This window comes from Streptomyces virginiae (assembly GCF_040638905.1).
Taxonomy (GTDB): domain Bacteria; phylum Actinomycetota; class Actinomycetes; order Streptomycetales; family Streptomycetaceae; genus Streptomyces; species Streptomyces virginiae_B.
The window spans coordinates 1-57,671 of the sequence record NZ_JBEZYV010000040.1; the positions used below are offsets into that span (position 1 = coordinate 1).

Annotated in this window: 44 protein-coding genes, 1 tRNA gene and 4 pseudogenes (1 of these 49 running past the window's edge); 32 read left to right on the forward strand and 17 right to left on the reverse strand. The window is 73.3% G+C overall.

The features are described from left to right. Nucleotides 1-146: 146 nt before the first annotated feature. The gene (locus AB0F82_RS33285; protein ID WP_362634362.1) at nucleotides 147-326 is read right to left on the reverse strand and encodes a CsbD family protein; all 180 of its coding nucleotides are present in this window, start codon (nucleotides 324-326) and stop codon (nucleotides 147-149) included. Nucleotides 327-854: 528 nt separating this feature from the next. Here AB0F82_RS33285 and AB0F82_RS33290 point away from each other — a divergent pair. Beyond that, the gene (locus AB0F82_RS33290) at nucleotides 855-1,010 is read left to right on the forward strand and encodes a DUF6131 family protein (RefSeq protein WP_199819228.1); all 156 of its coding nucleotides are present in this window, start codon (nucleotides 855-857) and stop codon (nucleotides 1,008-1,010) included. Nucleotides 1,011-1,469: 459 nt separating this feature from the next. After that, the gene (locus tag AB0F82_RS33295) at nucleotides 1,470-2,738 is read left to right on the forward strand and encodes a sensor histidine kinase (protein ID WP_362634367.1); all 1,269 of its coding nucleotides are present in this window, start codon (nucleotides 1,470-1,472) and stop codon (nucleotides 2,736-2,738) included. Nucleotides 2,739-2,817: 79 nt separating this feature from the next. Here AB0F82_RS33295 and AB0F82_RS33300 read toward each other — a convergent pair whose 3' ends face one another. Continuing rightward, the gene (locus AB0F82_RS33300) at nucleotides 2,818-4,260 is read right to left on the reverse strand and encodes an MFS transporter (RefSeq protein WP_362634370.1); all 1,443 of its coding nucleotides are present in this window, start codon (nucleotides 4,258-4,260) and stop codon (nucleotides 2,818-2,820) included. A 592-nt stretch (nucleotides 4,261-4,852) separates the two neighbouring features. Between AB0F82_RS33300 and AB0F82_RS33305 the strand changes: the two genes are divergently transcribed. Further along, nucleotides 4,853-5,437: an anthrone oxygenase family protein gene (locus AB0F82_RS33305; RefSeq protein WP_362634372.1), complete on the forward strand. Its 585-nt coding sequence runs from the start codon at nucleotides 4,853-4,855 to the stop codon at nucleotides 5,435-5,437. Between the two features lie 45 nt (nucleotides 5,438-5,482). Here AB0F82_RS33305 and AB0F82_RS33310 read toward each other — a convergent pair whose 3' ends face one another. After that, nucleotides 5,483-5,956, reverse strand: coding sequence for an anthrone oxygenase family protein (locus AB0F82_RS33310; protein WP_362634375.1), 474 nt, complete (start codon nucleotides 5,954-5,956; stop codon nucleotides 5,483-5,485). A gap of 201 nt (nucleotides 5,957-6,157) precedes the next feature. On the opposite strand from AB0F82_RS33310, the gene AB0F82_RS33315 reads away from it, so the two are divergent. Both AB0F82_RS33315 and AB0F82_RS33320 read left to right on the forward strand, forming a co-directional pair. Then, nucleotides 6,158-7,522, forward strand: coding sequence for an acyl-CoA synthetase (locus tag AB0F82_RS33315; RefSeq protein WP_362634378.1), 1,365 nt, complete (start codon nucleotides 6,158-6,160; stop codon nucleotides 7,520-7,522). 683 nt (nucleotides 7,523-8,205) lie between these two features. Next, entirely contained in the window at nucleotides 8,206-8,763 is a 558-nt protein-coding gene (locus AB0F82_RS33320; RefSeq protein ID WP_362634381.1) for a pyridoxamine 5'-phosphate oxidase family protein, read from the forward strand. Nucleotides 8,764-8,778: 15 nt separating this feature from the next. Here the strand turns inward: AB0F82_RS33320 and AB0F82_RS33325 are convergent. Further along, nucleotides 8,779-9,563: pseudogene (locus AB0F82_RS33325) on the reverse strand (RNA polymerase sigma factor); the annotation flags it as partial. On the opposite strand from AB0F82_RS33325, the pseudogene AB0F82_RS33330 reads away from it, so the two are divergent. After that, nucleotides 9,523-9,756, forward strand: a pseudogene (locus AB0F82_RS33330) (hypothetical protein); the annotation flags it as partial. The pseudogenes AB0F82_RS33325 and AB0F82_RS33330 sit on opposite strands and share 41 nt — an antisense overlap. A gap of 224 nt (nucleotides 9,757-9,980) precedes the next feature. On the opposite strand, the gene AB0F82_RS33335 reads toward AB0F82_RS33330, so the two are convergent. Then, complete coding sequence (locus AB0F82_RS33335; protein ID WP_362634384.1) at nucleotides 9,981-10,454, reverse strand: DUF2000 domain-containing protein; 474 nt, start codon at nucleotides 10,452-10,454, stop codon at nucleotides 9,981-9,983. Between AB0F82_RS33335 and AB0F82_RS33340 the strand changes: the two genes are divergently transcribed. Next, entirely contained in the window at nucleotides 10,453-11,334 is an 882-nt protein-coding gene (locus AB0F82_RS33340) for a helix-turn-helix transcriptional regulator (RefSeq protein WP_362634386.1), read from the forward strand. The two genes, AB0F82_RS33335 and AB0F82_RS33340, sit on opposite strands and share 2 nt — an antisense overlap. A gap of 183 nt (nucleotides 11,335-11,517) precedes the next feature. Here the strand turns inward: AB0F82_RS33340 and AB0F82_RS33345 are convergent, their stop codons facing one another. The 3 genes from AB0F82_RS33345 to AB0F82_RS33355 are packed head-to-tail and all read right to left on the reverse strand — an operon-like array spanning nucleotide 11,518 to nucleotide 13,981. After that, nucleotides 11,518-11,877: an STAS domain-containing protein gene (locus tag AB0F82_RS33345; RefSeq protein WP_362634389.1), complete on the reverse strand. Its 360-nt coding sequence runs from the start codon at nucleotides 11,875-11,877 to the stop codon at nucleotides 11,518-11,520. After that, nucleotides 11,874-13,172 (reverse strand): PP2C family protein-serine/threonine phosphatase, encoded by a 1,299-nt coding sequence (locus AB0F82_RS33350; protein ID WP_362634392.1) that lies wholly within the window; start codon nucleotides 13,170-13,172, stop codon nucleotides 11,874-11,876. Before AB0F82_RS33350 ends, AB0F82_RS33345 begins: the two co-directional genes overlap by 4 nt. Continuing rightward, complete coding sequence (locus AB0F82_RS33355; protein ID WP_362634394.1) at nucleotides 13,172-13,981, reverse strand: alpha/beta fold hydrolase; 810 nt, start codon at nucleotides 13,979-13,981, stop codon at nucleotides 13,172-13,174. Before AB0F82_RS33355 ends, AB0F82_RS33350 begins: the two co-directional genes overlap by 1 nt. A 555-nt stretch (nucleotides 13,982-14,536) precedes the next feature. Between AB0F82_RS33355 and AB0F82_RS33360 the strand changes: the two genes are divergently transcribed. From AB0F82_RS33360 to AB0F82_RS33390, 7 genes are all read left to right on the forward strand, one after another. Further along, nucleotides 14,537-15,916: an MFS transporter gene (locus tag AB0F82_RS33360; RefSeq protein ID WP_362634397.1), complete on the forward strand. Its 1,380-nt coding sequence runs from the start codon at nucleotides 14,537-14,539 to the stop codon at nucleotides 15,914-15,916. Nucleotides 15,917-15,986: 70 nt separating this feature from the next. Then, nucleotides 15,987-17,267 (forward strand): condensation domain-containing protein, encoded by a 1,281-nt coding sequence (locus tag AB0F82_RS33365; RefSeq protein ID WP_362634400.1) that lies wholly within the window; start codon nucleotides 15,987-15,989, stop codon nucleotides 17,265-17,267. Nucleotides 17,268-17,798: 531 nt separating this feature from the next. After that, entirely contained in the window at nucleotides 17,799-20,975 is a 3,177-nt protein-coding gene (locus tag AB0F82_RS33370) for a non-ribosomal peptide synthetase (protein WP_362634403.1), read from the forward strand. After that, complete coding sequence (locus AB0F82_RS33375) at nucleotides 20,975-22,882, forward strand: non-ribosomal peptide synthetase (protein WP_362634406.1); 1,908 nt, start codon at nucleotides 20,975-20,977, stop codon at nucleotides 22,880-22,882. The genes AB0F82_RS33370 and AB0F82_RS33375 overlap by 1 nt, the downstream gene beginning before the upstream one ends. A 1-nt stretch (nucleotide 22,883) precedes the next feature. Then, nucleotides 22,884-24,755 carry a non-ribosomal peptide synthetase gene (locus AB0F82_RS33380; protein ID WP_362634409.1) on the forward strand — a complete coding sequence of 624 codons (1,872 nt, stop codon included), beginning with the start codon at nucleotides 22,884-22,886 and terminating at the stop codon, nucleotides 24,753-24,755. Next, nucleotides 24,745-27,696 carry a condensation domain-containing protein gene (locus AB0F82_RS33385; protein WP_362634412.1) on the forward strand — a complete coding sequence of 984 codons (2,952 nt, stop codon included), beginning with the start codon at nucleotides 24,745-24,747 and terminating at the stop codon, nucleotides 27,694-27,696. The genes AB0F82_RS33380 and AB0F82_RS33385 overlap by 11 nt, the downstream gene beginning before the upstream one ends. 105 nt (nucleotides 27,697-27,801) lie before the next feature. Continuing rightward, nucleotides 27,802-28,542, forward strand: a complete 741-nt coding sequence (locus tag AB0F82_RS33390; protein ID WP_362634415.1) for a class I SAM-dependent DNA methyltransferase — start codon at nucleotides 27,802-27,804, stop codon at nucleotides 28,540-28,542. Nucleotides 28,543-28,621: 79 nt separating this feature from the next. On the opposite strand, the gene AB0F82_RS33395 is transcribed toward AB0F82_RS33390, so the two are convergent. Then, on the reverse strand, nucleotides 28,622-31,369 hold the full coding sequence (locus tag AB0F82_RS33395) for a M4 family metallopeptidase (protein WP_362634417.1): 2,748 nt from the start codon (nucleotides 31,367-31,369) through the stop codon (nucleotides 28,622-28,624). Nucleotides 31,370-31,626: 257 nt separating this feature from the next. On the opposite strand from AB0F82_RS33395, the gene AB0F82_RS33400 reads away from it, so the two are divergent. Beyond that, nucleotides 31,627-32,622 carry a helix-turn-helix transcriptional regulator gene (locus tag AB0F82_RS33400; protein ID WP_362634420.1) on the forward strand — a complete coding sequence of 332 codons (996 nt, stop codon included), beginning with the start codon at nucleotides 31,627-31,629 and terminating at the stop codon, nucleotides 32,620-32,622. A gap of 77 nt (nucleotides 32,623-32,699) precedes the next feature. Here the strand turns inward: AB0F82_RS33400 and AB0F82_RS33405 are convergent. Then, a pseudogene (locus AB0F82_RS33405) lies at nucleotides 32,700-32,831 on the reverse strand (LysR family transcriptional regulator); the annotation flags it as partial. Between AB0F82_RS33405 and AB0F82_RS33410 the strand changes: the two are divergent. The 8 genes and pseudogenes from AB0F82_RS33410 to AB0F82_RS33445 all read left to right on the forward strand — a co-directional run. Continuing rightward, nucleotides 32,832-33,089, forward strand: a pseudogene (locus AB0F82_RS33410) (inositol monophosphatase family protein); the annotation flags it as partial. A gap of 61 nt (nucleotides 33,090-33,150) precedes the next feature. Beyond that, nucleotides 33,151-33,747: an NADPH-dependent F420 reductase gene (locus AB0F82_RS33415; RefSeq protein WP_362634423.1), complete on the forward strand. Its 597-nt coding sequence runs from the start codon at nucleotides 33,151-33,153 to the stop codon at nucleotides 33,745-33,747. 165 nt (nucleotides 33,748-33,912) lie between these two features. After that, a complete protein-coding gene (locus tag AB0F82_RS33420) occupies nucleotides 33,913-34,524 on the forward strand; it encodes a 2Fe-2S iron-sulfur cluster-binding protein (RefSeq protein ID WP_362634474.1) in 612 nt (203 codons plus the stop codon). Beyond that, nucleotides 34,521-35,540, forward strand: coding sequence for an FAD binding domain-containing protein (locus AB0F82_RS33425; protein WP_362634426.1), 1,020 nt, complete (start codon nucleotides 34,521-34,523; stop codon nucleotides 35,538-35,540). Before AB0F82_RS33420 ends, AB0F82_RS33425 begins: the two co-directional genes overlap by 4 nt. Before the next feature lie 29 nt (nucleotides 35,541-35,569). Further along, nucleotides 35,570-37,681, forward strand: coding sequence for a xanthine dehydrogenase family protein molybdopterin-binding subunit (locus AB0F82_RS33430; RefSeq protein ID WP_362634428.1), 2,112 nt, complete (start codon nucleotides 35,570-35,572; stop codon nucleotides 37,679-37,681). A 278-nt stretch (nucleotides 37,682-37,959) separates the two neighbouring features. After that, a complete protein-coding gene (locus tag AB0F82_RS38830) occupies nucleotides 37,960-38,268 on the forward strand; it encodes a VWA domain-containing protein (protein ID WP_436842235.1) in 309 nt (102 codons plus the stop codon). A gap of 859 nt (nucleotides 38,269-39,127) precedes the next feature. Continuing rightward, entirely contained in the window at nucleotides 39,128-39,361 is a 234-nt protein-coding gene (locus AB0F82_RS33440; RefSeq protein WP_362634431.1) for a hypothetical protein, read from the forward strand. 419 nt (nucleotides 39,362-39,780) lie between these two features. Further along, entirely contained in the window at nucleotides 39,781-40,461 is a 681-nt protein-coding gene (locus tag AB0F82_RS33445; protein WP_362634434.1) for a DUF4328 domain-containing protein, read from the forward strand. 325 nt (nucleotides 40,462-40,786) lie between these two features. Here AB0F82_RS33445 and AB0F82_RS33450 read toward each other — a convergent pair whose 3' ends face one another. Both AB0F82_RS33450 and AB0F82_RS33455 read right to left on the reverse strand, forming a co-directional pair. Next, complete coding sequence (locus AB0F82_RS33450) at nucleotides 40,787-41,680, reverse strand: hypothetical protein (RefSeq protein ID WP_362634437.1); 894 nt, start codon at nucleotides 41,678-41,680, stop codon at nucleotides 40,787-40,789. Continuing rightward, nucleotides 41,677-42,690, reverse strand: coding sequence for an SPFH domain-containing protein (locus AB0F82_RS33455; RefSeq protein ID WP_362634439.1), 1,014 nt, complete (start codon nucleotides 42,688-42,690; stop codon nucleotides 41,677-41,679). The genes AB0F82_RS33450 and AB0F82_RS33455 overlap by 4 nt, the downstream gene beginning before the upstream one ends. A gap of 201 nt (nucleotides 42,691-42,891) precedes the next feature. Between AB0F82_RS33455 and AB0F82_RS33460 the strand changes: the two genes are divergently transcribed. Together AB0F82_RS33460 and AB0F82_RS33465 are read left to right on the forward strand one after the other, a co-directional pair. Next, nucleotides 42,892-43,614: an SDR family NAD(P)-dependent oxidoreductase gene (locus AB0F82_RS33460; protein ID WP_362634442.1), complete on the forward strand. Its 723-nt coding sequence runs from the start codon at nucleotides 42,892-42,894 to the stop codon at nucleotides 43,612-43,614. Between the two features lie 89 nt (nucleotides 43,615-43,703). Then, nucleotides 43,704-44,945: a glycosyltransferase gene (locus AB0F82_RS33465; RefSeq protein ID WP_362634444.1), complete on the forward strand. Its 1,242-nt coding sequence runs from the start codon at nucleotides 43,704-43,706 to the stop codon at nucleotides 44,943-44,945. A gap of 166 nt (nucleotides 44,946-45,111) precedes the next feature. Here the strand turns inward: AB0F82_RS33465 and AB0F82_RS33470 are convergent, their stop codons facing one another. Further along, nucleotides 45,112-45,666, reverse strand: a complete 555-nt coding sequence (locus AB0F82_RS33470; RefSeq protein WP_362634447.1) for a CAP domain-containing protein — start codon at nucleotides 45,664-45,666, stop codon at nucleotides 45,112-45,114. 295 nt (nucleotides 45,667-45,961) lie between these two features. Between AB0F82_RS33470 and AB0F82_RS33475 the strand changes: the two genes are divergently transcribed. After that, complete coding sequence (locus tag AB0F82_RS33475; protein ID WP_362634450.1) at nucleotides 45,962-47,137, forward strand: cytochrome P450 family protein; 1,176 nt, start codon at nucleotides 45,962-45,964, stop codon at nucleotides 47,135-47,137. Nucleotides 47,138-47,192: 55 nt separating this feature from the next. Here AB0F82_RS33475 and AB0F82_RS33480 read toward each other — a convergent pair whose 3' ends face one another. Genes AB0F82_RS33480 through AB0F82_RS33495 form a run of 4 tightly spaced genes read right to left on the reverse strand, consistent with a single transcriptional unit; the run spans nucleotide 47,193 to nucleotide 52,127 of the window. Continuing rightward, entirely contained in the window at nucleotides 47,193-48,203 is a 1,011-nt protein-coding gene (locus AB0F82_RS33480; protein ID WP_362634452.1) for a DUF5914 domain-containing protein, read from the reverse strand. Further along, nucleotides 48,200-49,243 (reverse strand): phytoene/squalene synthase family protein, encoded by a 1,044-nt coding sequence (locus tag AB0F82_RS33485; protein ID WP_362634454.1) that lies wholly within the window; start codon nucleotides 49,241-49,243, stop codon nucleotides 48,200-48,202. Before AB0F82_RS33485 ends, AB0F82_RS33480 begins: the two co-directional genes overlap by 4 nt. Continuing rightward, nucleotides 49,240-50,760 (reverse strand): phytoene desaturase family protein, encoded by a 1,521-nt coding sequence (crtI, locus tag AB0F82_RS33490; protein WP_362634456.1) that lies wholly within the window; start codon nucleotides 50,758-50,760, stop codon nucleotides 49,240-49,242. The genes AB0F82_RS33485 and crtI overlap by 4 nt, the downstream gene beginning before the upstream one ends. Continuing rightward, nucleotides 50,757-52,127 carry a polyprenyl synthetase family protein gene (locus AB0F82_RS33495; protein ID WP_362634458.1) on the reverse strand — a complete coding sequence of 457 codons (1,371 nt, stop codon included), beginning with the start codon at nucleotides 52,125-52,127 and terminating at the stop codon, nucleotides 50,757-50,759. Before AB0F82_RS33495 ends, crtI begins: the two co-directional genes overlap by 4 nt. Nucleotides 52,128-52,346: 219 nt before the next feature. On the opposite strand from AB0F82_RS33495, the gene AB0F82_RS33500 reads away from it, so the two are divergent. The 6 genes from AB0F82_RS33500 to AB0F82_RS33525 form a co-directional block, all read left to right on the forward strand. After that, nucleotides 52,347-53,561 carry a lycopene cyclase family protein gene (locus AB0F82_RS33500; RefSeq protein WP_362634461.1) on the forward strand — a complete coding sequence of 405 codons (1,215 nt, stop codon included), beginning with the start codon at nucleotides 52,347-52,349 and terminating at the stop codon, nucleotides 53,559-53,561. Between the two features lie 58 nt (nucleotides 53,562-53,619). Next, nucleotides 53,620-54,339 (forward strand): class I SAM-dependent methyltransferase, encoded by a 720-nt coding sequence (locus tag AB0F82_RS33505; protein ID WP_362634463.1) that lies wholly within the window; start codon nucleotides 53,620-53,622, stop codon nucleotides 54,337-54,339. Next, nucleotides 54,336-55,892: an FAD-dependent oxidoreductase gene (locus AB0F82_RS33510; protein WP_362634466.1), complete on the forward strand. Its 1,557-nt coding sequence runs from the start codon at nucleotides 54,336-54,338 to the stop codon at nucleotides 55,890-55,892. Before AB0F82_RS33505 ends, AB0F82_RS33510 begins: the two co-directional genes overlap by 4 nt. A 191-nt stretch (nucleotides 55,893-56,083) precedes the next feature. Beyond that, a tRNA-Gly gene (locus AB0F82_RS33515) sits at nucleotides 56,084-56,203 on the forward strand. Nucleotides 56,204-56,329: 126 nt separating this feature from the next. Then, nucleotides 56,330-56,512 carry a hypothetical protein gene (locus AB0F82_RS33520; protein ID WP_362634469.1) on the forward strand — a complete coding sequence of 61 codons (183 nt, stop codon included), beginning with the start codon at nucleotides 56,330-56,332 and terminating at the stop codon, nucleotides 56,510-56,512. Between the two features lie 301 nt (nucleotides 56,513-56,813). Further along, nucleotides 56,814-57,671, forward strand: partial view of a PKD domain-containing protein gene (locus tag AB0F82_RS33525; RefSeq protein WP_362634472.1) — the 5' portion only. It continues 846 nt past the right edge of the window; 858 of the gene's 1,704 nt are visible here — the first part of the coding sequence; it begins with the start codon at nucleotides 56,814-56,816; the stop codon falls past the right edge of the window.

Sequence of the window (57,671 nt, forward strand, 5' to 3'; positions counted from 1 at the left end):
GGCCCCGCGGCGGGGGGCCGGGGGGGGGGGCCCCCCCGGGCGCCCCCACCCCCACCCTGTGGCCCGAAGGGGGGGGCGCCACGGCCCGACCCGTCGGCACGACGGGTCCGGCCCCTCCTTCCGTCCAGCGCGGGGAGGCACGCCGGTCAGGACTTGCGCATGCCCTTCTTGGTCCTGTTCGCAGCCTCCGAGGTCATGTCCTCCGCCTTGCCGGCCATCTGCTCGGCGCCGGCCTCCGCCTGCATGCGCTTGTCGTCCACGGCGTCGCCGGCGGTCTCCTTGAGCTTGCCCTTGACCTGCTTGGCCTTGCCCTTTGCCTTGCTCATGACGAGATACTCCTTGAGTGACTCGAGTGAGGGGGAATGCTCTGCCCACCATGCGTCCGCCGGGAGTGACCCGCAACGCGCAGTGGACCGTCCGGAGCGCGCCCCGGGCCGCGCCCCGGGATCGGCCGGGCCGGAGACGATCTAGTCAGGCGGCTCGGCCACCGGCGGACGCTCGGCAGGAGACGGCTCGACGGCAGCGGGGCGGGGTTCACCCGGTCGGGGCCCGCGCTGTGCCTGCGCGAGGTCCCGGGGGGTGGGGTGCGGCGGCCTCGGCTTCGGCTTGGAGCTGTCGGGCTTTGGTTCGGATGTGTCCCGGTCCATGCGGCTCACCTCGGGTTTCGACTCGCGAGGATGGTGGTGCGCCGTACGCGCGCTTCTGCGTCTGCCCGGCCGTACGCGTTCCAACCCATCGCGCCGGATCGCGCGGAGGCACAGATAAGGACCGCATTCGGGGGCAGACGGCGTCTGAAGCGCCACGGCGGATCCAACAGTTTCCGCCGACCATGCCAACGCGAGAATGAGGTACTCATGATTGCCGTCGGGTTGATCCTCCTGCTGATCGGACTTCTTACCGGGGTCTCCCTCCTGTGGACCCTCGGGGTCATCCTGCTCGTGGTGGGTGCGGCGCTGTGGATCATGGGATCGGTCGGACACGCCGTCGGCGGCCGACGCCACTACTGGTAGACGAAGACGTGGCCGAATCGGGCCTGTCCGGTCGATCACGACCGGGCAGGCCCTCGGTACGTCGGCCGCCGCCACGTCGGCCGCCGCCTCGCCACGCCGGCCGCCTGGGGTTTCAATGGCCGTCCCTGGCCAGGTTGTAGAACAGGATCAGGATCGCCGCCGCCATCACCGCCAGGTGGACCCAGACGGGGGCGTCCACGACACTCGCGCTTGCGCTCTCCATCGTCATCGCAGAGCCCTCCGTTCCCCGTGGGCGCCGATCTGCTGTAAGCGTGTCCGCTGCTTCTGTGTGGTCTTCATGTACCTCACCTGCCCGCGCTCTGCCCGACAACGCGCTGCAGCGCCCGAATTCGGGCACCGAACCCCGTCATCGCCGACCGGGCGGGCGTGGGCGACTACGGAGGCGAGTGGTCCGGGAAGCCCATGGCCCGGCCGGGCCGCAGCCCGTAGGCTGCGCCGATGCACGCTGGATTCGGGCTGCGCGAAGCGCTCGCCGGAAGTCACCGCTCCTGGTTCCGGTACCGGTCGCTGGCCGTCGACTCGGGGCTCGCGCTGGGCTACGCCGGCGCGGGACTGCTGCTGGGCCGGGAAAGGCCGCCGGTCGGATGGCAGCCCTTGGACGAACTGGGCGCCGTCCTGACCGTTCTCGTGGGCCTTGCCCTGCTGGCCCGCCGGATCGCGCCCGTCGCGGTGTTCGCCACCAGCGACGCGCTGTGGATCGTGTTCATCACCTGCGGGTACTGGCCGGTCGTCAATTCGATGCCACCGCTCCTGGGTCTGTACACCGTGGCGGCGACCCGCAGCCTGCGCACGTCCGTCGGGTGCGCGGCTGTCGTTGCCGGCACCTGGGTGTACGCCGGCCTGGGCAACGCGGAGAACGGCTCCATGCCCACCGTCCTCGCCCAGGCCGTCCTGTTCCCGGCAGTGGTGTTCGTCGTCGGCCGCGGCTCCGGCAGACTCGCCGAACGCAACCGGCAGTTCGCCGAGCTGACCTTCCAACTGCGCAAGGAACAGGAGGAGAACGCCCGCCGGGCCCTCACCGAAGAGCGGGTGCGCATAGCGCGCGAGCTGCACGACGTGGTCGCCCACCACATGTCCGTGATCTCGCTCCAGGCGGGCATGGCGTCGTACGTGTTCCCCACCGACCCGGCGGCCAGCCGGCAGGCCCTCGACACCATCGCCGACACCAGCCGGGAAGCGCTGGAGGAGATGCGCCGCATGCTCGACCTGCTGCGCGTCGGCCGGGAAGGCCGACCTGACGGACGCGCGGATCCGGAAAACGCCTACGCCCCCGCCCCCGGGCTGGAACTGCTGGACCGTCTCCTCGACCGGGTACGGGGTGCGGGGATCCCCGTCACCATGGAGGTCGTCGGCACCCCCGCGCGGCTCCCGCAGGGCATGGCCCTGTGCGTCTACCGGGTGATCCAGGAGGCGCTGACCAACGTGCTCAAGCATGCCGGGCAGACCAGCGCGGCCGTCACCCTCCGCTACGAGAGCCGCGCGGTCGTCGTGACCGTCGCGGACGAGGGAAGCGGTGGAAGCAGCGGCGAGGGCAGCGGTGCGTTCCGGTCGAACACCGTGATCGCACCTGGTCACGGCCTGATCGGGATGCGGGAGCGGGCGAAGGTCTACGGCGGTTCGGTCACCGCCGGCCCCCGCGCCCTCGGCGGGTTCGAGGTGCGGCTCGTGCTTCCGGCCCCCACCACCGGGGCCCCGCGCCCGGTATGAGCGCGCTGCCTACCGACCGGACCGGCACGCTCCTAGGGAGCGTCGTCAAAGTCCCGCCTGGTCGGCGGTGCCCGACCCCTCACGGCCGACGGCCCTTTTCTCGGCTCAGCCCCGCGATGTCGTCCGCCCGCATCGACAGCGGCGGGACCCGGCCCAGCGTCACGAGCCGGTGGCGTACCGCCATGACGGCCATCGCCGCCGCGGCGATGACCACTCCGCCGAGGCGCAGGATCGCGTCGTAGGCCTCTTCCGGCGGCCGCTGCGGGGTCATGGCCGAGATCGCCGCCGCCGTCCCCGCCAGGGCGATCGCACCCAGTGTGACCAGGAACGTCAGCAGGACGCCGGACGCCTCGCCCGCCCTGGCCGGCGCGACGACCTGTTGCGTCGCCACACTGGAGAAGGTCCAGCCCAGTCCCAGCCCCAGGCCGCACCACGCGAACACCGGCACGTACAGCCACCAGGCGCCGACCCCGGCCAGCGCGAACATTCCCGTACCCGCGACCGCCCCGGCCAGCGCCATCACCGCGGTCGCCCGCATGTGCCGGGCCAGCCGAGCCCCCAGCGGCCCGCTGAGCGCCACCAGCAGGGCCGGGGCCAGGAACACCGTGCCCGCCAGGAGCGGCGAGAGGCCGCGCACGTCCTGGAGGTAGAGCGTGGCGAGGAAGACGGTGACTCCGTAGCCCATGTTCGTGAGCGAGCCCATCCCGGTCACCAGCACGTACGGGACGTTGCGGAACAGCCGCAGATCGACCAGCGGGTGCCGGGCACTCCGCTCCCGTACGAGGAACGACCCGCCGGCCGCCACGGACAGGGCGAAGCAGCCGAGGGTACGGGCACTGTCCCAGCCCCAGGCGTCCCCGCGCTCCACGGACAGCGTCAGGGCCGCCAGCGAGCACACGATCAGTGCGCAGCCGAGCAGGTCGAGCTCGCGCGGCGCCGACGTGTCGCGCGAGTCCGGTACGTACACCAGGGCGATCAGCAGCGAGAGCAGGGTCAGCGGCACCATAAGCCAGAAGATCCACCGCCAGCCGGGCCCCTCGGTGAACCCTCCGCCCACGAAGGGTCCGAGCGCGGTACCGATGTTGGCGACGCCGAACACCGCGACCAGGGCCCGGGTGCGGGTCTGCTCGGGGAACGTGTTGGTGATCACGGACACGGACACCGGGAAGACGAACGCCGCGCCGACCCCCTGCGCGACCCGGGCCGCCACCAGCGGTCCGAGGCCGGGAGCCAGCGCGCAGCCCACGGAACCGGCCGCGAACAGGGCCGTTCCCGCCAGCAGGGTGCCCCGACGGCCGAAGACATCGCCCACGCGGCCGCCGACGATGAAGAAGCAGCCGATGGCGAGCATGTACGCGGACAGGGTCCACTGGGCGGCCGAGACCGTGACACCGAGCTCCGCCGAGATGCCGGGGATCGCGAGGTTGAGCGCGAAGAAGTCGAGCTGGATGCAGAACAGGGCGAGGGCGACCGCGACGAAGGCCCCCTTCCGCCGCGCCGCCGGCGAAGACTCAGCGCGCATGAGGGCGTTCCTCTCGGCCGACGCGGAGGCGGACTCGGACGCGGCGGCACGGCCGGCGCCCGCACGCACCCCCTCACCCCATTGTGGAGCGCCCCTCGCAGGTCCGCAGTGCGGATCCGCCGCGGAGGGCTGATCGCGGTATTCCGCGGCCCCGCCGGGCCGCCCGCGCTCGGACCGTTTCGGCGCGAAACGATGTTGGCGTACACGACGGCCGGCGGCGTCGTCTCGGCGCCGCGGTCACCGACTGCCTCTCCTCTCCCCAGGCACCAGGGCGGCCCAGCACCTGCTCCCGGCGCTGTGGCCCATGGCGGTCCGCCTGCGGGTGCGCGGGCGTCAGCGCGTGTTGCGCCGGGACGCCGCGGCACTCCGTCGCAGTCAGGAGGCGGCGATGTCCGCCCTGGCTGTGCCGGAGCACGTCGAAGCCCACCGGGCGACTCCGCGACTGCTTCGCGGACCAAGGCTGAAGATTTGCTTCAGGACTAGAGATTCGCTCGAACGTCGGCTTGACTCCCCTGCAATTGAGCGCAGTTGATGTGAACATCGGGCCTTCGTATCCGGAACGCACCCCCGTTGGGGAGAGGACGTACATCGCATGTCTGCCGGTCCGTCGCCGTTCGTGCCGCCCGCACAGCCCGCACAGCCCGGCCCGCCCGCCCCGCCCGCACCGTCCGCGTCGGGCACGCGCCTGGCCGGCGCCGTGCTGATCGTCTCCACGGTCCTGGTGGGCCTGATGGCCGGGCTGTTCTTCGCGTTCGACGTCTCGGTGATGCCGGGGCTCGCGGCGGGGGACGGGCAGACGTACGTCACGGCGATGCGAGCCTTCAACAAGGCCATCGACGGAAACCCGCTCTTCGGGACGGTGTTCCTGCTGGCGCTGGTGGCGGCCGTACTGTCGGCCGTCCTGGAGTTCCGCGGAGGGCGACGGGCGGTCGCCCTGTGGGTGGGAGCGGCCGCCGTGGCCTACCTCGTCGTCCTGCTGATCACCTTCACCGTGAACATCCCCCTCAACAACGAGCTGGCGGACGCGGGCGACGTCGCCCGGATGCAGGACTTCGAGGTCGTCGAGCGGTTCAAGTCGACCTGGGTCACCACGAACGTCATCCGCACGCTGCTGTGCACGACGGCCCTGGCCGGCCTCGCCCGCGCCCTGCTCCTCCACGGCCGCACCACCCGCTGACCACCGGCCGTACCCGACGGGCCCGTCGGCCCGGGCCCTCCCCGGTCAGCGCAGGACCAGCGCCCAGGCGAGGAGGCCGAGGGAGATCGTGCACAGCACGGCCCGCCACACGTTGGCGCGTACCCACGGTGCTTCGAAGGCCCGGCGGACCGCCGCCGGGTCGGCGATGCGTTCGACGGGGCCGGCCTGTTCCAGGGCGTTGTTGAGCGGGATGTTGATCCGGGCCGTCACGCCCATCGCCGCGAGGTAGGCGACGAGCGCGCCGATCAGCGGCACCAGTGCCTCCCGGCCGCCGCTGCCGGCGGCGTGGAGGACGACCGCGGCCGCACTGAAGACGAGCGCGCCGATGTAGCCCAGCAGGAACCAGCCGTTGAGGATGGCCACGTTGATCCGCTGCATGGTCTCGATGGCGGTGCGGTCGGCGGCGACCCGGAGTCCGGGCATCACGGACACGGAGAATCCGTAGAAGAGGCCGCTCATCCAGCCGATGGTGATCGTCGCGGCGATCAACGTCGCCAACCGTGCCGTTTCCACGTGTCCCCCCGGATCGAGAATCAGGTCCAGAACTGGTCTTCGAACGGTCAAGTTCCGCCGATCATAGGGTGCGGCGCCCCGGTTCGGGCCGCGTAGGCTGGCCGAACCCGCACGTCACCCGACAGCACCTCACACCACCGCCTCGCACCACCGCCTCCCACCACCCGTCGAACGGAGCCGCCCGCCATGCTGACCGCCCTTACCGGTGTCCACGGGGACCGCGCGGACGCCGTCACCGTCGCCGGCCGTACCGCCTCCTACGATGAACTCCTGGGGGCGGCCCGCCAGGTGGCCGCCGATCTCGCCGCATCGGGCATCCCGGCCTTCGCGGTGACCGCGACGGCTTCTTTGGAGACGGTGGCCGCCGTGGTCGGGGCTCTGCTCGCCGGCGTGCCGTGCGTTCCGCTGCCGCCGGATGCGGGTCCGGCCGAGCGCGGGCACATCCTGCGCGACTCCGGGGCCCGCCCCCTCGACGTCGACTTCGCGCGCCGCTCGGACAGGACCCCCGCTCCCGCCGTCGTACGCACGCCCGAGGATCCCGCGCTGATCCTCTACACCTCCGGCACCACGGGCGCCCCCAAGGGCGTGGTCCTCAGCAGTGCCGCGATCACCGCCGACCTGGACGCGCTCGCCGAGGCCTGGCAGTGGAGCGCCGAGGACACCCTGGTCCACGGACTGCCCCTGTTCCACGTCCACGGACTCGTCCTCGGCGTCCTCGGAGCGCTGCGTACCGGCAGCCGCCTCGTGCACACCGGCCGGCCGACGCCCGAGGCGTACGCGGCCGCGGGCGGCAGCCTGTACTTCGGCGTGCCGACCGTGTGGTCGCGGATCGCCCGCGAGCCGCACGCCGCGTCCGCCCTGGCGGGGGCCCGGCTCCTGGTGTCGGGCAGTGCGGCGCTTCCGGCTCCGGTCTTCCGGGACATCGAGCGTGCGAGCGGACACCGGATCGTGGAGCGGTACGGGATGACGGAGACACTGATCACCGTGAGCGGCCGGGCGGGCGGCGACCTGCACCCGGGCACGGTCGGCACCCCGCTGCCGGGCATCGCCACCCGTATCGCGGCCGAGGACGGCGCGGAGATCGGCGAACTCCAGCTGACCGGACCCACCCTGTTCTCCGGTTACCTGGGCCGGCCGGAGGCGACGGCCGCCGCGTTCACCGAGGACGGCTGGTTCCGTACGGGTGACATCGCGGCCGTCGACGAGAAGGACGGCGTGCACCGGATCGTGGGCCGCGCGTCCACCGACATGATCAAGTCGGGCGGGTACCGGATCGGGGCGGGCGAGATCGAGAACGCGCTGCTGGACCACCCCCGGGTGCGCGAGGCCGCCGTGGTCGGTGTCCCCGATGCGGACCTCGGCCAGCGGATCGTCGCGTTCGTCGTCGCCGGGGGAGTCACCGGAGGCGAGCTCACCGACTTCGTCGCGTCCCACCTGTCGGTCCACAAGCGCCCCCGCGAGGTCCGCTTCGTCGAGGCGATCCCGCGCAACGCGATGGGCAAGCCCCAGAAGCGCCTCCTCCTGGACGGCGCCACCCCCGACCACACCTGACACCCTGTCCCCGGCGGGCGCACGACGCGCCCTGTGATGGGTGGTGCACGGCCGGCCCCGGGCCGGTCCCGCGGCCGACAGCAGCATCACGCCCGTGCACAGGGCGGCGACGGTGAGGCCCGGGCGGGGCGCCGCCCCCAGCGCGCGGCAGGGTGCCGCGCGGGATCTCCGCCCCCACGCGGTGTCCTCAGGGCGGGCGTAGCCGCCGCCCGGTACGACGACGAGGTCGCCCTCCTGCGGCGCCCAGCCGTGTTCGACGCCGACCCGCGTTGCGTACGACGCCCGCACGAAACCGGGGCGGGAGGCGGTGGCGTACCGGACCGCACCCTCAGCGGCTGCCGGTGCCGGCAGGGCCGCCCTCCGCCGGTGGGCGGCCGGTCCCGCGCCTGGCCCGGCCACCCCCCGCGGCCGCGCCGGTGGCACCGATGGCGGTCGAGGCCCGGAGCAGGTCCCGTGGGTCCGAGGCGCGAGTCCCCACCGACCGTGTGGCCCGCCGCACCACCACGGCGACGACCCGGAACCGGACCCGGACGGGGCCACCGGCACGCGACCGGCCGGGTGACCCCGGCCCGGTCGACGGCCGCGTACGGCGCCGACGGGCACGCCTGCGGGGGAGGATGCACGGGCTCGTTCCCCCTCGGCGGCGTGCCGACAGTGAACGGGGGAGAGGAAGAAGATCCACGATGCCGGCCCAGGGATCCGCGAAACACCCCACCACCGAACTCGACGCCCGCTACAGCTCCGCACTCAACCCCCGCCCGGGTGCCGCCGAAGTCACCGCCACCGACTGGACCGAGGCGCAACGGCAGCTGGGCGCTGCCGAGATCTTCTGGTTGTCCACGGTCCGGCCCGAAGGGCGCCTGCACGTCACCCCCGTGATCGCCGCCTGGCACGACGGGGTCATGTACTTCTCCACCGGACCGGGGGAGCAGAAGGCGAAGAACCTGGCCCACGACGGCCACTGCGCGCTGACCACCGGAGGGAACTCGCTCACCGAGGGACTCGACATCGTGGTCGAGGGCAGGGCGGAACAGGTTTCCGATCCGGCCGTGGTGGAGGAGGTGATCACGGCGTACGAGGCGAAGTACGGGCCCCACATCACCTCGCCCGAGGGCACCTTCCACGGGATCGACGACGCGTTCCGGCAGGGCACCGCGGTGGTGTTCGCGGTGGCCCCGACGACAGCGTACGGCTTCGGGCGCGACGCCGGCGTCTACAGCCACACGCGCTGGACCTTCTGAGCGCGAAGCAGCCCCTCAACCGGAACGGAGCGCGCCCAGCCGGGTGTTGATCCGGGCGGCCCGGCGCGTCAGGTGGTCGCGTTCGGCGAGGCTCGGAGCCTTCCGGGCCGCCTCCGCGTACAGCCGCGCCGCCGTCGCCAGGTCCCCGTCGCGCTCGTGGAGGTACGCCGCAACCGCGGCACGGCGGGGCAGCGAACCGGCCAGCGCCGCGAGCGCCGCCAGACCGGCCCGCGGCCCGTCGGCCTCGCCGACGGCCACCGCGCGGTTGAGCCGTACGACGGGGCTGTCGGTGAGGCGCGCGAGCTCGTCGTACCACTCGACGATCTGCGGCCAGTCGGTCTCCTCAGCGGTGGGCGCGTCCGCGTGGAGCGCCGCGATGGCGGCCTGGGCCTGGAACTCACCCAGCCGGTCCCGGACGAGGGCCGCCTGCAGGAGCGCGACACCCTCGGCGATCATCCCTGTGTCCCACCGGCCGCGGTCCTGCTCGGCGAGCGGCACCAGGCTGCCGTCGGGCGCCGTCCGCGCGGCCCGCCTGGCGTGGTGGAGCATCATGAGGGCGAGCAGTCCCGCCACCTCAGGATGATCGAACCGGGCTGCGAGCTGCCTGGCGAGCCGATGGCCTCGGCCGCGAGGTCGACGTCGCCGGAGTAGCCCTCGTTGAAAACCAGGTAGAGGACGCGCAGCACGGTGGCGACGTCGCCGGGTTGTTCGAACCGCACACCGGAGACGGTGCGCTTGGCGCGGCTGATCCGCTGCGCCATGGTCGCCTCGGGCACCAGGTACGCCTGGGCGATCTGGCGGGCCCCGGTCATATCGTACAGCCCCGTGGTCCTCTCCGTCCCCGGACGCCCCGTGGACCTCCAGGTACGCGTCTCCGTACCCGCGACCGGAACCGGCCTCCCGGTCATCCTCCTCTCCCACGGTCACGGCCCCTCGAACCACCTCTCCTCGCTCAACGGGTACGCCCCGCTCTCCCACTTCTGGGCCGCCCACCCGAGAACCCGGCCCGAGTGGCCGCCCTCGCCCGGCTCACGACGGCCTACCTCCGCACCCGGCTCCACCTCGGCGACTCCGCGTGGCGGACCGAGTGCGAGGCACTGACGACGGGCCCCGACCCGGGGGGGGCGAGTCGAATCCAAGTAGGCCTCCGACGCGTCGCCCGACCGGTTCCGCAGCAACTCGGTCAGCTCCGCCCCGACGGCCGGGGCAGGGACCGCTCACCCGTGCATGCGGGCGCCCTTGACGACCTTGTCCACGGAGTTGCGCGGCCCGTGGACGGCGATTCCGACAAGGTTCAACTGGTCCTTGCCCACCGCCGCCACCGCCGCCCGGTTCGCGCGGTCGTTACCCGTGCCGAACAGGTCCGAGGTGAACACCGCGGTCGGCAGCCCGCGCCGAACTGCCCGCTCGTGCGCTGCCGTCACCGTTTCCTTCCCGCCCTCGAAGACCAGAACAGGCTGGCGAAACATCGGCAGATAGGGGGTGCCATCGGCGTCCTGGTACGACTCGCCGACCAACTCGGGGAGGGCCGTTCCGAGCCCGCTGACGAGGAAGGCGGTGACATTCAGCCGCTGCCACGTCTCCAGGTCGTCGCGGAGCAGCACCGCGATCTTGGTGTCGAAGCGCACGGGCGCGTCAGCGCCGTCTGCTCGCGCCTGCTCGTCGTTCTCGTTCTTCGTCTCATCGCTCATGGTCCGAGACTGCCGGGCTCGGCCTCGCCCGGTCTTGTACGTTCTTTGCGTGCATCAGCTCCAGCAGGAGGTCTCGGCCTGGCGTCCGCGGGTCGCGGGTGTCGTCGAGGTCTTCCACGCCCGCTTCACCGCGCACGCGTACCCCATGCACGTCCACGACGAGTGGACGCTGCTGATCGTCGATGACGGCGCCGTCCGCTACGACCTGGACCGCCACCGGCGCGGCACACCGGGCGGGACCGTGAGCCTGCTCCCGCCCCACGTCGCGCACAACGGCTCCGCCGCCACATCGCACGGGTTTCGCAAGCGTGTCGTCTACCTCGACATGACGGTGCTGGACGACCGCTTCATCGGCGCCGCCGTGGATGGTCCGGACCTCGCCGACCCGGTCCTGCGTCGACGCGTCGGGCAGCTCCATCAGGCCCTGGCCTTCCCCGGCGACGAGTTCGAGGCGGAGAGCCGGCTGGCTCTGATCCGCGAACGGCTGCGCGTGCTGCTCCGGCCACGCCTCGAACTCCTCGGCGGGCACACTGCGCCGCTCGGCGCCGGAACCCGCGACGGCATCGCGCGCAGCCTGCGCGAACTCCTCGACGAGCGGGTGGTGGCGGGCCTCTCCCTGCCGGAAGCGGCCGAACTGGTCCAGGCGCACCCCGCCCATCTGGTCCGCTCGTTCAGCGCCGCCTTCAGCATCGCCCCGCACCAGTACCTCATCTCGCGCCGGATCGCTCTGGCCCGTCGGCTGCTCCTCGATGGCCGCCCGGCCGCCGAGGTGGCGGTCGAGGCCGGATTCCACGACCAGTCCCACTTCACCCGGCACTTCAAGAGGGCCGTGGGCACCACCCCCGGGAGCTACGCACGTTCCGCGCGCTCCTGCTGCTGAGGCCTTCGGGCAGGGCGCGCGGGGGCTGCCGCCGGCGATCGGGTGCGGCCGACCGCAGGTGGTGGTGGCTCAGCTCCGGGCCGGCCAACAGAGGCGTGACCCTCTCGATCTCCACGGCACCCTGTAGGGCGTTCAGGTGTGCTGAGCCGCCGCAGTGGTCCTCGGATCGGCGGGCGGCTTCGGTCAGTCGGAGGCGGGATGCCAGGAGTCTTCGGCAGCTCGGGCGCTGGGATGGGTGGGGAAGACCTGCTCCAGGCCGACGATGCGGAAGATCCGGCTGACGCGTTCGGGGACCGCGGCGAGCGCGATGGTCGCGCCGGCGACGAGGGCGTGGTTGCGGGCGGCGAGCAGCATGGTGATGCCGCTGGAGTCGCAGAACGTGAGACCCGCGAGGTCGATGGTGAGCTGCTGGCCGGCGGCCAGGGTGATGCCGGGGAGGGCGTCGCGAGCCTCGGGTGCGGTGTGGTGGTCCAGTTCCCCGGCCAGTTCGATGACCGCGCCGGCGGTGGTGGTGCGGGTGAGGAGGGTCAGGTGTCTGCTCACTGCTGCTCTTCACTGGTGGTTCGGGGAACGTGGACGGCCAGGACGGCGGTGTCGTCGTCCACGCTGCCGAAGGTGTCGAGGAGTTCGCGGATCGCCGTGATGGCGTCCGTGGCGGTGGTGGGGGCCAGGGCGCGGCCGAAGTCCAGGAGGGCTTCGTCGCTGTAGCGGCCGTCGGGGCCGGCGGCGGTGTGGGCTTCGGTGAGGCCGTCGGTGTGCAGGAGCAGGGTGTCGCCGGGTGCGAGGTGGACGGTGGTGGTGGCGATGTTGGCGTTGGGCAGGATGCCGACGAGCTGGCCGCCGGGGGTGGGCAGATAGTCGGCGGTGCCGTCCTGGCGCATCAGCATGGCCGGCGGGTGACCGCCGCTGGCCAGGGTGATGTGGAAGCCGCCCCGGTCGGGGTCGGGGGTGAGCAGGCCGAAGATGACGGTGCAGAAGCGGGGGTCGGTGCCGTTGTACTCGTGGTTGAGGACCGTGTTGAGGTTGGCGAGGACCGCAGCGGGGTCGGGGCTGTAGACCGCTGCGGCGCGCAGGGTGTAGCGCGCCACTGAGGTGACGGCCGCGGCGGCCGCCCCCTTGCCGCAGACGTCGCCCAAGAACATGCCCCAGGTGCCGGCGGCCAGGGGGAAGAGGTCGTAGAAGTCGCCGCCGACCTCGTCGGCGGAGGCGATGTGGTAGTGCGCGGCGACGTCCAGGCCGGGGACGTTCGCCAGCATGGGGGGCAGCAGGGTTTTCTGGAGGGTGGTGTTCAGGACCTTGAGGCGGTCGCGTTCCTGGTCGGCTTCCTGGCGGGCACGCAGGAGTTCGTTCTCGTAGGCGCGGCGGTCGCGGGCGTCGAAGATGGTGGTGCGGATCAGCAGCGCCTGTCCGTCGCCGCCGGTCTTGACCGTCGAGGTGACCATGACGGGCAGGCGCGTGCCGTCGGCGGACTTGAGTTCCAGCGCGATGCCGTTGATCTCGCCCTGCATGCGCAGGAGGGGTGCGAAGTGGGTCTCGTGGTAGAGGCGGCCGCCGACGGTCAGCAGGTCGGCGAAGCGTTTACGGCCGACCAAGGCGTCGCGCTCGTAGCCCAGCCAGTCCAGCAGAGTGGTGTTGATCTTGGCGATCCGACCGTCCAGGAGGGTGGACAGGTAGCCGCAGGGCGCGTGCTCGTACAGGTCTTCGGCGCTGTCCTCCAGCAGCTCGGAGAACCGGGCCTCCTCGTTCTCTTCGTGCTCTTCGTGATCCTCGGATCGGCCTCGGCCTCGCCCCGGGGCACGGCCTTCCTCGTCTGCGGCCTCGTCGTCGGTCTCGCACATCACCTGGAGGCCCCCGCGAACGCGGCGATCGCCGCGGCGGTCTCCTCCGGGGCGGCAAGCTGGGGGCAGTGCCCCGTCGCGTTCAGCGTGACCAGCCGGCTGCCCGGGATCTGCGCGTGGATGAACGCGCCCACCTCCGGCGGAGCGATCGCGTCGTTGGAGCACTGGGCGACCAGGGTCGGTACCGTCACCGACGCGAGGTCGGCGCGGTTGTCGGACAGGAACGTGACCCGGGCGAAGACCCGGGCGATCTCCGGGTCGGTGCGGCAGAAGCTGTTGGTCAGCTCTTCGCCCAGTTCCGGCCGGTCGGGGTTGCCCACGATCACCGGGCCCATGGTGCCGGACCAGCCCAGGTAGTTCGCGTCCAGGGACTCCAGCAGTTCGTCGATGTCCTCCGCGCTGAACCCGCCCCGGTAACCGGTGGCCGGGTCGTCGACGAAGCAGGGCGAGGGGGCGAGGAGCACCAGGCCGGCGAACGCCTCCGGCCGGCGGGCCGCGGCCAGCACGCCCATCATCGCGCTCACCGAATGCCCCACGAACGTGATCGGGCCGAGGTCCAGCTCGGCGCACAGCTCCAGCACGTCGTCGACATAGCCGTCCAGCGAGGCATAGCGGTCCCGGCTCCATGCGGACAGCTCGGAATTTCCCGCGCCCACATGATCGAAGAGGACGACGGTGAAGTCCCGCTCCAGCTCGGGAACCACCAGACGCCACATGTTCTGGTCACACCCGAATCCGTGGGCCAGCACCACCGCCGGTGCACCGGTCCGCCCGGTCACCTTGACATGGTTCCTGCTCCGCACGTTCATACGGCTCATCCTCGCAGACCCTTCGCCGGCGCCGGCGGCGATCACGTGCCCGACACGACGAGCGCGGGCGGTACCGAGCGGGCGACGGGCGCTTACTGCCTACGGGGCGACGGGTCGTCGCCCCGGTCGGGGTGCGCGGATCGGCCGGCCCGCTGGAACCGACTCGCCCACGGTGTACGCGGGCTCGGCCCGGGCCGCCGCGCCCAGTCCTGCCCATGGGGTGGGGGAGACGTGCCCGGGCCGCAAGCGCGTTCATAGCGGACGGAATGTCGGCCTCCGCAGGGACATGATCACGGATGAGTCTTTTCGGCCAGGATCGAATCGGTTACTCTCGGTAAGGGTCGCCGCTCGGCCCCCTCGCGCCCCCCTTACGCCTCCCTGACCCCCCTTGCCCCACGCGCCCCGCGCCGCCTGTGCGGCCCGCCGGAATTTACGTGGTGGTACCCCGGGTAGCACGAAAGATTTCCCGACTCGTGTCCCCGGCGCCGCAAAACAAGTCCGAAACTGACAGGTTTCCTTTGACTGTTGCGCGATTAATCGGTGAATGTCGTTCACATGTCCGACACAAACCGCGCCGCCACCGGTGGCACCGGTGGCCCCATGCGCTTGCGTGACTTCCGACTGCTCCTCGCGGGAGCCGCCACCGGACAGTTCGGTGCCCAGGTGACGCTGGTGGCACTGCCCCTCGTAGCCGTCCTCGAACTCGACGCCCCCGCCTTCCAGGTGGGCCTCCTGACCGCAGCGGAGACCGCCGCCTTCCTGCTCGTCGGGCTGCCCGCCGGGGCACTCACCGACCGCATGCGCAAACGGCCCCTGATGATCCGGGCGGACCTGGTGCGTGCCGTGGCCATGGCGAGCATCCCCGCCGCCGCGCTCGCCGACGCCCTGACCATGGCCCAGCTCTACGCCGTCGCGCTCGTGACCGGCGTGGCGACCGTGTTCTTCGACGTCGCCCACCAGAGCTACCTGCCGCACATCCTGCCCCGCGACCAACTCGTCGCAGGCAACGGCGCGCTGGAAACGGTCCGTTCCACCGCCCACGTCACCGGCCCCGGTATCGGCGGCGGACTCGTCCAGCTCGTCGGCGCGCAGTTCGCCGTCATCGTCGACGCCGTCGGCTACCTCCTCTCCGCCCTGTTCCTCCAGCGCATCGAGCGGGCCGAGGAAGCACCCGAACCCGCCGCCCCCGGGGCCTCGCTGGGCAAGGAGATCAGCGAGGGCGTCCGCTTCGTCTTCGGCCACCCCCTGCTCCGCGTCATCGCCCTCACCACCGGCCTCGCCAACCTCTGCACGGCCGTCCTCATGGCCACGCAGACCGTGCACCTCGTCCGCACCGTCGGACTGCGGGCCGGCGGGCTCGGGCTCGTGCTGTCCGCGTCGGCCGTGGGCGGGCTCCTCGGCGCCCTGTGCGCCGGCCGCCTCGCCGCACGGCTGGGACAGGCCCGGGTCATCCTCCTGTCCCTCCTGGTGACCGGCCCCTTCGCACTGCTGTGGCCCCTGTCCACACACGGTCTCGCCGGGGCGGCCCTCTTCGCCACCGGATCCGCGGTCGTCTCCTTCGGCGCCGTCGTCTACAACGTCGCCCAGGTCAGCTTCCGCCAAGGGATGTGCCCGCCACGCCTGCTGGGCCGGATGAACGCCACCCTGCGCTTCCTCATGTGGGGCACCCTGCCGCTCGGCGCGCTCATCGGCGGAGCCCTCGCCCAGGCCTACGGATCGCGTACGGCCCTCGCCTGGTGCGCCGTCGGCATCCTCGCCGTACCACTGCCGCTGCTGCTCTCCCCGCTGCGCCGGATGCGCGACCTCCCCGGTGCGCAGGACGAGGGCAGCGCCTACGGGACACCGCAGGACGACGTCAGCGCCGACGGGACACCGCAGGACGCCGCCTCCCACGCCGGCCAGGACGAACGGCCTGCCCCCGCGCCCACCGGCTGACCACCGCCCCGCCACCACCGACCACACCGCCCCGCGCGGCCACGACCGCGGCCACGACGAAGAGGACCCCGTGCTCAGCATCACGAGTCAGTACCTGACCCGCTACCGGCGTCTCACCGCCGACCGGTCCGACGCCCTGCTGCCTGTCACCGGAGCACAGCGCCGCTTCATGCTGGTGCGTTCGCTGGACCCGGCGGGGCGCCCCGACGTGGTGCCCATGTTCTTCGCGTTCCCGTCCGGAACCGTCGACCCCCAACGCCTGCGGGCAGCGGCCCACAGGCTCGCCGCACGGCACACCGCCCTGCGCTCGCGGCCCGCCGTCGTCCGAGGCACCCCCGTACTGCGCGTCGCCGCTCCCGACGACGCGGACGTCACCGTGGTCCGGCCGGCCGCCGCACCCGGCGAGCCGGCAGCCGACGTGCTCCGCCGCGCACTCGCGTCCTGGGATCCGCAGGGTCCCCCCTTGCGGCTCTTCCTCGTACGCGACGAGGAGCGCGAGGAGGACGTCCTCGCCGTCGCCCTGGACCACGCCGTCTGCGACGGCCGTTCGCTGGCGCGGATCGTCGACGAGCTGGGCGCCGCCTACGGCGAGGAGTCCGCCGAACCCGGCGCCGCGGCGCAGGAGACGGCGGCCGAACTCGTCACCTATGAGGACGCCGTCCGGCGGCAACTCGCCGCCGAGGAACGAGCGGAGACGCCCGCAGCGGCCGCGTACTGGGCGGACCGGCTGCGCACGCTGCACACCCACGCCCCGGCACCCCGCCCCGCACGAGCGCCCGAGGGCGCACCGCACAGCGGCGCCGCGCACGCCCTGCTGCCCGCACCCGACGGCGGCGGCTCCTTCCCCGGCCTCCTCGACGCCTGCCGTTCCGCGGCCCGCGAGCTGTACGGCCCGGACCGCACGGTCCCGCTCGGCTACCCGTGGGGCGGCCGTCCCGCGGGCGCGGAGCCGGTCATCGGCTGCTTCCTCAACACGCTCGTCTTCCCGGCCGACACCGGCCGCGGACCCGGTTCGCAGGCCACCGCCGACGCGTGGTGGGACGACCTCGACCGGGCCGACGTACCGTTCGACGCGGTCGTGACCGCCGTACGGTCCACCGGCTCGGGCTGGACCGGAGGCCTCGACGGACTCCTCACCGTGGACGACGACAGCCGCCGCCCGCCCCTCACCCTGGCCGGCGTCGAAGGACGGGAGGTCCACGTCGACGGCAGACCCGTCCGAGGTCCCTTCGCCGTCTCCGTCACCCAGGGAGCGGAGATCCGCCTGCGGATGGTGTGGGACCGGGCGGTGGTCGACGACGAGACCGCGAACCGGGCGTTCGACGCGCTCACCGACGCCCTGCGCCCCTAGGACGTGCCTTCCGGATCTTGCCGGGCCCGCGCTGCCCGGCACCGCGCCCCGCCGCGTTGTCGGGACTCCCCGGTACGTCCGGTACGCGGGAGCGCCTCCGCCTTGCGAAGCACGGCCCCGGACAACGCGGGCCCGGCCGACAAGATCCGAAAGACGCGCCCCAGGTCGTGGCCGCAAAGGAGCGCCGATGCCACCGCGTTCCGCCACGCTGTCCTCGGTCGCCTTGCGATGCTTCCCCTCGGCCCCGCGGGCCGGGGGAGCCCCCACGACACCGGCCGCCGCTCCCTCATCCGGCCTGATCGGCAAGACGCCGCCCAGGGGGCCCACACCCCGCCCCGCCGGACGCCCCGCCGGACGCGGCAACCGCACACCGGCCCTCGCCCGGCCCCGCGCCCCCGCGCTTCCCCCCACAGCATCCCCGCACGTCCGAACGGCACCGCGCGACCCGCGAAGCCGCCCGTACGACCGCCGGACACGACCGTGACCGGCACCGGAAACCGGAAACCGACCCGACAACCTCAGGGATCGCCCATGCTTCCCCTCTCCTCCTCGCAGGAGATCGTCTGGCTGCACGAGCAGATGCAGCCCGGCAGCCGCGCCTACAACTTCACCGCCTCACTCGACCTGTGGGGCACCCTCGACGCCGAAGCCCTGCGCCGCGGGCTCGCCGCCACCCTGGCACGCCATGCCGGCCTGCGGCTCGAACTCGTCGCCCCCAACGGTTCCGTACCCCAGCAGCGGGTCGCGGAGCACTGCTCGCCGAGGCTGCACACCGTCGACCTCAGCACGGCGGACGACCCCGAGGCGGCGTTCGCCCGCCTCCTGCGGACCGAGGCCGAGACACCGATCGACACCTCCGAGGCACCGCTGATCCGCTGGACGCTCGTACGGCTGGCCGAGCGCCACCACCGGCTGGTCCACGTCGAGCACCACCTCATCCACGACGGCCACTCCTTCGCGATCCTGCTCGACGACGTCTTCCGCGTCTACCGCGCCCACGTCCTCGGCGAGACCCTGGAGCTCCCTGCCGCCTCCTCGTACGCGGACCACGTCCAGGCACGGGCCCGGGCCGCCTACGCCCCCGAATCGCTCGACTTCTGGCGGGCTGAACTGCGCGACCAGCAGCACGACCTGCCGCTGCCCGGCGTGACGCGCCCCGGCGCCCGCCGCAGGCACCACGGCGGACAGCTGCGCCAGACCATCGGCGCCGACCTCGCCGAACGCCTGCGCGGACACGCCCGTACCCGCGGCCTCACCCCCTTCTCCACGCTCCTCGGGCTGTTCGCGGAGCTCCTGCGCCGGCACAGCGGCCGCTCCCGCATGGTCATCGGCACCGCCGTCGGCAACCGCCCCCTCGGCTACGAGGATGCCGTGGGCATGTTCGTCAACACCATCCCGCTGCCGCTCACCCTGGACGCCGCCGCCCCCGCCCAGGACACCATGGACGAGGTCACCGACACCCTCATCCGTGCCCTTCCGCACCAGGACGTACCGGTCCAGGAACTGACCCGAGCACTCGGCATGCACACCTCCGGCGCCGACAACCCGCTCTTCTCCGTCATGTTCAGCGCCCACGACGCGCCCCTGCCCGAGATCGACGTACCCGGACTCGACATCACGCTCTTCGAGGGCTTCAACACCGGTACCACCCGCTTCGACCTCGACGTGGTCCTGCTCCCGGACGACCGGCGCGGCGTCACCCCGCGCCACGGCGCGCCCGGCATGACCCTCGTCTGGGACTACGACGCGGACCTCTTCGGCGAGGACGTCGCCCGGCTGCTCTCCGGCCGCTTCCTGGACCTGCTGCGCGCCTACCTCCACAGCCCCGAGACCCCGCTGGCCGATCTCGACCCGGCCGCCACGGAGCCGGCCGCCGAGCCCGTACCCGTCCCGGCCGGCCGCGATCCACTGGATCCCGTGGCCGCACACCACCCGTCGCTGCCGGCCCTGCTGTGCGGCGCCCGCCGTCTGACCTACGGCGAACTCGACGCCCGGGTCGCCTCGCTCGCCGAGCGCCTGAAGGCCGCCGGTGTCACCCCCGGCCGGCCGGTGGCCGTGGTCCTGCCCCGCGGGACCGAATCCGTCGTCGCCCTGCTCGCCTGCCTGCGCACCGGCGCCGTCTACTGCCCGCTGTCCCCGTCCGATCCGCCGGCCCGGCTCGGCCTGCTGCTGGAACGGCTCGCGCCGGCGCTCGTCCTCACCGGCGACGGCACCCCGGCCCTGCCGGACGCACTGCCGACCGCCCGGATCGACGCCCCGGTGCTGCCCCCGGCGCGCGACGGCGCCGTACTTGACGGCACCGCGTACGTCATCCACACCTCCGGCTCCACCGGAACCCCCAAGCCGGTCGCCGTCGGCCCCGCCGCCCTGGTGCACCACATGACGGCGGCCGCCGACCGGTTCGGCCTCATCACCTCGGACCGGGTCCTGATGTTCGCCCAGCCGTCCTTCGACGTGGCGCTGGAGGAAGTGCTGCCCACCCTGTACGCAGGCGCCTGCCTGGTCCTGCCCGAGCACGAGGTGCCCACCGGCGCCGAACTCACCGAACTGCTCGCCGCGGCCCGGGTCACCGTCGCCAACCTGCCCACCAGCTACTTCCTCGCCACCCGCGAAGACCTGCGTCCCGCCCTGCGGGACAAGCGCTGGACGCCCCGGCTCCTGGTCCTCGGCGGCGAGCGCCTTCCCGTGGAGGCACTGCGCGGCATCCTCGCCGACACCGACGCCACCGTCCTCAACGCCTACGGCGTCACGGAGGCGGCCATCACCTCGACCGTCCACGAGATCTCCCGCGACGCCCTCGTCGAGGGCGCCGAGATCCCCCTGGGCACCGAGCTCCCGGGCGAGCGGATCCACGTACTCGACGCCCACCACCGCCCGCTGCCGGCCGGCGCGGTCGGCGAACTCGCCGTCGCCGGACCCGGCCTCGCCGAGGGCTACGCGGGCAACGAGGAGGTGACCGCGGCCCGGTTCGTCACTGTCGACGCGCTCGACGGGCAGCGCGTCTACCTCACCGGCGACCTCGGCTACCGCGGTCTGGACGGCCTGCTGTACTTCCTCGGGCGGCGCGACAACCAGATCAAACTGCGCGGTCACCGCATCGAACTGGAGGAGATCGAGGCCGCGGCGTCCGCGGTGCTGGGCGGCCGGTCCTGCGCCGTCGTACTGGACCGGCAGGGCCCCGGCGGCCCGAGGCTCGTCGGCTTCCTCGAAGACGGGCCCGCCGGCGAGGACTTCGACGAGAAGGAGCTCCACGCCGAGCTGGGCCGCCGCCTGCCCGGCCCCCTCGTGCCCGCCCGCTGGGCCTCGCTCGAAAGCATGCCGACCCTTCCCGGCGGCAAGCCCGACCGTACGGCGCTGTCCCGCCGGGCTGCGGAGCTCGACACCGGCGACGCGGGTGGTGCGGGTGACACCGGCGAGTCCGAGGCCGGAACCGGCTCGGAGGGCTCGCCCGCGGCCACCGCCGCGTCCGACGACCCGATGACGGCGCTGCTCACGGAGGGCTGGAGCAAGGTCCTCGGCCACAGCCGGATAAACGCCCGTTCCCACTTCTTCCACAGCGGGGGCCATTCCCTGCTGGCCGCCGAGCTGGCCGCCTGGCTGGAGCCCCGGCTGGGCGCGCGCCCGCCGCTGCGGGTGCTCTTCCGCAACCCCGTCCTCGCCGACCAGGCCGAAGCCCTCGCCGCCACCGCCCTTTCCACGGAGTCGTGATGACCCAGTCCCCGACCGCCCCTGCCGCACTCCTCGCCACGCCCCTCGACGCCGGCACCGTGCCGAGCGTCGCCCACGGGCCCCGCGCCGAACCGACCGGCGTGCTCGACCGCTTCGATGACTGGGCCCGCCTCGCCCCGCAGGCCCCGGCCGTGATCGACAGCGCCCGCATCTGGACGTACCAGGACCTCGACGAGGCGGCCGAGCAGGTCACCGCCGCCCTGGGCGACCGCGTCCGGCCCGGCGACCTGGTCGGCGTATGCCTCGACCGCTCCGCCGCCCTGGTGGTGACCGCCGTGGCGCTCGCCCGGATCGGCGCCGTCTACCTGCCGCTCGGCCCCCGCCCCGGCGAACGCCGTACCCAGGCCGTCACCGAGGACCTCGACGTCGCCTGCCTCATCGGCGACCCCGGGGTCCTGCCCGAGGGGCACCGCGGCGGGGAGCACCTCCCGCTGCCGCTGCCCACCGCCGGTGTCAACGCCCCCGCCGCAGTCGTCGCGGCCTTCACCCAGTGCGCCCGCGGCACCCGGCGCGCTCCCCAGAACGCCCTGTACGCCGTCCTGACCTCCGGTTCCACCGGCCGCCCCAAGGCGGTCGCCGTTGCCGAGACCTCCCTCTCCGTCGCCCTCGACTGGTACCGGGCCGAGACCGGTCTCGCACCGGGCGACCGCCAGTCCCTCCTGATCGGCGTCGCGTTCGACCCGCACCTGCTGGAACTGTGGGCCGCCCTGACCTCGGGAGCCGCCCTCGTCCCGGCGCCGGACGACACCCGCTGGGACTCGCACGTACTCACCGACTGGTGGCGTGAGCGCGCCCTCACGCACGCCGTCGCGGCCACCCCGACCGTCGAACCGCTCCTGGACCGGCCCTGGCCGCAGGACCTGAAGCTCCGCCACCTCGTCGTCGGCGGCGATCGCATGCGCCGCCGCCCCGGCACCGATGTCACCGCCACGGTCCACAACGCCTACGGCCCTGCGGAAGCCACCGTCGTCACCACCACCCACACCATGCGCAACACCGACCCGGACGCCGGCGAGCAGGTCCCGCCGCCCATCGGCACCGCGCTGCCGGGCGTCACCCTCGTCGTCACGGACGACGACGGGCGCCCTGTCCCCCGTGGGCAGGACGGTGAGCTTCGCGTCGGCGGCCACTGCCTGGCCCTCGGCTACCTCGACCCCGAACTCACCGCGCGCCGGTTCACCGCACCCCCGCATGAGCCGGAGCTGCCCTCGGTCGACCGCCTCTACCGCACCGGCGACCGGGTACGGATGAACGCCGACGGCAGCCTGGACTTCCTCGGCCGCCTCGACGACCAGGTGAAGATCAGCGGCGTGCGCATCGAACCCGCCGAGGTGGAAGCCGCCTTCGAACACGACCCGCGGGTACGCAGCGCCGTCGTCACCGTGCTGCGCGACAGCTCCGGCCACGGCCGTCTCGTCGCACACCTTCGGCTCGCCGACGGCGCCGAACCGGTCACCGGGGAGCTCCTCGACGCGGTCCGTGCCTGGCTCCCCGAGCAGGCCGTCCCCGGCACCGTACGGATCGTCGACGGCTTCCCGCTCGACGCCAACGGCAAGGTGGACCGGCACGCCCTCGCGGCCGCCGTCCCGGCGCCCGTGGCGCCCGGGACCACCACCGAGGACGAGCACACCGGCACCGGGGTCACCGCCACCGAACGGCTCGTGCTGGCGACCGTACGCGACCTCCTGGGCCGCCCCGGCACCGGCCTCGGCGACAACTTCACCGACGCCGGCGGCACCTCCATCATCGCCGCACGGCTGCTGGCAACCGTAGAACGCGAGACGGGAGCACGCCTGCGCGCTCCCGAGCTGCTGCGCAGCACCGACCTGCGCGCCTTCGCCGCCCTCCTCGACCAGCGCCGGACCCCGCAGCCGGCAGGAGCCTGACATGACACTCACCATCCCGAAGCCCGCCGAGCCGCAGCCTACCGACGCGCAGCCCGCCGGTCCGCAGGCCACCGATCCGGCGAAGGGCACCGCCCTGCCCGCACTCGTCGCGCGGCACGCCGCACGCACCCCCGACGCCCTCGCCGTCGTGGACGGCGACACCACCCTCACCTACGGCCGCCTCCTCCAGGCCGGCCACGCCCTCGCGGCACGACTGCGCCGGCACGACGTGACCCGCGGCGACCGGGTGGCGCTGCTGACGGCCCGTTCGTCCCGCACGGTCGTGGCCCAGCTCGGCCTGTGGCTGGCCGGAGCCGTGTGCGTACCGCTCGATCCCGCCCAGCCCCGGCCGCGTACCGAGGCGATGATCGCCGACGCGGAAGTGACGCTCACCGTCGGCGACGCGAAACTGCTGGACGCGGCCGCACTCCCCGGCCGCGTCCTCGCCCTGCCCGAGGAGCCGCTCACGTACGGCCTGCCGGCCGACGAGTCCGACCCGGACGGCCCGGCGTTCATCATGTTCACCTCCGGCTCGACAGGGCGCCCCAAGGGCGTCCTGGTGCCGCACCGTGCCATCGCCGAGCTGGTCACGGCACCCGACTACGTCACCCTCACCGGCCGCGACCGCGTGCTGTTCCACTCGCCCATGACCTTCGACGCCTCGACGTTCGAAGTCTGGGCCGCGCTCGCCAACGGCGCCGCGGTCGTCGTCTGCACCGAGCAGCGGCCCACCCTGGAGGACCTCGCCCGGCACGTCGAGCGGCACGGCGTGACCGTGGCGTTCTTCACCACGGCCCTCTTCCACCAGCTCGCCGCGCGCCGCTCCCGCGTCTTCGCCCAGCTCCGCTCGGTCGTCGTGGGCGGCGAGGCGATGGCCGCCGCGCAGGCCCGCGAGGTCCTCACCGCTTTCCCCTGGCTGGAACTCGTCAACGGCTACGGGCCGACCGAGACGACCACCTTCGCCACCGCCCACCGGGTCACCGAGCAGGACTGCGCGGGGCCGATACCCATCGGCAGGCCCATCTGCGGGGCCACGGCGCACATCTTGGACGCCGTCGGCCACCCCGTGGCCGACGGGGACCGGGGCGAGCTGTGGATCGGCGGCAGCAGGCTCGCCCACGGCTACACGGGCCTGCCCGAACTCACCGCCGAACGGTTCGTCGAACACCCCGCCGCCGGCCGGCGGCTCTACCGCACCGGCGACATCGTCTCCCTCCGCCCCGACGGCGTCCTGCAGTTCCACGGCCGCAACGACGACCAGGTGAAGGTCCGCGGCTTCCGCATCGAACCCGCCGAGGTCGAGCACGCCCTGCGTGAGCAGCCGGACGTCGACGACGCCGCCGTCACCGTCGACGGCGCCGGCACCCCCGAAGCGCGCCTCGTCGCGTTCGTCGTCGCCGCGCCCGGCCCCGTACCTCCCGGCACGGCGCTGCGCGAACGGCTCACCGCGCTCCTGCCCGCCCACCTCGTACCCGACGCGGTCACCGTGCTGGACCGGCTTCCCCTCACCCCGGCCGGCAAGGTCGACCGGCGCGCGCTCACCGCCCGCGCACACGCCGCCGAAAGCCGGCCCACCGGCGAGCCAGCGCCGCGCATGACACCGCTGGAGCAGGCCGTCGCCGAGGTGTGGAGCCGGGCCCTGGGCACCGAGGTGACGCACGCCGACGCCGAGTTCCTCCTCATCGGCGGCCATTCGCTCCTCGCCCTCGTCGTCACCGAGGACCTGCGCGAAGAACTCGGCGTGGAGATCTCCCTCGCCGACTTCTTCGCCGCGCCGACCGTCGCCGCACAGGCCGTGCTGGTCGAAAGCGCCCTCCTGGCCGCCCACGCGGACCTCCACCCCGACACCCCGGAGCACAGCGATGCCCACTGACGCCGACTCCGCGTCCCTCGACCGCCGACAGCAACTCCAGCAGGAACTGCTGCGCCGGGCCCGCGCCGGTACCGCCCCCCGTGCCACGACGACCGCCGAACCCGCCACCGGCGCGAGCACCGGCCGGGAAGACCGCGCACCGCAGTCCGAGTGCGTTCCCCTCTCCCGCGCGCAGCGCCGTATGTGGCTGATGGAGCGGCTCGGCGGCACGGGCGACTCGTACCACGTACCGTTCGCCACCCGTGTGCGCGGCCCGTTCGACGTGGCCGCGTTCGCCACCGCCCTCACCTCCCTGGTGGCCCGGCACGCCATCCTGCGCACCCGCTACACCGAGCACGGGGGCGAGCCCTGCCAGGAGGTGCTGCCGACCCCGCGGACGGTCCCGGTGCACGTCGTCGACACCGACGAGGCGCAGGCCCCGGAGCTGCTGCGGCGCGAGACGGCCCGGCCGTTCGACCTCGCGGCCGGCGACGCCGTACGAGCGCTCGTCCTGCGCCACGGACCGACGGACCACACCCTGCTGTTGACGTTCCACCACATCGCCGTTGACGGCGCCTCGTTGGAGACCGTGGCCGCCGAACTCGCCGACCTCTACACGGCGGCCACCGGCGGAACGCCCCGGCACACCCTCACCGCAGCGCCGCAGTACGCCGACCACGCGCGCCGCGAGCACGACGGCCTGTCCGGCTTCGAGGAGGAACTGGAGCGCTGGAGCGAGCTGCTGGCCGACGCCGAACCTCCGCGCCTGCCCCGGCCGGCGGCGCCCGCGCCGCACACCGCCGCGCGCCCGGCGGCCGTACGCACCGTGCCCCTCACGCCCACCGTGCCCGACGCCCTGCGGACACTGGGCGCACAGCGGCAGGCCACGCTCTTCGCGGTGTCGCTCACCGCGGCCTTCGCCGCCCTGCACCGCCTCACCGGCGACGACGACCTCGTCATCGGCGTGGCGGGCACCCACCGCAGCGGAACGGCCATGCGCGGCCTGGTCGGCCTCTGCGTCAACACCCTGCCCGTACGGGTGGACCTCTCCGGCGCCCCGTCCTTCACCCAGCTGCTGCGCCGCGTGGGCGACGCGCTCCTCGAAGCCCAGGAGCACCGGCACATCCCCTTCGACCTCGTCCTCGAACGCCTCGGCGCCGGGGCACGCGGCGCCGACGGCACCGCACTGGTCCGCGTCACCTCCGACGTCCTCGGCGAGCCGACGGTGCTGCGGCTGCCGGGTACGTCGGCCGAGTACGTCGACCTCCCCTCCGACGGCGCGAAGTTCAGCCTCTCCTACGGCTTGGACCTGGGCGACCCTGCACGGCCCCGGGCCCTCGTGCAGTACGACGCCCACACCCTGGACGACACCGCGGCGGAGGCGGCCGCACGGGACTACGCGGCCCTGCTCCACGCGGTGGCCGCCGACCCGGAACTCACCCTGGACCCGCTGCCTCCGGCCGGGCCGAACGACACCTCCCCGGCCCAGAGTCCCCCCGCCAGTGACCGTCACCCGGCCGCGGAGGCCCTCCGCGCCCACCCGATGGTCGCCGACGCCACGGTGGTCCAGCCCGAGCAGGGGCCGGCCGTGGCCTACGCCGTCCTGAAGGACAGCGCCGGCCCGTCCGGCCACGAACTCCTCGGTCTGCTGCGCCGCACGCTCGCACCCGAGGCCGTACCCGCGGCGGTCACCCCGCTCGACGCGCTGCCGCGCACGGCCGCCGGGCCGGCGGACCACGCCCGGCTGCCCGGGCGGCCCTCGACGCCCCACGCCCCGTCCGGCGCACGGGCCCAAGCGGTCACGGAGGCGTTCGCCGCAGCGCTCGGCCTCCGCCCGTCGCCGGACGAGGACTTCTTCGCCCTCGGCGGTCACTCCCTCAAGGCCGTACAACTCGCCGAACGGCTGCGCACGGACCTCGGACTGCCCCTCACGGGACTCGACGTACTCCAGGCCCGCACCCCGCGGGCGCTGACCGCCCTCCTCGACGAACGGGCGGCACGGCAGAGCGCCGCGAAGACCGCGAGCCGGCCCGCCCCCCGCTCCCGGGACGTCCGCCCCGGCACAGTGCTGGTCACCGGTGCGACGGGCGGCGTCGGCGCGTTCGTGGTGCGTGAACTCGCCGCCCGGGGACGCCCCGTGCTGGCGCTGGCCCGGCCCGAGTCCGCCCACCTGATCGCCACCGACGGCGTCGACGTGATCGAGGGCGACCTCACCGACCTGGCCGGGCTGCGGGACGCCGTCGCGCAGTCGGACGCGGTCGTCCACGCCGCCTGCACCTTCACCCGGCACGACGTGGACCTGGCGGCGATGGAGACGATGGTCGACGCGTGGTGGCGCGGCCCGTTCGTCTTCGTCAGCAGCGTCGACGCCTACGGGCATCCCGCGACGGCCCGGGTCGCCGAGGAGTCGGCGTCCCACGAGCCCGTCAGCCCGTACGGAAAGGCCAAACTCGACTGCGAGGCCATCCTCCTGCGCGCAGCTGGGACCGAAGGGCGCGGCGGCGCCAGCTCCGTACGGTCACCGATCGTCTGGGGCGCCCACGACCGGCTCCGCGAACAGCTGCGCTGGGGCGCCCTCGGCACGCTCTACCAGGCCGCCGAGCAGGGCCGGCCGATCGAACTGCCCCGCCCCGGTACCGGCGGGCACGCCTGGTACGGAGCCGCCTGGGTGCACGCGGCGGCCCTGGCCCGCGCGGTGGCCGAATGCCTGGACCGGCCCGTGCACGGAGTCGCCAACGCGTGCAGCGGCCACGTCTCCTGGCACGACCTCGCCCACGACCTCACGGAACTGCTCGGCACTCGAGCGGACCTCCGCGAGACCGACGCGGTACCGCGGGACCTCGACCACCGCTGGCACTACGACAGCACACGCCTGGCCCGCCCCCTGCGTCCCCGGCCGCACGAGGACCGTCACACCGTCCTGGCAGAGATGGTCACTGCCACGACACCGGCCCACGCCTGACCACCGCCTGCGCCCGGAGCAGCCCCAACGCACTCCGGGCGCAGCCGCGGCCGCGGTCGTAAACGGGTGGACGGCTCCCCGGCGGGCCGGGCAGAGTGGCCGCCCGTGACAAGCAGTGAGCTTTGGACCTCCGCGACCGCCGACCGCTACGACGCCGAGGAGAGCGAGATGTCATCGACCGCTGTTCTCGGTCCGACTCTCGCCTTCCTCGCCGAACTTGCCGGAGAAGGCAGGGCATTGGAGTTCGCCATCGGAACCGGAAGAGTTGGCGTCCCGCTCCGGGAACACGGCGTGCCCGTCGTGGGAATCGAACTGTCCGAGCACATGGCAGCGGTCCTACGGCGCAAGACCGACGAGGACGTGCTCCCGGTCGCCATCGGAGACATGGCCACGACCGTCGTCCCCGGCGAGTTCACCCTGGTCTATCTCGTCTACAACACGATCACGAACCTTCTCACGCAGGACGAGCAGGTCGAGTGCTTCCGCAACGCCGCGCGTCACCTGGCGCCCGGCGGCCGGTTCGTCATCGAGCTCGGCGTGCCGCCACTGCGCTTCCTGCCGCCCGGGCAGGTCGCGGTGCCCTTCGACGTCTCCGAAGGGCATCTCGGCTTCGACACCTTCGACCTGGTCGAGCAGATCCTCGTCTCGCACCACGTCACCCGCGACGGCGGCGACGGCCGCTACCGCCGGGACAGCTCCCGGCACCGATACGCATGGCCGGCGGAGCTCGACCTGATGGCGCGGATCGCGGGGCTCGAACTGGAACGGCGCGTCGCGGACTGGGACGGAGCGCCGTTCACCCAGGATTCCGCGAAGCACATCTCCGTGTGGCGCAAGCCGGCCTGAGGCGTTCCTCCTGGTCTCCCGCGGGCACGCGAACGGGGCCGGCGGCGCAGCCGTCGGCCCCGTCCCTCAGAGGTGGGGATCAGCAGGTGCCGGCCGGGCGTTCCCGGACCACCAGGTCGGTGGAGCCGGTGGTCGCGTCCAGCCAGGCCACCTGGCGGCCCGCGCCGGCCGCCGGGTAGTTCTGCTCACCGCGGTTGCAGGAGACCCGCTCGCGGCGGGAGCCGTCGGTGGTCAGCTGCCACAGCTTCGGCAGCGACTCGTTGCGGTACCGCGTGTCGGGCGTCCGGGCGACCAGGGTCAGCGCGTCCTGCGAGACCGTCAGGTCGGAGGCCATGAAGGCGCCCGGCTTGTGCTCGCTGCTGACGAGGAAGGCGCCGCGGCCGTCCAGGCCGGAACTGACGACCGACACCAGACCGCCGTCGTTCTCGTCGCCGTCCGCCAGCCAGAACACGTTCTTGCCGTTGATGCCGGTCTGGCCCAGGCTCACCGGCTCGTCGAGCTGCTCGGTCATGACCGCCTTGCCGGTGGCCAGGTCGACGACCTCCACGCCCAGCCGGTAGGAGTCGCCCTGCGGGTACAGCTTCGCGTAGGCGATCTTGTCGCCGCTGATGGAGGGGAGGGCGGTCAGGGTGTTCCACTTCTTCCCGTCGGTGAAGACGGGCGCCTTGTCGGTGGGCCGCATGTAGCCGACGTGCCGGCCGCCGAGGATGTCGTACTCCTCGAACACGACCGTGCCCTTCTCCACCCGCAGGCCCGCGACGCCGGTCGTCGAACTGTGGAGCGTCTTGACCGGGCCGCCCGCCACGGGGCGGGACAGGACGTCGACCGAGGTCGGGCCGTACGCCGTCCACACCACGGTCTTTCCGTCCGTCGCCGGGGCGGTGTGGTAGCGGCCGTCGTTGGGGCTGATCACCTTCGGCGCACCCTTGCCGTCCAGCCGGCCGGCGTAGACCGAGTAGGGCTCGGAGCCGTCGTCGTTGGACTTCGAGGCCGTCCACCAGCCGCCGCCCGCGCCGACCCCTGAGTCCGTGGTGTTCAGCGTCCCGATGAGGGTGTCGCTGTCGACGCCGAGGGCCTGCTCCCAGCCAGGGACGATGCCGTGCGCGTTGAACGAGCGCTTGACGGTGTTCTGCTGGCCGGAGGTCGCGCCCAGGGCCTTGGCAGCGGCGAGTACCGCGCCCCGGGCCTCGGTGAACCCGTCGATCGGCGTCATGTACTCGGTGACGGCCTTGTACACGATCTTGTCGGCGAGTTCCCCGCCCAGGTCCTCGCGCATGTCCCACAGCGCGCCGGAGAAGATCGTGGAGTTCAGGTGCACGCCGCCGTTGTCGGTGGCGAACGACACGCCCAGGAAGCTCTTCGAGGTCGTGGCCCCGTCGTTGAGGTCGCGCAGTGCGCAGTCGGCGGCGGCCTTCGTACGGCACAGGTCCTCGCCGATCAGGCCGGCGGCCGGATCGCTCATCGGGGTGCCGCTCGCGGTGACGTCGATCGCGTTGCCGAAGTAGTCGGCCAGGGCCTCGTTCAGGGCGCCGGACTGGCCCGCGTAGACCAGGTTCGCCGTGTGCTCGATCACCCCGTGGGTCATCTCGTGGCCGACGACGTCGGTGTCGGCCGACATCGGCTTGAACTCCGCGTCGCCGTTGCCGTAGACCATCTTGGTGCCGTCCCAGAACGCGTTGGCGTAGGGCAGGCCGTAATAGGTCACGCCGACCAGGGAGTTGACGGGCCCGCCGGTCCCGTCGAGGCTGTCGCGCCCGAAGTTCTTCTTGTAGAAGTCGTAGACCTGGCCCGCGTTCCAGTGGGCGTCCACGGCTCCTGAGTCCGTCGCCGCGCCGCCGAAGGTGGTGTTGGGGGAGGAGAACATCGTGATGCCGGACGGCCACCTGCCCGACGTCTCCGACACCGACTTGCCCCGGGCGTCCCACGTGGCAAGCAGGCTCTTGGACGAAGTGCGCATCCGGCCCGCGTCCGCGAGGAGGTAGTTCCCGGCCGCCGGGTCGTAGGCGATGTCCAGCGAGGCCGCGGCGCCGCTCAGCCGGCCACCGGACCCGGTCTCCGGGACCAGGTTCGGGGGAGCGGCCGGCGATCCGTCCGCAGTCGCACCCTCAGCGGCCCGACCGGCCGTCCGCGCGGCGGCCGTCGGAGCCGCCAGCGTCTTCAGCGCGCTGTACTGCAGCGCCGGGTAGCCCGACCGGGCGTCCACGTACACCTCGTCCACGACCGGCGCGCCGGTGCCGGGCGCGGTGCCGCGTACCGTGACGCGGTAGGCGAGTACGCCGCCCCCCTTGGGCAGGACGACGAGCCCCTTGGCCTCGCCGGTCATGCCGGTGGCCGCCGGATCGCCCGACTCCGACCGCGGCGCCTGCCCCTTGTCGAGGGCCGCTCCCAGTCGGCGGGCCGTGGCGGCCACCGCGCGGCGGACCGCGACGTCCTCGGCGACCTGCGGGGTGACGTCGGTGCTCAGGGCCGTGAAGTAGTGCCCCGAGGTGCCGGTCACCACGCGCTTGCCGTCCTGCTTCTGCATGCGCACGACGTACTGGCCGCCCAGGACGTCCACTCCCCGGTGCTTCTGCTGCAGCCGGACCGTCTCGTCCTTGGACCCGGTGGCCGTCGCCGAGAGGGGGACGAGGTCGCTGGCCGCCCGCGGGATCCTGTAACGGCTCTTGTTCGCCGCGAGGTGTCCGCGGGCCGCGTCGGCCGGGGCGGCCTGGGCGTCCACGGACTCCCGTATGCCCTCGACGAGCACCGGGGTCGCGGTGTCCTGGCCGGGGAGGACGTTCGAGGGGCCGGGGTCCGCGGCCCATGCCGGCGAGGCCTGCAAGGTCATTGCGACGGCCAGCAGAACCGCGATTCCTCCGGCGGATCGGAGCTCTTTCCGCCATATCCGTCGTGCGGTCGGGGTCGCAGCCGTCGAACCTGCGCTGAACTTGGGCAAGGGGTCTCCTCAACCATGAGTGCCTGATGCGTTGCTGTGAGTCGCCGCCATGCAAGCGCCGCGGGCGGCTCGCGAACAGAGCCGGGGCCCCCTCAGAAGTGGCCATGCACAGTTGTGGGGGCGGTGTGAAGGCGGTCAAAATCCCCGGCATGATCGAAACCGACCCGCACGACCGGACTCCCGCCCGCACGCAGTACGGCAGCGGGGCGGTGATCCTCGCGGCCGCGGACCCGGTCGCGGACCCGGCCGCCGTACTGCGCGTACTCATCCAGCGCCGACAGGCCCTCCTGAACCGGGAATCGGCGGAGCTGCAATCCCTGCGCACCTATGCCGACCTGCTGGCCCACGAGCTACCGCCGCCACCCGCCTTACCCGCCGGACCTCCGGCCGGCATCGAGATCGTCACCGGCGCCGACTCCGTCGGGGCCCGCCTCGACGCCATGCTCGACTCCGCCGAGACGGAAGTGCTCGTGCTCGACCGCGGCGCGCTCAGGACGCCCCGGGCACCCGCGTCACCCGCGGACGAGCACTCCGGGGAAGCGGGGGAGGCGGGGGAGGCAGAGGCGGGGGCGGAGCGCATCCGCCGTCTGCTGGCCCGCGGCGTCACCGTACGGACCGTCACCGACCGGCGCGGTACCGACTTTCCCGAACGGGCCAGAGACCTGATCGCCCTCACCCGACTCGGCCTCCAGGCCCGGACCGGACAGCGCCTGCCCACCGGCCTGGTCATCGTGGACCGGCGCATCTGCCTGCTGCCCCCACCGCCCTCCGACGACGGAGGAGCCGACGGAGCGGCCCTGGTCTTCGGCGACTCCCTGCTGCGCCGCGCCGCACTGCCGCTGTTCGAATCCCTGTGGGCACGCGCCACCCCCGTCGGCAGCCCCGCCAGCCCCCTCACCGAGGACCAGCGGGAACTCCTCGGGCTGCTCGCCTCAGGCCTGAAGGACGAGACCATCGCCCGCCGGCTCGGCGTACACGTGCACACCGCCCGCCGCCGGATCACCCGCATGCTGGAGGAACTCGACGCCGACACCCGCTTCCAGGCCGGCGTCCAGGCCGCCATCCGTGGCTGGCTGCAACCGCCGCCCGCCCCGAACGCCGCCACCGGTCGGCCGGGATTCCCCCGACCGGCAGGGACGAACTGACGCACGGCCCGGTGCGTTGACCGGCGACCGGCGACCGGCGACCACTGGCACCCGGTCCGCCAGCGGGGCCGCGCAGCCTACGACGCTCCGCACAGGGCCAGCGCGTCCCGCGCAAGCCCTCGCATCCAGGCGTGGGCGGTGTCGGTGTCATAGCGCTGATGCCACGACAGGTACACCGGTGCCGACGGCAGTTCGAGCGGCATGGGGAGATGCTCCTGGACGCCCTCGTCGTGCGCACCGCGGTGCCCGCGACCCTGCACCTGGCGAACGTGGCCGCCGGCAGGGCAGGCGCCATCTGGCAGTTCGCCGGGGCCCGCGCGGACCTGCTCCCCGGGGCCCTGCTCGTCCTGGAGGCCGGCGGACGGATCTCCGACGCCGAGGGCCGCCCCTGGACCCCGCAGAGCAGCGGCTTCCTGGCCGCCGCACCCGGCGTCCACGCCGAGGCCGTTGCGACGCTCTCCCGCTGACCCTTCACGAGAGCCGCAAAGACTCACGAGAACCGCAAAGACCCAAGGGAAACGGATCACCATGAACGACATCGCAGTACTCGGAAACGGCCGCGTCGGCGGCAACCTGGCCGCCGCCCTCACCCGGGCAGGACATCGGGTCACCGTGGCGGACCGCACGCCGGGCGCCGCCGCCGAGGCCGCGCGCACTGCCCGTATCGTCATCAACGCCACACCGGGCGCCGGCTCACTGGAGCGTCTCGCCGCCCTGCGCGAGATATTGCGGGGCAAGATCCTCGTGGACGTCTCCAACGCCACGGCCGACGGCCCGGACGGACTGCCCGCCGACCTGCTCCACCCCGGCTCCAGCCTCGCGGAACAGCTCCAGGAGGCGCTCCCCGGAACCAGCGTCGTCAAGACGCTCAACACCATGCTCTTCTCGGTGATGACCGCGCCGGCCACGCTCGCCCAGGCGCCGACCGCGTTCCTCTCGGGCGAGGACCCGGGGGCCAAGCAGACCGTCTTCGACCTGCTCGCCGACCTCGGCTGGCGGAAGGAGTGGATCACCGATCTCGGCGGAATCCGAACCGCCCGCGCCGCAGAGGCCGCGATCATGTTCGTGCCGCATGTGATCCGTGCCGCCGGATTCGCCCCCTTCGCGGTCTCCATCGCCCGCTGACCCGCCCCCTCGGAGGAGCGCGAGGAGCCGCCCCGAGGTCGCCACGTCGGGGAGGCATGGCGCGGCGGGGCCGGGGGAAGGTGCTAGGGCATACTTCCAGTGATCGGACATGCGTCCCGTAACCGGACATGGAGGACGGCCGTGGCTGCACGTGAACGCAATCCCCTGCAACAGCAGCAGGCCGCCCCACCGTCCGCCGCCGGCCCCGTCCGCTCGCGCGTCACGCTCCGCGTCAACGGCCGCACCCGCGTTCTCGACCTGGACAACCGCGTCACCCTCCTCGACGCCCTGCGGGAGCAGCTGGACCTGACCGGTTCCAAGAAGGGCTGCGACCACGGGCAGTGCGGAGCCTGCACCGTCCTCGTCGACGGCCGGCGCGCCAACAGCTGCCTGCTGCTGGCCGTGACCCTGGACGGCTCCGAGATCATCACCGTCGAAGGGCTCGCCGCCCCCGACGGCGCCCTGTCCCCCCTCCAGCAGGCCTTCCTCGACCACGACGCCTTCCAGTGCGGATACTGCACTCCCGGCCAGCTCTGCTCCGCCGTCGGAGTCCTGCGGGAAGCCGCCGCCGGACACCCCTCCCACGTGACCGGTGCGGCCACCGCGGCCGACACCGCCCGCCCCGTCGTCCTGAACGCCGAAGAAATCGGGGAGCGGCTCAGCGGCAACCTCTGCCGCTGCGGCGCCTACAACGGGATCGCCGACGCCGTAGCGGCCTGCGCCGCCGCCGAGACCACCGACCGGACCCCGCCCCCGACCCCGGACGTGATCGCGTGAAGCCCTTCGCCTACGTGCGGGCCACCAGCCTCCAGGAAGCGGCGGCCGCCCACGCCGGCCGCCCCGGCTCCCGCTACATCGCCGGGGGCACCAACCTGGTCGACCTCATGAAGCACGGCGTCGAGACCCCCGACACCCTCATCGACCTCACCCGGCTGCCCCTCCACGACATCCAGGAACTGCCCACGGGCGCGCTCCGGATCGGGGCCGGTGTGTCCAACACCGACCTGGCCGTGCACCCCCTGGTCCGGACCCGCTACCCCGCCCTCTCCCAAGCCCTCCTGGCCGGCGCGTCCGGGCAGCTGCGCAACGTCGCCACCACCGGCGGGAACCTGCTCCAGCGCACCCGCTGCCCGTACTTCCAGGACGTGTCCAAGCCCTGCAACAAGCGGGAGCCCGGTACCGGCTGCGCCGCCCGCGACGGAGTGCACCGCGACCACGCCGTCCTCGGCCACTCCGCGCACTGCATCGCCACCCACCCCTCGGACATGGCCGTGGCCCTCACCGCCCTGGACGCCGAGATCGAGCTCTATGGCGGCGAGCACGGTACCCGCCGGGTGGCGGCGGCCGGCTTCCACCGGCTGCCCGGCGAGAACCCCGAACGGGACACCGTCCTGCGCCCGGGCGAGATCGTCACCGCCGTGCTCCTGCCCCCGCCCGCGCCCGGAGCGGTCTCCCTCTACCGCAAGGCCCGCGACCGCGCCTCGTACGCCTTCGCCCTCGCCTCGGTGGCCGCCGTGCTCCAACTCGACGACGACCGCGTACGCCACGTCGCCATCGCCCTCGGCGGTCTCGCCCACCGGCCCTGGCGCGCCACCACTGCCGAGGAACGGCTCACCGGCGCCGTACCCACCGAGGAGGCCGTACGGGAAGCCGTCGACGCGGAGCTGGCCGCGGCCCGGCCCCTGCCCGACAACGCCTTCAAGGTCGACCTCGCCCGCAACCTCGCGCGCGACGCCCTCGCAACGCTGATCCGCTCCGCCTCCGGCGCTCCTCCCGCCCGCCCCCGGCCGTGACCGCCCCCCGAACAGAAAGGGGACCCGCGATGCCCCCCACGCCCGACAGCCCGTCCGCCCTCGGCAGCCCGGCCCGGCGCAGCGAGGGACGCGAGAAGGTCACCGGAGCCGCCCGGTACGCCGCCGAGCACACACCCCCCGACTGCGCCTACGCCTGGCCCGTGCCCGCCACGATCGCCCGCGGCCGTGTCACCTCCGTCGACACCGCGGCCGCCACCGCCGCGCCCGGTGTCCTCGGCGTGCTGACCCCGTACGACGCACCGCGTCTCGGCGCGGCAGAGGACCCCACCCTGCACCTCCTCCAGGACCTGCACGTGCCCCACCGCGGCTGGTACGTGGCCCTGGCCGTCGCCGACTCCCTGGAGGGCGCGCGGGCCGCCGCCGCCCTGGTGCGCGTCACCTACGAGACCGACCCCCACGACGTGACACTCACCGTCGACCACCAGCGCGCCTACACCCCCGAAGAGGCCAACGGAGGCCACCCCGCCCACCGCGAGCAAGGTGACCCGGATGCGGCGCTCGCCGCCGCCCCCGTACGGATCGACTGTGCCTACGGCGTGGGGCCCCTGCACAACCACCCCATGGAACCGCACTCCGCCGTCGCCGACTGGGACGAGGAACGCCACCACCTCACCGTGCACGACTCCAGCCAGGGCGCCGGCCCCGTCCGTGCAGCGCTGGCCGCACTGCTGAAACTGACCGAGGAGGAGATCACCGTCGCCTCCGAGCACGTGGGCGGCGGTTTCGGCTCCAAGGGCACCCCGCGCCCTCACGTGGTCCTGGCGGCGATGGCCTCGCGACGGTACGGCAGGCCCGTCAAACTCGCCCTGCCGCGCGCCCACCTGCCCACCACCGTCGGCCACCGGGCGCCCACCCTGCACCGCATCCGGCTCGGCGCCCGGACCGACGGCACGCTGACCGCCCTGACCCACGAGGTCACCACCCACACCTCCCGCGTCCGCGAGTTCGTCGAACAAGCGGCGGTGCCGGCCCGCGTCATGTACGCCGTGCCCGACATCCGCACCACCCACCGGGTCGTCACCCTCGACGTGCCCACCCCGTCCTGGATGCGCGCCCCCGGCGAGGCGCCGGGCATGTACGCCCTGGAATCGGCGATGGACGAACTCGCGGACACCCTCGGCATCGACCCGATCGAGCTGCGCGTGCGCAACGAACCCCGCACCGAACCCGACAGCGGCCTCCCCTTCAGCAGCCGCCACCTCGTCGAGTGCCTGCGCGAGGGGGCCGAGCGCTTCGGCTGGGCCGACTGCCGCGAGCCCCGCCGGCAGGGCCCGTACCTCACCGGCAGCGGAGTGGCCGCCGCCACCTACCCCGTCCTCGTCGCACCCTCCACCGCCCGGGCGCACGCCTTTCCCGACGGCCGCTACCTCGTCGAAATCAACGCCACCGACATCGGGACGGGCGCCCGCACCGTCCTGGCCCAGGTGGCAGCCGATGCCCTGCGGGTTCCGCTCGACTCCGTGTCCGTCGCCATCGGACACACCGGCCTGCCCCCGGCTTCGCTCGCCGGAGGCTCCTCGGGCATCGGCTCCTGGGGGTGGGCCGTCCACGACGCCTGCACTGCCTTGACCGCGCGCCTTGAGCGCCACCCCGAGCCGCTGCCGGCCGCGGGACTGTCCGCGTCCGCCGACACCACCCAGTCCGCCAAGCAGAAGTCCCCTTACGCACGCCATGCCTTCGGTGCGCACTTCGCCGAGGTGCGGGTCGACACGATCACCGGGGAGGTCCGCGTACGGCGCATGCTCGGCGTCTTCGCCGCCGGCCGCATCCTCAACCCGCTCACCGCACGGTCGCAGTTCAAGGGCGCCATGATCATGGGACTCGGCATGGCGCTGACCGAACACAGCACGATGGACGCGGAGTTCGGCGACTTCACCGAGAGCGACCTCGCCGCCTACCACATCCCGGCGCACGCCGACGTACCCGCCATCGAGGTCCACTGGATCGACGAACACGACAAACACCTCAACCCCATGGGCAGCAAGGGGATCGGCGAGATCGGCATCGTCGGAACGGCGGCCGCGATCGGAAACGCGTTCTGCCACGCCACGGGCCACCGCCTGCGCGAACTCCCCCTGACACCGGACCGCGTACTGACCGCACTCGGCAGCGCCGGCTGAGATGAAACGGCGGGGACGGGGTTGCCCTCCGCGACTTCATCGTGCCCTGATCTCCGCCAGAGCGTGACGTTCCGCCTGCCGTTTTCCTTTCGAGACGCGTTCGCAACAACTCCGTCGGCTCCAACTCCCCTTTTCGGACGTCACATTCGCAGACACCGTCCGTCCGAAGGGGGACACCATGACGTTGCGCACGCCCAGCCGCGACCGCGACCGCAACCACGGCCTTCACCACCACCGCGGCCCACCACCGCCGCCCGGCGAGACCGCCCGTGCTCTGCATGCTCGCCGTGCTCGCCGCCGACAACGGCCACGACCGCAGCAGCGGCACCTCCCAGGAGGCCGGCCGGCCGGCCCGCGGCGGCAACCCCGCCCCGGCCCCCGCCCAGGGCGCGCCCGGCGCCCTCGACCGGGCCGACGGCACCTCGGAGGGCGAGCACGACGGCCGCCGCACCGAGGCACCGCCCGCGGACCACCTCTCCACCTTCGCCCTGGACGTGGACACCGCGAGCTGGGGATACGCCCGCCGAACCCTCGCCGACGGCAGCCTGCCCGAGGCGGTACGGAGTGCCCGCCGGCTGATGGGCTGACGGGCGGTCCACGCCTGACGGAGACACAGGAAGCAGGCCTGCCACCGGCGGAGGGCGGGGCGGGGGAGCGTCCGGCCCTGCTCTCTGCGGAAGGGATTCCCCGCTTGGCCGGGTGCGGTCGGCCGACTCGGCGACCGATACGTTCGGCAGGCCAGGGCGCAGTATCCGGCTCAGGCTGCGTCGTAGTCCACTCTCGCGAGAACGGCGCGAAGTGTCCGGGCGCGGTCGCTGTCCTCTGGGACCAGCGACAGGCCCTGGCGTAGACGGCGGACCGTCGTCAGCTCGACCCGGCCCGGGCCGATGCTGTTGCCCCCCGCGGTGAACGGCTGGGCCTGGACGTCGATCCTGCTCCCTCGGCCGACGACCCGCCGGCGGCCCGGAGGGCCGGTCGGGGGCGGATCTCGACGAGTGGGAAGTCGGTGTACGGGCAGGCCCGGGCGACGGTACCGGGCGCTTCCAGGGCGTAACAGTCCATGAGCCCGGGGATGCCGGCGCCTCGACGTGCAGGACCGCCGGCAGGTGGCGCTCCAGCGGTCGATCCCATCCGGGTTCTCGTCGATGGCCCCCGCACGGCGCTCAGCTCGGTGAGTTCGACGTCGCCTCGGGACGGACGGAACGACCAGCGCGTCGAAGGGCTGAACGTCGCCGCCGGGCTCCGGAGCGCGTTCGGCGAGCAGCCATGGGGAGGTGCCGAAAGCGGCGACGGTACTTTCGGTGCCCATTGCTGCGGCGGAGAGGCGCAGCCTTCGACGCCCGCCGTCCGCAGGGCCGACCCTGTGTAAAAGTGGTGCACAACTGCACGGCCTTGGTGCAACCTTGGTGCACAACGGTCCCCAAGGCTCCAAGGAAGGTCGTCACTATGGATGAGCAGCGGCTTCCCGCGCACCCCGACAGCGAGCGGTACTCCGTGACCCTGTGCCCCCCGGCGGTCACCATCGTCTCCGAGCTGACCGCCGCGAGCGGCGTCAGCAAGTCCGACGTGATCAACCGGGCGGTGCTCCTGCTCGGCTTCATCGAGAACGAGCGGGCCAAGGGCAACGACCTGATGGTCCGCGACACCGCCGGCGCCCTGGAGCGCATCCACATCATCTGAAGCACGACCCGCAGGCTTCCGGTGCACCGGCGGACGGACGCGGCCGGTGCGCGCGGGAGCTGGTCGCGGAGGTATTCCCCGGCTGGGGCGGCCGAACGGGCATCGTCGACCGGGGAGTGCAGGCATCCGAGGTGGCCGGGGTTCCGCTCGGGATGGGGCCAGGGCACCCGTCTCGTACGCTCTGACCAGCAGGAACTCCCTGGACTCCAGGCATGGGACCGGCATATCGTCTCCGGGGCCCCCGCCCGCCGGGCCGGGGCCCTTCCGTATGTCATTCGTTCCCGTGGGGGTCCACCGTCATGTCCTTCTGCGCGCCCGGCTCGCCGCCGCCTCCGCAGCCGTTCCCGCAGCCGGGCCCGGGCCCGGCCCCGTACCCGGTCCCCCAGCAGGGCCACCCCTACCCCGGGGGGCCGGTGCACATGGCTCCGCCGGCGCCCCAGGACGAGTTGCGCTCCCCGAACGGCCTCGCGACGGCCCTGACCTGGCTGCTCGGCGCCGCGACCGCGGTGCACCTCTTCTCCGCCGGAGCCGGCGCGTACGAGCAGTCGTGGATGCAGGGGTTCGCGGGGGACACCCACTTCGACGACCTCGAACTCGGTCTGTCCCCCGCGCTCACCATCCTCGCCGGGCTGCTCCAAGTCCTCACGGTGCTGCCCACGGTCGTCGTCTTCATCATCTGGTTCCACCGTGTGCGCAGCAACGGCGGCATCTTCCGCCCCGATGCCTTCACCCTCGGCCGCGGCTGGGCCATCGGCGCCTGGTTCATCCCCGTGGGACACCTGTTCCTGCCCTACCAGATCGCCCGGCAGACCTGGCGGGCCAGCACCCAGCGAGGCCCCGAAGGCTCCGACCGCACGGCGCCTGCCGCCCTGCTGACGTCCTGGTGGGTGGTCTGGGTCCTCGCGGCGATCGTGGGCCGTGTCTTCAGCCGGCTCTACATGGAGGCCGAGACCGTGGACGAGCTGCTCGCTGTGGGAAAGCTCGGGATCGTCGCGGACCTGGCCACCGCGATCGCCGGCGTGCTCGCCGTCCTCTTCGTCCGCAGGCTGACGGCGATGCAGAACACGATGGCGACCGAGGGCCCGTACGCGCGGGCCTGACGGACCCGGTTGCCCGTCACACCGGGCCGGCCGCGGCGGTGTCGACCGCGCATACGCACCACGCGCACTGGCCGCCTCCCGGCGGCTGGGCGGCATGGGGACTCTCTGCCGAGTCCACGACGAGCAACTCGGCCGGGAGGTCGCCCTCAACGAACTCCGGCTTCCCGACGACCTCGAAGCGCCCGGGCGCGAGGCCGATGGACCTCGTCCGCGGCCGGTCCCCGGACGACCTGGTCCTAGAGGGAGGCCCGCTTGTCCCGCCCATGCGGCCGGCTCAACGAGGAGTGACACGCTCGCGGGTCATCCGCAGGGGCGATGCCGCCGCTCACGTCACCAGGCGCAAGGACGTTTCCGCGATGCCCAGCCGTACGCTCTGGCCCCAGGTCAGTTCCAGGGCGTCGGCCTCCATTCCGTCGCCGAAGACCACGAGCCGGTCCGACTCCACGGTCAGCCGCAGGCCCTGTCCCCGCCCGAGCTCACCGGCGACTCTCGATGTTCCGGTCGCGGGCGAGGGCCAGGCCTCGCGCACGAACCACAGGAGCCGCTCCTCGCACGGCGCGGGCAGCCCAGTGGTGCTGCCGCGCTCCAGCCACAGGGAGCGCAGCCAGCCGGTGGCGCCCGTACCGGTGCCCACCAGCACCCCGGACGATGCCTGGGCCTCGCCCGGGCCGTTCTCGCCGTCGGGGCCCAGGCGGTAACGGGCCGTCTGGTGGCCGGGCGGGCCCAGGTAGATCTCGTTCAGCGCGAGGAGGCGCTGGGCGTCGTCGGCCACGGCCTCGACCATGGTCAGCTCCTCCGCCCGGCTCCCGGCGGCGGCCCGCAGCAGGGGGCCCGTGTCGGCGCAGCGGTGACGGACCAGGACCCCCGGGTTGCGCCCCGGATCGGTGTCGATGCCCACCACCGGCTGTCCGCGAAGGTACTTCGCGGTGTTGGCGACCAAGCCGTCCTGGCCGACCACGACCACCACGTCCTCCGGGGCGAACAGGAAGCGGTCCAGGTCGGCCCGCTCCACCCGGGAGCTGCGCCAGGTCAGCGGCACCGCCGCTGCCACCTCCCGCAGCGCCTGCCTCGTACGGTCGTGGCGGCCGACCACCTCGTCGATCGAACGGCCCCGGCTGGAGAGGAAGAACGCCGCCTGCCCGTGCGTCCCGTGCCGGGCGAGCAGCTCCTCGTACTCGGTCCTGCGGTGGACGAGTACGGCCCGCGGGGCCAGACTCACGCGCCCGCCCCGCTTTCAGGACGCCCGAGTTTGGTGAGGAGCCCGGTCAGGACATCGGGGGAGAGGGTGATGCTCTCGATCCGCGGCAGGTTCTCCGCCAGCCGGGTGGCGGCCAGGGCGTGTAGCGTGCCCGCGTCGGCTTCGCCGTGCACCCGTAGCCAGGCGGCCTGGGACTCGGCGCGTGCCGCGCCGACCTCGCGGGCCGCCTCGGCGTCCGCGCGAGCCAGGCGGACCTTGCGGGCGGCCTCGGCCTCGGTCCGTACGCTGTCCGCCGCCGCCTGTTCCTCGGCCTCGCGGCGGGTGTTGATGCCGCGCTGATCGACCAACTGTTCCTCACGCCGGGCCAGTTCGATCTGACTGGCCAGCTCGTTCTCGGCGATGGCACGCTCACGCTCGACGGCGACGGCCCGACGCTCGTAGGTGGCCCGGTCCGCCTCCTGCTGGATCTGCTCGCGGGCCGGGGTGCGCAGGGCGCGCTCCACCTCTGCCTCGGGGCGGATCGCGACGACCCGTACGGTCACCACGTCGATGCCGGTGGCCGGGAGCCGGGGCTCGGCGGCGAGACCGTCGGCGACCCGCTGCCGTACGGAGGCGACGCCGTCCACCAGGGCGTCCGCCAGCGGCATGCGGGCCAGTACGTCCAGTGTGTGCTGCTGCGCGGTCTCGGTGAGGAGAGTGGCGATCTGCTCCAAGGGCGATCCGCGCCAGCTCCCGGTGTCCGGGTCGACGGAGAAGTCCAGCCGTTCGGCCGCCAGGGCCGGGTCGCTGATCCGGTAGGTGACGGTGGCCTGCACGGTGACGTCCTGGAAGTCGGCCGTACGGGCGTGGAACGCCATGGCCAGCTCCCGGTCGTCGACCGGTACTTCGGACAGCGCCGCCGACAGCGACCGGTACCAGAAACTGAGCCCCCGGCCGTCGTGGACGAGCCGGCCGCGCCGGTGGTGGCGGATGTGGGCGGTGGGCGCGGAGCGCAGATGACGCCAGCCAAGGCGCCGGGTGATGTCGGCCATGGCGAACCCCCTTCATTTCGTCACTGCGACGATAACGGCGGCCAGGCGATATCGTCAAGTGGACGACAAGGCTCCGGCCGCCTGGCTGCAAGCGGGCAAGGGCGGGGAGTTCCAGGGTGCACGGAGGTCAGGGGGGTACCTTGGGCCGCGGGGTGCCGCGCAGTGCCGCCGATTGCTCAGTGGGCGTACCGAGGAGAAACCGTGCTGCTGGCCGGGAAGACGGCGATCGTCCATGGCGGTTCCGGAGCGGTGGGGGCCGCTGTTGCTCACGCCTTCGCGCGCGAAGGCGCCGCTGTCCACGTCACCGGACGCACGGTGGCGACCCTCGAAGACATCGCGCGGCGCATCGAAGGCGAGGGCGGGGTCGCCCGCGTCGCGCAGTTGGATGCCACCGACCGCGACGCCGTCGACCGCCACGCCGATGCGGTGGCCGCCGCGGGCGACGGGATCGACATCTGCTTCAACGCCACGTCCAACGACGACCTTCAGGGCGCCCCGCTCCTGGAGATGGCCGTCGCCGACGTGACCCGCCCGGTCGTCAAGGCGGTGACGACAACGGTCATCACGGCCACTGCGGCAGCCCGCCACATGATCCACCGGGGGAGCGGCGTCATCCTCGTCATGGCCGGCGGCCGCGAGACCATTCCCGACCTGGGCGGATCGCACATCGCATGGTCCGCCCTCGCGGGCGTCTGCCGGCAACTCGCGGCAGAACTCGGCCCGCACGGTGTCCGGGTCGCCTGGCTGCTCTCACCCGGCTCTCCCGCACCCGGCGACGTGAACCGGGCCGACGAGGGGGCCCTCCTGGCCGAGCGACCCCGATACGAGGACGTGGCCAACGCCGCGGTCTTCGCGGCATCCGACTGGGCCCGCACGATGACCGCCACCGAACTCAACCTCACGGGCGGGCTCGTGTCGGACTGAATCGGCCCGACGTCGGCGCGCCCGCGCGGGGCTCGGCGCTCCGCACGAGAAAGCCCGCCCCCACCCCGGTTGAGTGACATGCTGTCAGCATGCATGTGCTGATCGTCACGGCGGGGAGTTGGGGTGATGTCGCCCCCTACACCGGTCTCGGGGTGCGGCTGCGCGCGGCGGGTCACGAGGTGGCGCTGGCCACCCATGAGCGCTTCGAGAAGACGGTGGAGGCCTTCGGGCTGGAGTTTCGGCCCCTGCCCGTCGATCCGAGGCAGGAGCTGGCCTCCGCGGCCGGGCAGGGGCTGGCGCGGGCCACCAGCCCGGCTGTGGCGATGGCGCGGCTGACGCGCATGGCGCGGGCCTTCATGCCACGGCTGACCGCCGGTGTCGCGGACGCGGTGCGGCAGGGCGCCGATATGCTGCTGAGCTCGACGACCACCGACCCGGTGTGCGCGACTTTCGGCGAAGCGATGAGCGTGCCGGCGCTCGGCGTCTACCTCCAGCCGATCCGGCCGACAGCGGCCTTCCCTCCTCTGGTCACGCGCGTACGCTCGCTGGGCCCCTACGGCAACCGGCTGGCCGGCGGCGCCCTCTGGCTCGGCACGGAACGCCTCTTCGCCCCGACCCTCGCCCGGTTGCGCCGCGAACTGGCCCTTCCGAAGCAGAGGTTCGCCGGCCCGCCGAGCCTGTCGCGCAGCCGCACGGTCCTGCACGGATTCAGCCCGCGGATCGTTCCCCGCCCCCACGACTGGCCGTCCGGCCATCAGGTCTGTGGCTACTGGTGGCCCGCCACCCCACCCGCATGGCAGCCCGACTCACGCCTGAGCGACTTCCTGGCCGCGGGACCGCCCCCGGTCTTCGCCGGCTTCGGCAGTTTCGTCGCGGCCGACGCCGAACGCCTGAGCACCCTGCTCGCCTCAGCCCTGCGCCGGGCGCGAGTGCGGGGGATCATCCAGTCGGGCTGGAGCGGCCTGCACGCAGAAAACGACGACCTGATCACCGTCCAAGAGGTGCCTCACGCCTGGCTGTTCCCGCGAACAGCCGCCGTCGTGCACCACGCCGGTGCGGGCACCACCGCAGCGGGCCTGCGCGCCGGCACCCCCGCCGTCGCCGTCCCCGTCCAGCTCGACCAGCACTTCTGGGCGCAGCGTCTGCACAGGCTGGGAGTCTCCCCGCCCCCGCTGCGCTATCAGAGCCTGACGGCTCCGCAGCTGAGCGAAGCGATCGTGAGGGCAACGCGGGATCCTGCTCTGCGTACCCGCTCCCGCCGTGTCGCGGCGGCCCTTGCCGACGAGGACGGCGCCCAGCACGTCCTCGACGTCCTGGAGCGCCTCACCTAGCCTCTGGAGTCGAACCGCAGGGCCGGCCGACGGGCCGCCCGCGGTCCGCTCCAGGGGGTGCGCCTGCCTCACCGACCGCCGTAGGGGCCCACCGGTGGCTGCCAGTTGGGCCATGGCCCCGTGCAACGGAGGGACCCGCGGCCGAGGATAGGACCGGGGGAGCGGTTCACTGCTGGCAGCGGCCGAAGGTCACGACGTAGGTCCCGGCCTGACTCGCACCGGCACCGGCTCGGTCGGCCGCGCCTGGCTGTGCCCAGGCGCCGATCTCCCGCATCGACGGGTCGAGGATGATCTGCCGGTGGCCCCACGTGCTGACGTTCATCCACCAGTTGACCGCGGCATTGGGAGTACCCGAGCCGCCCCAGCCGGTGTAGGTGATTTCAGCGACGGCCCATGACCTGGGGTTCGGGCAGTATCCCGCCGCCTTGATGCGGCTCTGCGGGGTCGAGCCGGTCTGCGGGTTGCGGTGGGAGTCCTTGCCCGGTCCCCACCACTTCAGCTGCACGGCGGCGGCGGAGTGCTGCTGCGCCGCCGTGGTCAGGGCCTGGTTCGTGGTGAGGGCGGGCAGCCCCCGCTGCGTGCGCTGGGCGTTGATGAGACAGATCAGCGCATTTCGTGAGGCGGCGTCGTTGCTGCCGCTCGGGGCTCGGGCAGCGGCCGCGGCGTCGCACGTGACGGCCGTCGCCGGCACCGCCGAAACCGGTATCAACGCAGCCGACATGACTCCGGCGACAGCGAGATTCCGTGCGGTCGTGATGAATGAAGCGTGCCTGCTCAAGGAGGACCACCTCCCGCGAACACGAACTGCGGTTTCCGTCGGCGCAGGTGTGCCACGTCGCGCAAGGGGCTGCCATGGCACGGCCCGCCGTTACGGCTTCACATCCAGGCTGCCAGCCGACGCGCCGACCCGCCATCCGGGCCCCTGCACCTCGGCCAAGGGGCCGCCCCGTGCGGAGGACCCGAACCCGCGCGACGCCGACTGCGTGCTGCCGGCTCCTGCTGGCAGCCTCAGGGGTATGACCAACCCACTGCAGGACCCGAGCTTCTTCCAGGACCCCTACCCGACGTTCGCCGAGCTGCGTGGCGCCGCCCCCGTCCAGAAGGTGCCGACCGGCTCCGACGGGCACTACAGCTACGTCGTCACCGGCTACGCCGAAGCGCGGGAGGCGTTCGCCGATCCCCGGCTTTCGAAGGACACCGGCCGATTCTTCGCGGGCCGGCCTCCGGCGCGCAACCTACACCCGGCGGTCTCTCGGAGCATGCTGGCCACCGACCCTCCGCAGCACACCCGTGTGCGGAAGGCCGTGGGGCCCGCCTTCACCGCAGGGCCTGTGGCCCGGCTGCGCCCCTACATCACCGACGTGGTCGACGAGCTGCTGTCCGACTGGGAACCGGGCGGGCAGGCCGACCTGGTGGCGAGCCTCGCCGTCCCGCTGCCCGTCACGGTGATCTGCGAACTCCTCGGAGTTCCCGGCGGGGACCGGAGCATGGTCGCCCAGTGGTCGAACGACCTGTTCGCCGCCGGCCGGCCCGATCGGATCGACTCCGCTTCCCATTCCCTCGCCGGCTACATGGCCGAACTCGTGGCATCGAAGCGCAGCACCCCCGACGGGCGACTCCTCCACGACCTGCTCGTCCGCAGCGGCGAAGGCCAGGTCACCGAAGCCGAAGTGGTCTCGCTCGCCGTGCTGTTGCTCGTCGCCGGGCACGAGACGACGACCGACTTCATCGGCAACGCCCTCCTCGCGCTGATGCAGCATCCTGATGCGCTCGCACGGTTGCGGGAAGCGCCCGAACTCATCCCGACCGCCCTCGACGAACTGCTTCGCTTCGACTCTCCCGTCTCCATCGCCACCTTCCGCCACAGCACGGAAGCCCTCACCCTCGGCGGTACGGACATCCCCGCGGGCGTGCCCGTTCTCATCGCGCCAGGAGCGGCGAACCGCGACCCCGCCGCGTTCGCCCGCCCCGACCGGCTCGACCTCGCCCGTGAAGCCACCGCGCACCTGGCCTTCGGGCACGGCATCCACCGCTGTCTCGGCGCCCCGCTGGCCCGGGCCGAGGGCGAGATCGCACTGCGCGCGCTGCTCACCCGCTTCCCCGCGATACGGCTCGCCGTGCCCGGCGAGGATCTGCGATGGCGGCAGACTCGGCTGATGCGCGGCCTGGAGGCGCTGCCGGTCCTCCTGTAGGGAGAAGGAACGAGCAGATCCCGGTCGCGTGCCGGACGAGGGCCTCGGGCTCGACTCAGCCCGGGAACCGGGCCGTAGAGCGCAGGTGCCAGCGGCGTTCGGCGTAGGCCAGGTCGTCGCGCCACAGCCGGGCAGCCGCGGCGCGCATCACCGGGCGCAGCAGCGGGGCGGCCCGCCGTACGAACGCGAAGCCCGGGCGGTCGGAGGCGGCCACGACGGCTTCGATCACCGCCGTGCGCGGACGGCCTCGATCGTCCGGACCGAGCGGGGTCGCGTGGGTCTCCACCGTCGAGCCCGCGCCCTCTCCCTCGGTGATCCGCATGACGACGGTCCGGGGCTCGGGCGCGGCGAATGTCGCCCGCACCGGCACCACGATCCGGCCGGCCACCTTGAAGGAGACCTCGACCTCCAGGTGGTCCGGGCCGCCGTCCGCGCCGGGTGAGCCGACCACCGTCAGGTCCACGAATGAATAGGGGTGGAGCCAGGCCCCGTGCCAGGGATCCAGACGGTTGGCGACGACGTCTTCGGGTTCACAGACCCCGGTGCCTTCGTACACGGCCGTCAGCCCGTGGGCGGGGGCCGGGCGGCCCGGTACGACGGGTGCGTCCAGCGGCACCTCCCCGCCGACCTCGTCCAGGCGGACCCAGAGGAGGACGCCGTCGTCGAACGCGGGCAGCGGCTCCCACCCGGCGAACGCAGAACCGTCGAGGGCGAGTCCGTGCCAGTGGCACACCAGCGTCCCGCACCGGACGGGGCTCTCCGCGAGGGGCGCTCCGAGGTGCGGGCAGACACCGGGTCCCGCGTGGAGCCGCCCGTCGGCGCCGCGCCAGACGACCACCTCGTGGTCGGCCACCGTGCGGGCCAGGGGCCGGTCCCGGCTCAGGTCGGCGGTCGCCCCCACGACGTACCAGTTCCCCGACGGGCGGGCCTGCGCCCGCTTCAACGCCTCGGCGATGAGGCTCGGCCTCGCGTCGCGCCACGTCGGGCGTTGCCGCTCCCACACAACGGGCTCGCGGCGCAGCGAGAGGGGGAGCCGGTGCCTGCGTGCGGACGGTTGGGGATTCACGCGATCTCCTTCGAGACCGGTCGGGCCGGGCCGGCAGGGGGAGCCGGCGGCACGGGAGCCGGGGGCAGGGGCCTGCGCGCCGCAGCCGGCCGCCGGCGGTGGCGCAGCCTGGCAGCGGCCAGCCGGACCAGGCCGTCGGCCGCGACCGCTGCGCGCCTGCGGCGCGGGACGACGGCGCGGCGGTGGAGCACGGCGTAGCCGTCCCGGGCGACTGCGTCGAGGATGCTCCCGTACAGGACGTACGCGGTGCGGATGCAGGGCCGGGAAACGGGGTCGAGCATGGCGAGGCCGGGTCGCGCGTCGTCGTAGACGCGGCGGGTGAGTGCCTCGAACTCCCTCAGGGCGGCCAGTATGCGGCGGTCTTGACGGCCCGTGTCCCGGCAGCGGTGCAGCAGCTCCCGGTCGGCCCCGTGCGCGGCGAGCAGGTCGGCCGGCAGGTAGACGCGCCCGCGGTCGAGGTCCTCGCCGACGTCGCGGAGGAAGTTGGTGAGCTGGAAGGCCACGCCGAGGGCAGCGGCGTGCGGCTCGGCCTCCTCGGGCGGCACCACCGTGCCCAGCACCGGCAGCATCTGCAGGCCGATCACCGCGGCCGAGCCGTGCATGTAGGCCTGCAGGTCGGCGTAGGTGGGGTAGTCCGCCACCGTCAGGTCGGAGCGCATCGCGGTCATGAAGTCGTGGAAGTGGCGGTGATCGATGGCGTATCGGCGGGCGGTGTCGGCGAGGGCCAGTACCACGGGTTCGTCGCTGCTCTGCCGGCGCAATCCGCTGTGCAGACGCTGCTGGAGCGCTGCCAGCCGGGCCCCCCGCAGGCCGGCGTCGGTGCCGGGGTGGGTGCCGGCATCGGTCGAGTCGACGATGTCGTCGGCCCACCGGGCGAAGCCGTACAGGGCGTGCACGGCGGGCCGGTGTTCGGCGGGGAGCAGCCGGGTGGCCAGGAAGTAGGTCTTTCCGTGCGCCGCGTTGAGTTCCCGGCACCGGTGGTACGCGGCGCGGAGTACCGGGTCGGTGATGCCCGCGGCGTCCAGTTCTCGTGCGGTCAACGGGTCGCCCCCTTGGTATGCGTGGAGGGGCGCCGGGATGTGCCGGTGATCCGCGCTGCCGCCAGCTTTCCCGACACGAGTACGGTGGGCACGCCCACGCCGGGAGTGGTGCCGCAGCCGGCGAGGACGGCGTTCTGGGTGCCCCGGACCAGGTTGCGCGGCCGGAACGGCCCCGTCTGCAGGAAGGTGTGGGCCACGGAGAAGGGGGTGCCGGCGGCATGGCCTTGTCCCAGCCAGTGCGCCGGGGTGACCAGGGCCTCGTCCTCGATGGCCGCCTCGATGCCGTCGAGGCCGCGCCGTTCCAGCTCGCTCAGGAGCTCGGCCCGGTAGCGCGGACCGAGTTCGCCCCAGGCGGCGCCGCCGGGCCCGATCCGGGTGTTGGGGCAGGGCGCGAGGATGTAGTGCAGATGGCGGCCCGGCGGGGCGAGCGTGGGGTCGGTCGCCGTCGGCCGGGTGATGAGCAGGGACGGGTCGCTCATCAGCCGCCCGTGCCGGGTCAGTTCGTCGAAGGTGCTGCGCCAGGCGGCGCCGAACGAGATCGTGTGGTGGGCCAGGAGCGGCCACGTGCGGCGCGTGCCCGCATGGAGTACGACCGCGGAAGGGGAGTGCCGCAGCCGCACCGGCCGGGCGGGACGGCGGCCGAGGAGCCGGTAGGCGACCGGTAGGTCGGGGGTGAGGACGACCGCGTCGCACGGGATGCGGTCCCTCGCGGTGACGACGGCGGTGATCCGTTCGCCGGAGCGTTCCAGCCGGGTCACCGGCTCGCCGAACCTCAGCTCGGCGCCCGCGTCGGCGGCGGCGTCCGCCATCGCCTGCGGCAGGGCGTGCATGCCGCCGCGCGGGAAGTACACCCCGGCCACCGTGTCCATGTACGCGATGACGGCGTACGCGGCGAGGGCCCGGGCCGGCGGCACGCCCGCGTAGAGGGCCTGGAAGGTGAAGACCCGCCGCAGCCGCTCGTCGTTCAGGAAGCCGCCGATGCGCCGGTCCATCCGGCCGAAGCCGCCGAGCGCGGCCAGCCGGGCGAGGTCGCCGGTGAGCAGGTCGAGGGGGGAGTCGAAGTTCGCGTCGATGAAGCGGCGCATCTGGGCCCGGTGGATCCGCTCCAGCCAGGCGCGCAGCCGCAGATAGCCCGCCGCCTCACCCGCACCGGCGAACCGCTCGACCTCCGCGGCCATCGCCTCGCCGTCGGTGTGCACCTCCAGGGTGCTGCCGTCCGCGAACGACGCCCGGTAGGCCGGGTGCAGCGGGACCAGGTCCACCCGCCGGTACAGGCTGTCGCCGACCGCCGCGAAGGCTTCGTCGGCGAGGTCGGGCATGGTCAGGACGGTGGGGCCGGTGTCGATGCGGTAGCCGTTCAGATCGAGGCGTCCGGCCCGCCCGCCGGGCAGATCGCCCCCTTCCACGACGGTCACCCGGCGACCGGCGCCCAGCAGGTGGAGGGCCGCCGACAGGCCGGCGAGACCGGCTCCGACGACCACCACGTGGTCGGTGCGGCCGCGCACGGTGCGCGTCACCGCCGGGTCTCCGGCGCGGTGGAGGCATCTGCGGGCACGGCGGGTACGGCGGGTGCGGGACGTGCGCGGTCGGGCGGCGGGTCCGCGGCTCGAGAGGCGGTCGCGGCGGTCAGCAGCCCTCGGAGGCGGGCCTTGGCACCGGTGTCGGGGAGGGCGCCGTCGAAGTGGCGCAGGCCCCGGGCCGACAGGCGGGCGATCTTCGTCTCGACCGCCTGTCGGGCGCCGGTCCGTACCAGGACGTCGCGGACCTCGTCGAGGCCGGCGGGCGTGAGGTCCCCGTTGCCGAGCGCCCGTTCGAGTACCGTCATGGCCGGCCGGTCGGCCGTGGCCTCGGCGCGTGCCAGCGCCAGCGCGGCCAGATAGGTCGGCTTTCCGTTGCGGATGTCGTCTCCGCAGCTCTTGCCGGTCCGGTGGGGGTCGCCGAAGATGTCGTCGAGGTCGTCGCGCAACTGGAAGGCCATGCCGACGCACCGCCCTGCCGAGCACAGCGCCCGCGTGGTGCGTCCGTCAGCGCTCGCCATGGCCGCCCCCAATGCGAGGGGCCGCTGGACCGAGTACAGGGCGCTCTTGAGGTGGGCGGCGCGCAGTGCCTGTGGCTGGGAGCGTGATCCGGTCAGCTGGCCTTGGAGGTCGAGGAACTGGCCCGCCACCATCTCGGTGCGCATGTCGCTCCACACCTCGCGCACCATGGTCGCCGTGGCCGGATCGAGTGCCGTCTCCGCCACGACGTCGTCCGCCCAGGCGAGCGCCAGGTCTCCGGCGAGGACCGCGGACGCCTCCCCGAAGCGGGCGGTGCGGTCCGCCGGCGCGGCAGTGGCGTAGTGGTCGCGCAGATCTGCGTGCAAGGTCGGCCGCCCGCGGCGCAGGGCTGATCCGTCCATCAGGTCGTCGTGGACCAGGGCGCAGGTCTGGAGCAGTTCGAGCGCCACCCCGATGCGCAGGGTCGCGGCGACGGCCTGCCGGTCCCTTCCGCCGCAGGCGCGCATCGACCACCACAGGAGCTGCGAGCGGGTGCGCTTGCCGCCCTCCCGGGTGAAGCGTGCGACGCGTCCGGCCAGTTCGGCGGCGAAGAGGGCGTCCAGCACCCCGGCCCGCGCGAGCCGGTCGGCCAGGACGTGCTCCAGCGCGCGTCCGACGGCGCCGGGGACGTCCGCGTCGACGGCGTCGGCCGCCGGGACGCCGCCGCCGGTCGGGGACTGCGTGGCGTACGCCGTGCGGGCGTCCGCCGTGTCGGCCGCGTCCGCCGCGTCGGGCCAGTCGGGCCGGTCCGGCCGGTCCGGCCGCAGCGAGGATTCCGAGGGAGCCGTCAGGCGGGGGACGGGCGACGGCGCGGCCGCAGAGGGCTCCTTCGCCTGAATCGGGCGCATCCCGGTTCCTTTCGTCGTGGCTGCGATCGCTGTCTCGGGTCTTCGGTCCCTTCCCGTGATACGGATGCGGTTCGGCGCAGATGCCCGATTCATGCATGAATGCCATCATGCGGACGCGGCTGACCAGGTGACGCGCGGGCCATGACCGCATCCGATCCGGCGCCGGGGCAGGAATCACCACGTGGTGCGTGCCCGCGGAACGGGATGGAGGGAGCAGCCGTGCTGAAGGCGGACGTGGCGGTGATCGGAGCGGGAGCCGCCGGGTTGTCGCTGGCCCACCGGCTGAGCGGACACCTGCCCGCGGTGCCCGGGAGCCTCACCCCGTCGGTGATCCTCGTCGACGCTCCGCCCGGCCCGCTGCGCCCGAGGCCGCGCACGTGGTGCTTCTGGGAGTCCGGCCCCGGCCGCTTCGATGCCGCGGTGCGCTCACAATGGCGCCACCTGCGGGTACGGCCGCCCGTCGGCCCAGCCGTCGAGGCGGACATCGCACCGCTGCGGTACAAGATGATCCGCTCCGACGACTTCGAGTCCCTGGTGTCGCGGGACCTCGCCCGCAGCCCCAACGTCCGCCGCCTGGAAGCGACCGTGGACACCGTCGAGGAGATCCCCGCCGGGGCCGGGGCCCGCGTGCTGACGACCCCGCCCGGCGGCCCGGCCGGCGCCCTCGCCCTGGAGGCGCGCTGGGTGTTCGACTCGCGCCCCCTCGGGAGCCACCCGGCCGCCCGCACCACCCTCCTGCAGCACTTCCACGGCTGGTTCGTCCGCACCGCCCACCCCGCGTTCGACCCCGGGACCGCGGAACTGATGGACTTCCGGACGCCCCAGCCCGCCTCCGGACTCTCCTTCGGCTATGTCCTGCCCACCAGCCCGCACGAAGCCCTCGTGGAGTACACGGAGTTCTCCCCGCGCGTCCTGACGGCGAGCGGCTACGAGGCGGCTCTGCGGCACTACACCGCAGACGTCCTGTCCCTCTCCCTCGGCGACATGGAGATCGTCGCGGCCGAAACCGGTGTGATCCCCATGACGGACGCTCCCATGCCGCGACGGGTCGGCACGTCGGTGTTCCGGATCGGCGCCGCCGGCGGCGCGACCCGCCCGTCCACCGGCTACACCTTCGCCGGACTCCAGCGCCAGACACGGGCCGTCGCCGCCGCGCTGCGTCAAGGCCGCAGTCCCGTACCCCCGGCCGCGCATTCCGTGCGGGCCCGCGCCATGGACTCCGTACTCCTGCGCGCCCTGGACAGCGGCCGCGTCGACGGCCCCGAACTGTTCTGCCGACTGTTCACCCGCGTACCAGCGGTCCGGCTGCTGCGCTTCCTCGACGGGCGCACGAGCCTGTTCGAGGACCTGGCCGTCGGTCGGCACGCCCCGGTCGGACCCATGCTGCGCACCGCCGTCGAGCTGCCCGGACTGCCCCGCCGTGCCTTCCCCTGACCTCCTTCCGCCCCGCCCGACCCTCTTCGCCCCCCGCCCCACCAGTTTTGGAGACCGCATGACAGTGCTGCGCGACGAGGACCTCGCCGCCGCGTTCGACCACGCGTCCCGCAGTTACGACGCCCTGGTGGCCGCGAATCCCGGCTACCACGCGCACCTGCGCCGCTCGGTGCGCCGCCTCGGCCTGCCCGGCCGTGGGGAGGGGCTGCGCGTACTGGACCTCGGCTGCGGCACCGGAGCCTCGACGGCCGCGATCCGCAGGGTCCTCCCGGCCGCCGCCATCACGGCCGTGGACGCCTCGGCGGGCATGCTGGCCCGGGCCGCCACCAAGCCCTGGGCGGACGGCGTCCGCTTCGTCCACACACCGGCCGAGCACCTCGCGGCCGCGGGCGTGGACGGGCCGTTCGACGCGGTGTTCGCCGCCTACCTCTTCCGCAACGTCTCCGATCCCGACGCCGTCCTGCGCACCGTCCGCACCGTGCTGCGACCGCGCGGACGGCTCGGGGTCCACGAGTACAGCCTCAGCGGCCGCCGCGCCGACCGGGCGGTGTGGACGCTCGTGTGCCGCGGTGTCGTCCAGCCCGCCGCGACCCTGCTGGGCGACGGGCCGCTGTACCGTCACCTGTGGCACAGCGTCGTCCGGTTCGACCAGGTCGACCGATTCGCCGGCCGCATCGCAGAGGCAGGCTTCGACCGGGTGCGCGCCCTGCCCCTGCCGGGCTGGCAGACGGGCATCACCCACACCTTCGTGGCCTCACGCGGGCAGGACCCCCGATGACCCGCCCCGCACACCACCCGTCCGCGGCGCGCCGCGGACGGGACCGGCGAGCCCGCGTCCTGCCGGCGCACCAGGGAACCCCTCACGCCACCGGCCGGCACACGGTCGCCGTGGTCGGCGGGGGCATCGCCGGCCTCGCCGCCGCGACCGCCCTCGCCGAGCGCGGGGTGGCGGTGACCCTGTACGAGCGCGAGCCCTACCTCGGAGGACGGGCGGGCGGGTGGCCGACCCGACTGCGCGACGGCACCACCGTGACGATGAGCCGCGGCTTCCACGCGTTCTTCCGGCAGTACTACAACCTGCGGGGCCTGCTGCGGCGAACCGACCCCGCCCTGGCACGCCTCACCGGACTCCCCGACTACCCCCTCCTGCACGCCGACGGGCTGCGCGACAGCTTCCGGCGCGTACCGCGCACCCCGCCGTGGAGTGCCCTCGGCTTCGCAGCGCTCAGCCCCTCCTTCCGGATGCGGGACCTGTCCGCCATGGACCCGGTCCGCGCGCTGGCGCTGCTCGACGTCCGCGTCCCCGACGTGTACCACCGCCTCGACGACATCAGCGCCTACGACTTCCTGGAGGCCATCCGCTTCCCGGCACAGGCCCGGCACCTGGCGTTCGAGGTGTTCTCCCGGAGCTTCTTCGCCGACCCGCGACAGCTGTCGGCGGCCGAGATGGCACTGATGTTCCACATCTACTTCCTCGGTTCCGCCGAGGGCCTGCTCTTCGACGTGCCGCGCTCGGCCTATCCGGCGGCGCTGTGGGAGCCCCTGGCCGGATACCTGGACCGACACGACGCCGAGGTGCGGACGAGCAGTCCCGTCGAGCACGTCACACCGGCCGGCGGCGGCGGGTTCGATGTCGCGGGAGGCAGCGACGAGCACCGGTACGACGCCGTGGTGCTCGCCCTGGACGCCCCCGGCCTGCGATCCCTGGCCGGCCGCTCGAAACGGCTGGGCGACCCCGCCTGGCGGCAGCGCGTGGCGCGCCTGCGATCCGCCCCGCCCTTCCTGGTCACCCGGCTGTGGCTGGACCGGCCCGTCGCCACCGCCCGTCCCGGATTCCTGGGAACCAGCGGATTCGGCGGCCTCGACAACATCAGCGTGCTGGACCGCTGGGAGGACGAGGCGTCCCGCTGGGCGGCACGCACCGGGGGATCCGTCGTGGAACTCCACGCCTACGCGGTGGACCCGCGCGCTGCGCGCCCCGCCGAGCAGCGGCACCTCGTCGAGCAGCTCCACCGCGTGTACCCGGAGACCCGCGCCGCCACGGTCGTCGACGCCCGGCACGAATGGCGTGCGGACTGCCCGCTGTTCCCCGTGGGCGGCTACGCCGACCGCCCCACCGTCCACACATCCGATCCCGGCCTGATGGTGGCCGGCGACTGCGTCCGCACCGGCCTCCCGGTCGCACTGATGGAACGGGCGGCCACGACCGGCTTCCTGGCCGCGAACGCCCTCCTGAAGCGCTGGGGCATCCGAGGTCAAGCCCTGTGGACCGTACCGGACCGGGGTCGTGGCGCCGTACTGCGGAAGGCAGCTGAGTGGGCGAGACGCTGACCGGCCGAGCAGGCGGTACCGCCGACCCGGCACAGGATTCCGGACGTGTATCCGATCGCCAACGCCGTCAGCATCGGCTTCGCGGGCACTTGAACGGAGCCGGCGCGGGTGCCTCGAAAAAGGGTTCGTCCGCGGAGAACGACGTCTCTACTCTTGGCCGCAGCGGGAGCGCGCGCGTTCCCGCAGGCTGCGGTGCTGTGGCAGAGCGGTCCAATGCGATCGCCGTGGGTGAGGTCCCTCCCACGGCGACTGATGGGGAAGGGGCGGACCTGCCCCCAGCCGTCTCGCGGGTTCAAATCCCGTCGGCATTGCAGCCGGAGGACACCGGAAGAGGGCGCGGACGGCTGTCCGCGCCCTCTTCCTCCCTCACAACACCTTGGAGAGGAATGCCTTCGTCCGGTCGTGCTGGGCGTTGCCTTGCCCAGTACGTTGCGCGGGTGGCCCGGCATGGTCGCGCAGGACGTCAAGGACAAGCCCTGCTGCCGCACGCCGAGGCCGTTCTGGAGCGACTGCGGCAGGCCGAGCTGGAGGTGCGCTACCGCGGCGGGGGCAACTGGGACCAGGCAGCGCAGCGGCGCGCCGTACAGGACCTTGCCGCGTTGCTCGGTGAGTGGTCCTGACGGGCGTCCGCTGCGACACCCTGGACGGTGTACTGGCGTTGCCCCACACAGCCCTGATGGCACACGGCCACGCCTGAGTCCCTGGCCCCCTGCCTGCCCCGAACGCCAGAACGAGTCGGCGGCCCCCCCGGATCGGCAGACGCACTTCTGTCGATCGCAAACCGCACAGTCGGTAAAGCATGGGCCCCTTTGGAGTGAATCGTGCCAGAACCCCGCGACCCTTGGCCGGAACCTTCCATACGGTGGCCCCTCTTCGCTCATCACCACAACTGGGGGGCCGGTGCGCAACCACCGACTCGTAATGACCGCTGCCCTCGTGGCGGCCGGTCTCGGCATCATCCCGGGCATCGCGCAGGCAGCGGATCCCGTACCTGTCGCGGCCGGCGTGGCCGAGGCGATCGCCGAGGCATCCACGTCCGAGGGCTTCCACAGCCCCGCTGACCGCACGATCCGTACCACCCTGCCCACCGCCACCGACGGGAAGGCCGAGGCGAACGCCAAAACTGCCGCACCACAGAAGGCACAGACTGCTCAAGCCGCACCGACCGAGCACGCCGCACTCGACGCGGGGGCCAACCCGGCCCTCGCGGTCGACGTCAGCGGCACCAGCTACACCGCGCACGGGATCGAGCTCACCGCCCTGATCACGAGCGCCGACTTCGCGCTCGACATCGTCATCGACTGGGGCGACGGGAAGACCGACACGCTCACCGCGCAGGGCACTTACGAACTGCACCGCTCGCACACCTACGACAAGTCCGGCGAGTACCAGGTGCAGGTCAAGGTGACCGACACGGCCAATGCCGTCGAGGCGACCAACGGCGGGGCGTTCCTCACCCCCGGCGCCGACTTCACCCCGCACACCCCGACCCGCCTCCTCGACACCCGCAACGGCACCGGCGCCGCGGTCGGCAAGGTCCGCGGGCAGGGCTCCGCCCGCGTCAAGGTGGCCGGCAACGCCTCCGTCCCGGCGGGCGTCACCGCCGTCGCCCTCAACGTCACCGCCACGGAGACCGTCGACAGCGGCCACGTGACCGTGTGGCCCGGAGTCGGCTACGACCGCCCGAACACCTCCAACCTGAACTACACGGCGGGCCGGTCCGTCCCGAACATGGTGATCGTGCCCGTCGGTGAGGACGGGTACGTCGAGCTCTTCAAC

Coding starts and splice junctions, on each gene's coding strand:
- AB0F82_RS33285 (WP_362634362.1), bottom strand. CDS start 326: ATGAGCAAGGCAAAGGGCAAGGCCAAGCAGGTCAAGGGCAAGCTCAAG.
- AB0F82_RS33290 (WP_199819228.1), top strand. CDS start 855: ATGATTGCCGTCGGGTTGATCCTCCTGCTGATCGGACTTCTTACCGGG.
- AB0F82_RS33295 (WP_362634367.1), top strand. CDS start 1,470: ATGCACGCTGGATTCGGGCTGCGCGAAGCGCTCGCCGGAAGTCACCGC.
- AB0F82_RS33300 (WP_362634370.1), bottom strand. CDS start 4,260: ATGCGCGCTGAGTCTTCGCCGGCGGCGCGGCGGAAGGGGGCCTTCGTC.
- AB0F82_RS33305 (WP_362634372.1), top strand. CDS start 4,853: ATGTCTGCCGGTCCGTCGCCGTTCGTGCCGCCCGCACAGCCCGCACAG.
- AB0F82_RS33315 (WP_362634378.1), top strand. CDS start 6,158: ATGCTGACCGCCCTTACCGGTGTCCACGGGGACCGCGCGGACGCCGTC.
- AB0F82_RS33320 (WP_362634381.1), top strand. CDS start 8,206: ATGCCGGCCCAGGGATCCGCGAAACACCCCACCACCGAACTCGACGCC.
- AB0F82_RS33340 (WP_362634386.1), top strand. CDS start 10,453: ATGGTCCGAGACTGCCGGGCTCGGCCTCGCCCGGTCTTGTACGTTCTT.
- AB0F82_RS33335 (WP_362634384.1), bottom strand. CDS start 10,454: ATGAGCGATGAGACGAAGAACGAGAACGACGAGCAGGCGCGAGCAGAC.
- AB0F82_RS33350 (WP_362634392.1), bottom strand. CDS start 13,172: ATGTGCGAGACCGACGACGAGGCCGCAGACGAGGAAGGCCGTGCCCCG.
- AB0F82_RS33355 (WP_362634394.1), bottom strand. CDS start 13,981: ATGAACGTGCGGAGCAGGAACCATGTCAAGGTGACCGGGCGGACCGGT.
- AB0F82_RS33360 (WP_362634397.1), top strand. CDS start 14,537: ATGTCCGACACAAACCGCGCCGCCACCGGTGGCACCGGTGGCCCCATG.
- AB0F82_RS33370 (WP_362634403.1), top strand. CDS start 17,799: ATGCTTCCCCTCTCCTCCTCGCAGGAGATCGTCTGGCTGCACGAGCAG.
- AB0F82_RS33375 (WP_362634406.1), top strand. CDS start 20,975: ATGACCCAGTCCCCGACCGCCCCTGCCGCACTCCTCGCCACGCCCCTC.
- AB0F82_RS33380 (WP_362634409.1), top strand. CDS start 22,884: ATGACACTCACCATCCCGAAGCCCGCCGAGCCGCAGCCTACCGACGCG.
- AB0F82_RS33385 (WP_362634412.1), top strand. CDS start 24,745: ATGCCCACTGACGCCGACTCCGCGTCCCTCGACCGCCGACAGCAACTC.
- AB0F82_RS33395 (WP_362634417.1), bottom strand. CDS start 31,369: ATGACCTTGCAGGCCTCGCCGGCATGGGCCGCGGACCCCGGCCCCTCG.
- AB0F82_RS33400 (WP_362634420.1), top strand. CDS start 31,627: ATGATCGAAACCGACCCGCACGACCGGACTCCCGCCCGCACGCAGTAC.
- AB0F82_RS33415 (WP_362634423.1), top strand. CDS start 33,151: ATGAACGACATCGCAGTACTCGGAAACGGCCGCGTCGGCGGCAACCTG.
- AB0F82_RS33430 (WP_362634428.1), top strand. CDS start 35,570: ATGCCCCCCACGCCCGACAGCCCGTCCGCCCTCGGCAGCCCGGCCCGG.
- AB0F82_RS38830 (WP_436842235.1), top strand. CDS start 37,960: ATGCTCGCCGTGCTCGCCGCCGACAACGGCCACGACCGCAGCAGCGGC.
- AB0F82_RS33440 (WP_362634431.1), top strand. CDS start 39,128: ATGGATGAGCAGCGGCTTCCCGCGCACCCCGACAGCGAGCGGTACTCC.
- AB0F82_RS33445 (WP_362634434.1), top strand. CDS start 39,781: ATGGCTCCGCCGGCGCCCCAGGACGAGTTGCGCTCCCCGAACGGCCTC.
- AB0F82_RS33455 (WP_362634439.1), bottom strand. CDS start 42,690: ATGGCCGACATCACCCGGCGCCTTGGCTGGCGTCATCTGCGCTCCGCG.
- AB0F82_RS33465 (WP_362634444.1), top strand. CDS start 43,704: ATGCATGTGCTGATCGTCACGGCGGGGAGTTGGGGTGATGTCGCCCCC.
- AB0F82_RS33470 (WP_362634447.1), bottom strand. CDS start 45,666: ATGTCGGCTGCGTTGATACCGGTTTCGGCGGTGCCGGCGACGGCCGTC.
- AB0F82_RS33475 (WP_362634450.1), top strand. CDS start 45,962: ATGACCAACCCACTGCAGGACCCGAGCTTCTTCCAGGACCCCTACCCG.
- AB0F82_RS33495 (WP_362634458.1), bottom strand. CDS start 52,127: ATGCGCCCGATTCAGGCGAAGGAGCCCTCTGCGGCCGCGCCGTCGCCC.
- AB0F82_RS33505 (WP_362634463.1), top strand. CDS start 53,620: ATGACAGTGCTGCGCGACGAGGACCTCGCCGCCGCGTTCGACCACGCG.
- AB0F82_RS33510 (WP_362634466.1), top strand. CDS start 54,336: ATGACCCGCCCCGCACACCACCCGTCCGCGGCGCGCCGCGGACGGGAC.